We start from the raw sequence: 56,619 nt of genomic DNA on the forward strand, positions 1-56,619 counted from the left end.
CCCTGATGCTGGCTGTCGGCACGGCGCGCAATCAGGATGCGCCCATCGGTGCCACGGATCACCGCAGCGGCAACATGCACCCGCTTCACGACGCACGCTCCGCTAGCGCAGCCTGCTGCCAGGCCTGGAAGGCCGGCCACTGGTAGATGGCCTCGACGTAGGCGGCGGCTGCCGCTGGCAGTTCGACACGGTAGCTGCGCAGGCGCACCGCCACCGGGGCGAAGAAGGCGTCGGCCAGGCTCAGTTCGCCGAACAGGTACGGGCCCGGGGTCTTGGCCACCAGGCGGCACTCGGACCACAGGGCGACGATGCGGTCGATGTCGATCTGCACCTCGAGTGGAATGCTCTCAAGGGCCTGATCGTGGTCCAGGTTCATCGGCATGGTGCTGCGCAGGGCGAAGAAACCACTGTGCATCTGCGCACAGGCCGAACGCGCCTGGGCCCGGGCAGCGATGTCGCTGGGCCACAGGTTGGCTTCAGGGTGGCGCTCGGCCAGGTACTCGGCGATTGCCAGCGAATCGGCGATGGTGCCGTGTTCGGACTTGAGCAGGGGCACCTTGCCGGTGGCGGAGTGCGCAAGGATGCGCTGGCGGGTATCGGGCTGGTTGAGGGTGATCAGCAGTTCGGTGTAGGGCACCCTGGCCAGTTCGAGGGCCAGGGCGGCGCGCAGCGACCAGGAGGAATACAGCTTGTCGCCGATGATCAGTTGGTAGCTCATGGGTGGGCTCCATCGGGATGTGCGGGGGCCTATCGCGGGTCAAGCCCGCTCCCACAGGGTTACTGCAATCCTTGAGGGAGCGGGCTTGACCCGCAATACGGTCAGGTACGGTATTCGGCGTTGATCTTCACATACTCATGGGACAGGTCGGTGGTCCAGATCGTCTCGCTGCAGTCGCCACGCCCCAGGTCGATGCGGATGGTGATCTCTTCCTGGGCCATCACGGCCGAGCCCTGGGCCTCGGTGTAGGTGGCGTTGCGGCCGCCTTTGCTGGCGATGCACACATCGTCCAGGTACACGTCGATCAGGCTCACGTCCAGGTTCGGCACGCCAGCACGGCCCACAGCTGCCAGGATCCGGCCCCAGTTCGGGTCGGAGGCGAACAGCGCGGTCTTGATCAGCGGCGAATGCGCCACGGCATAGCCGACGTCCAGGCATTCCTGATGATTGCCACCACCGTTGACCTGAACGGTCACGAACTTGGTCGCGCCTTCACCGTCACGCACGATGGCCTGGGCCACTTCCATGCACACCTCGAACACCGCCTTTTTCAGCGCGTCGAACAGCGGGCCGCGGGCTTCGGTCACTTCAGCCACGTCGGCCTTGCCGGTGGCGATCAGCATGCAGCAATCGTTGGTCGAGGTATCGCCGTCGATGGTGATGCGGTTGAACGACTTGTTGGCGCCGTCCAGCAGCAGGTCCTTGAGCACGGCCGGCGCCACCTTGGCGTCGGTGGCGATGTAGCCGAGCATGGTCGCCATGTTCGGGCGGATCATCCCGGCGCCCTTGCTGATGCCGGTCACGGTGATGGTTACGCCGTCATGCTGGAACTGGCGGCTGGCACCCTTGGGCAGGGTGTCGGTGGTCATGATGCCGGTGGCGGCCTCGGCCCAGTTGTTTTCCGACAGGTCGTCCAGGGCGGCCTGCAGCGCGCCTTCGATCTTCTCGACCGGCAGTGGCTCACCGATCACACCGGTGGAGAACGGCAGCACCGCATCGGCGTCGACACCCGCCAGCTCGGCCAGCCTGGCGCAGGTGCGCTCGGCAGCGGCCAGGCCGGGGGCGCCGGTACCGGCGTTGGCGTTGCCGGTGTTGGTCAGCAGGTAACGCACACTGCCCTGCACGCGCTGCTTGGCCAGGATCACCGGGGCAGCGCAGAACGCATTGAGGGTGAACACGCCGGCAACGCTGGAGCCTTCGGCGCAGCGCATTACCACAACGTCCTTGCGCCCGGGGCGCTTGATGCCCGCAGAGGCAATACCGAGTTCAAAACCTGGAACCGGGTGCAACGTTGGCAAAGGACCAAGACCGACAGCCATGAAAGCGCTCCTAGAAAAAAGGCGCCGGCTCGAGATACCGGCGCTTGAGATGGAACAACGCCGCGACGGTTGGGCCCGTCGCGGCGCGGTGTTCAGATATCAGCAGGGGGCAACGGCGGTGCGATCAGTCGATCTTGCCGTGGCACTGCTTGAACTTCTTGCCCGAACCGCACCAGCAGGGTTCGTTGCGGCCCAGCTTCTGCTCGTTGCGCACCGGCGCTGCGGCCACGGCGACGTCGGCACCCTCCTCAAGCAGCTCGCCCGCCTCCAGGCCAGGGGCCTCGGCGTGCTGGAACTGCATGCGCTGGGCCAGCTCTTCGGCTTCGCGGCGCAGGCGTGCTTCCTCTTCGATCGGGTCTTCGCGGCGAACCTGAACGTGCGAGAGCACGCGGATGGTGTCGCGCTTGATCGAGTCCAGCAGTTCCTGGAACAGGGCAAACGACTCGCGCTTGTATTCCTGCTTCGGGTTCTTCTGGGCGTAGCCACGCAGGTGGATACCGTGGCGCAGGTGATCCATGGTCGACAGGTGGTCTTTCCACAGGTCGTCGATCACACGCAGCAGGATCTGCTTCTCGAAGGTACGCAGGGCATCGGCGCTGGCCTGCTCTTCCTTCTCGTTGTAGGCCGCCATCAGCTCGGCCATCAACTTCTCGCGCAGGGTCTCTTCGTACAGGTGGTCGTCTTCGTCCAGCCACTGCTGGATCGGCAGCTTGACCCCGAAATCGCTGGCCAGGGCCGCTTCCAGACCCGGCACGTCCCACTGCTCGGGCAGCGACTGTGGCGGGATGTGCTGGGCCACGGTGGCATCGAGCACTTCCTGGCGGAACTCGGCGATGGTGTCGCCGATGTTGGTCGCCGCCAGCAGGCTGTTGCGCATGTGGTAGATGACCTTACGCTGCTCGTTGGCCACGTCGTCGAATTCGAGCAGTTGCTTGCGGATGTCGAAGTTGCGACCTTCGACCTTGCGCTGGGCCTTCTCGATGGCGTTGGTGACCATGCGGTGCTCGATGGCCTCGCCGGACTGCATGCCCAGGGCCTTCATGAAGTTCTTGACCCGGTCGGAGGCGAAGATGCGCATCAGGCTGTCTTCCAGCGACAGGTAGAAGCGGCTCGAGCCCGGGTCGCCCTGACGGCCGGAACGGCCACGCAGCTGGTTGTCGATACGGCGCGATTCGTGGCGCTCGGAGGCGATCACGTGCAGACCACCGGACTCGATCACCTGCTGGTGACGCTTCTGCCAGTCGGCCTTGACCTGGGCAACCTGCTCGGGCGTCGGGTTGTCCATGGCAGCCACTTCGACTTCCCAGTTGCCGCCCAGCAGGATGTCGGTACCACGACCGGCCATGTTGGTGGCGATGGTCAGTGCACCCGGGCGACCGGCCTGGGCGATGATCTCGGCTTCCTTCTCGTGGAACTTGGCGTTCAGGACCTTGTGATCGATGCCTTCCTTGATCAGCAGGTTGGACATGTGCTCGGAGGTTTCGATGGTGGCGGTACCCACCAGCACCGGACGCCCGGAAGCCATGCTCTCCTTGATGTCGGCGATGATCGCGGTGTACTTCTCTTCGGCCGTCAGGTAGACCAGGTCGTTGAAGTCCTTGCGCGCCAGCGGCTTGTTCGGCGGGATCACCATCACGTTGAGCTGGTAGATCTGGGCGAATTCGAACGCTTCGGTGTCGGCGGTACCGGTCATGCCGGACAGCTTGTTGTACAGGCGGAAGTAGTTCTGGAACGTGGTCGAGGCCAGGGTCTGGCTCTCGGGCTGGATGTTCAGGTTTTCCTTGGCCTCGATGGCCTGGTGCAGGCCCTCGGACAGGCGACGGCCCGGCATGGTGCGGCCGGTGTGCTCGTCGATCAGCAGGATCTGGCCGTCCTGCACGATGTACTCGACGTTGCGGTGGAACAGCTTGTGGGCACGCAGGCCGGCATACACGTGGGTCAGCAGGCCCAGGTTGTGCGCCGAGTAGAGGCTCTCGCCCTCGGCCAGCATGCCGACCTGGGTGAGCATCTCTTCGATGTACTGGTGGCCGGCTTCGTTGAGTTCGACCTGGCGGGTCTTCTCGTCGATGCTGTAGTGGCCTTCCTGGGTGACCTGGCCTTCGACCTCTTCGATGTGCTGCTTGAGCTGCGGGATCAGCTTGTTGATCTCGATGTACAGCTTGGAGCTGTCTTCGGCCTGGCCGGAGATGATCAGCGGGGTACGGGCTTCGTCGATCAGGATGGAGTCGACTTCGTCGATCACGGCGAAATTCAGCTCGCGCTGGAATTTCTCTTCCATGCTGAACGCCATGTTGTCGCGCAGGTAGTCGAAACCGAATTCGTTGTTGGTGCCGTAGGTGATGTCGGCGGCATAGGCGATGCGCTTTTCTTCCGGCGGCTGGAACGGGGTGACCACACCCACGGTGAGGCCCAGGTATTCATACAGAGGGCGCATCCAGTTGGCGTCGCGGCGGGCCAGGTAGTCGTTGACCGTGACCACGTGCACGCCCTTGCCGGACAGCGCGTTGAGGTACACGCCCAGGGTCGCCACCAGGGTCTTGCCTTCACCGGTACGCATCTCTGCGATCATGCCCTCGTGCAAGGTCATGCCACCGATCAGCTGTACATCGAAGTGACGCATGCCCATGACCCGCTTGCCGGCCTCGCGCGCAACGGCGAAGGCTTCGGGCAACAGTTGGTCAAGGGTCTCGCCTTTGGCCAGGCGCTCTTTGAACGCTGCGGTCTTGGCCCGCAACTGCTCGTCCGTCAGGGCGACCATCTGCTCTTCGAAGGCATTGACGATCTGTACCGTCTTGAGCATGCGTTTGACTTCACGCTCGTTCTTGCTTCCAAAAAGTTTTTTTAACAAAGGCGCAAACATATTGGCAGGATCTTCCACACGTAGGGATGGAGGGCGGCCCCGTGAGTCGCCCGTGCAGCCCTTATGGCCGCATGCGAACGAGCATTCTACCCGGAAACGATGGTGAGGAAAGTGGCGGATTTCCACGATGCTGGCACAGCGCTTTTGACGGGGCTTTTTTACAATAAGGCCTTTTTCGCCAACTTCAACCCATCGTCACATGAAGAATTACCGGCGGGGCGATCTGTTAAGATGGCGCCACTGTATTTTTCGGACCCTGCCCATGGCTTTTCGCCCCCTGCCCGCCCGTGCACCCGCCGTGCTTTTGCGTGAAGCGCGACCGCTCAAGGCCCTGTTCAGCCAGGCCCAGCGCCTGGCCCAGCTGCAGCGCCTGGTAGAGAGCCAGTTGCAGCCGGCAGCGCGCGAGCATTGCCATGTGGCCTCCTGGCGCGAGGGTACGCTGCTGCTGATCGTCACCGACGGGCACTGGGCCACGCGCCTGCGCTACCAGCAGAAACGCCTGCTGCGCCAGTTGCAGATGATGGAGGCCTTCAGCAGCCTGACCCGCATCAATTTCAGGGTGCAGCCGGTGGCCGGTGTGGCACCCGCGGCGGGGCACCCGATGGACATCTCGACACGTTCGGCGCAGAACATCCACGCTACGGCCGAAGGGATCACCGACCCCAAGCTCAAGGCGGCGCTGGAGCGCCTGGCCAGGCACGGCAAGGGATAGACGAGCGCACAGCGCTCGCAAACCTGCGAGTGCGCGGCAATAAAAAAGGGCCACCCGAAGGCAGCCCCAAAAAATAACTAAAGAAGAGAGAGTTCGTACTTACACTGCCGCAACCGGACGCATGTAAGAGATCGGTGCCGTGCTGGCATCTTCGAACGTCACCACTTCCCACGCATCGGTTTCCTCGATCAGCTTGCGCAGCAGCTGATTGTTCAGCGCGTGTCCGGACTTGTAGCCCTTGAACTCGCCGATCAGGCTGTTGCCCAGCAGGTAGAGGTCGCCAATCGCATCGAGGATCTTGTGCTTGACGAATTCGTCTTCGTAGCGAAGGCCGTCTTCGTTGAGCACGCCATCCTTGTCCACGACGATGGCGTTTTCCACGCTGCCGCCGAGGGCGAGGTTGTGCTTGCGCAGGTACTCGATGTCACTCATGAACCCGAAGGTACGGGCGCGGCTGACTTCCTTCACGAACGAGGTGCTGGAAAAGTCCACGCTGGCACTTTGGGTCCGGTTGTGGAACACCGGGTGGTCGAAATCGATCTCGAAACTCACCTTGAACCCTTCGAAAGGCAGGAAAGTGGCGCGCTTGTCGCCGTCTTCCACTGTCACTTCACGCAGGATGCGGATGAACTTCTTGGCTGCGTCCTGTTCTTCCAGGCCGGCAGATTGAATCAGGAATACAAAGGGCCCGGCGCTGCCGTCCATAATTGGCACTTCGGACGCGGAGAGCTCGACGTAGGCGTTATCGATGCCCAGGCCAGCCATGGCCGAGAGCAGGTGCTCTACCGTGTCTACCTTGGTATCGCCATTGACCAGTGTCGTGGACATGGTCGTCTCGCCGACGTTTTCCGCACGGGCAGGGATCTGCACCACAGGGTCGAGGTCGGCACGGCAAAATACGATGCCGGTATCCACAGGGGCGGGCTTGAGGGTCAGGTAAACCTTTTCCCCGGAGTGCAGGCCGACACCTGTGGCACGGATGATATTTTTCAGGGTGCGTTGTTTAATCATGGCATTGGCCGCTTCAGCGCAAATTGCGAACTGGTATCAACAAAGGCTGAGGATAATAGCAGACCCGGCCTTTGCTGAACACCAATCACCTTCATAGCCCTGATAAATTCCATTAATCGGCCTGACGACGCAGGAAAGCCGGGATATCCAGATAATCCAGGTCGTCCTGCGGGTTCAGCTTCTGTGCCGCAGCGGCCCCGGCGTGAGCCTGGTTGCGCATGACGGTCGGACGCTCCAGATCGCGGTAGTTGACCGAAGGTTGCTCCGGACGGGCCGGTGCAGGGGCTGGGGTCTGTACAGCGGACGCTTGCAGGGTGTTGTCGATGACCTTGACCGGTTTCTCGATCTTGGCACCCAGGCCGGTGGCTACCACGGTGACGTGCAGCTCGTCGCGCATGTCCGGGTCGATGACGGTACCGACCTTGACCATGGCGTGGTCGGAGGCGAATGCCTCGATGATGCTGCCCACATCGGAGTATTCACCCAGCGACAGGTCAGGACCTGCGGTGATGTTCACCAGGATGCCGCGGGCGCCCTGCAGGTTGACGTCTTCGAGCAGCGGGTTGCGGATGGCCGCCTCGGTCGCTTCACGCGCACGGTTCGGACCGCTGGCGCAGCCGGTACCCATCATGGCCATGCCCATCTCGCTCATCACGGTACGCACGTCGGCGAAGTCGACGTTGATCATGCCCGGACGCTTGATGATGTCGGAGATACCGCGAACGGCACCGGCGAGCACGTCGTCAGCCTTGGCGAAGGCCGACAGCAGGCTGGCATCCTTGCCCAGGATGGTCAGCAGCTTCTCGTTCGGAATGGTGATCAGCGAATCGACGCTGTCGGCCAGGGCACGGATGCCCTCGTCGGCGATCTGCATGCGCTTGCGACCTTCGAACGGGAACGGACGAGTCACCACCGCAACGGTGAGGATGCCCATTTCCTTGGCCACTTCGGCGATGATCGGAGCAGCACCGGTACCGGTACCGCCGCCCATGCCGGTGGTGATGAACACCATGTTGGTGCCTTGCAGCACTTCGGCGATGCGCTCACGGTCTTCCAGCGCGGCCTGACGACCGACTTCCGGATTGGCACCTGCACCCAGGCCCTTGGTCACGCCGGTACCCAGTTGCAGGATGGTGCGCGCGCCGATGTTTTTCAGCGCTTGAGCATCGGTGTTGGCGCAGATGAATTCGACGCCTTCGATGTTGCTCTTGACCATGTGATTGACGGCGTTGCCACCGCCGCCACCGACGCCGATCACTTTGATGACCGGGCTTTGCGGGACGTTGTCTACGAGCTCGAACATTTTCCCTCTCCTTTCAGTTCTCTAGTTTTTTGCGCCTACTACTACTGCTTTGAAACTTAAAAGTTGCCCTGGACCCAGCGCTTGAGTCGCTCAAGCACCGGGGCCTTCGGTTCATCGCCATAGCTGTTGCTGCTGATACCGGTCAGGGTCACGCCTTCGGACTGCTTCTGCAGGCCATAGGTCAGAAGGCCCACGCCGGTGGAATAGATGGGGTTGCGCACCACGTCGCTCAGGCCCCGCACGGTGTAAGGCACGCCCAGGCGTACCGGCATGTGGAAAATCTCTTCGGCCAGTTCCACCGCGCCTTCCATCTTGGCGGTACCGCCGGTGAGCACGATGCCGGCCGGCACCAGGTCTTCGTAGCCACTGCGACGCAGTTCGGCCTGGATCAGGGTGAACAGTTCGTCGTAGCGTGGCTCGACCACTTCGGCCAGGGCCTGGCGCGACAGTTCGCGCGGCGGACGATCGCCCACGCTAGGCACCTTGATGGTTTCGCCGGCACCGGCCAGCTTGGCCAGGGCACAGGCGTAGCGGATCTTGATCTCTTCGGCGTACTGGGTGGGGGTACGCAGCGCCATGGCGATGTCGTTGGTCACCTGGTCGCCGGCAATCGGAATCACCGCCGTGTGGCGGATGGCGCCCTCGGTGAAGATCGCGATGTCGGTGGTACCGCCGCCGATGTCCACCAGGCACACGCCCAGCTCTTTTTCGTCATCGGTCAGCACCGAGTAGGCCGAAGCCAGTTGCTCGAGGATGATGTCGTCGATTTCAAGGCCGCAGCGGCGCACGCATTTTTCGATGTTCTGTGCTGCATTGACCGCACAGGTGACCACGTGCACCTTGGCTTCCAGGCGCACGCCGGACATGCCCAGCGGCTCGCGCACGCCTTCCTGGTTGTCGATCACGTAGTCCTGCGGCAGGGTGTGCAGCACCCGCTGGTCGGCAGGGATGGCCACGGCCTGGGCCGCGTCCAGCACCCGCTCCAGGTCCGCCGCGCTGACTTCGCGATCGCGGATGGCGACGATACCGTGGGAGTTCAGGCTGCGGATGTGATTGCCCGCCACGCCGACGAACGCCGAGTGAATCCGGCAGCCAGCCATCAGCTGGGCCTCTTCGACGGCGCGCTGGATCGACTGCACGGTGGATTCGATATTGACCACCACGCCCTTCTTCAGCCCGCGCGATGGATGGGTGCCGATACCGACGATTTCCAGGGTGCCATCGGCGGCCACTTCGCCCACCAGTGCAACCACCTTGGACGTACCGATATCCAGCCCGACGATCATTTTGCCGCTATGCGCATTTGCCATGGGTCCTGCCTCTCTCTAATTCTTCGCAACAGCGGGTTGGGCTGTCGTCGGTGCATTCGGTTCCCGCCAGCCAACGGCCAGGCCATTGGCGTAACGCAGATCGATGCGGGCGATGTTCGTGATCTGTTCTTTGAGCGTCTTGTCGTAAATGGCAATGAAGCGGCGCATCTTTTCCACCAGATGGTCGCGCCCCAGCAGCAACTCGATACCCGGCCCGGCGCTGCCGGCACCGGTGGTCAGGAACCAGCTGCCCCGCTCGCGCAGTTCCAGCCGGGCGATCGAGAAGCCCATGGGCCGCAACATCTGGCTCAGTACCTGATATTGCTGCATCACTTGCTGCTGCGCCCGCTGCGGCCCGAACAGCTGCGGCAGGTGCTCGTAGTTGGCCAGCTCGCGCGGGGTGAAGGCCTGGCCCTGGTTGTTGAGCAGGGCCTCGTCGCCCCAGCGCGCCACCGGCAGCTGTTCCTCGAGGCGGATCACCACTTCGTCCGGCCACACGCGGCGCACTTCGGCATGCGCGATCCACGGCATCTGCTCGAGCTCGGTGCGCATGCTGGCCAGGTCGACGGTGAAGAAGCTGGCGGCCACATAGGGCGCGATACGCTGCTGCACGGCCTGCTGGCTGATGTAGCTCAGGTCGCCCTGCACGGCGATCTTGGTGATCGGCCGGTCGGCATACGGCATCAGGCGCTGTGCGCCCTCGTAGGCACCGAACCCGGCCGCTACCAGCAGAACCGGCCACAGCAGACGCTTGAACACGCTGAAATTGGCCTTGGGCAGGCGCGCCGACAGTGGCTCCTTGGCCACCATCCGGCTGGCACCGCGCGGCACCGGCTTGCGGCCGGTGGCGGGTTGCTGATGACGTACCATCGCGCCTTGCATGGGCTTAACCTCGCGCCTCGACGCTGGCCGCCAGGATCGCCAGCACCAACTGCTGGAAGTCCAGGCCGGCCGCGCGTGCCGCCATTGGGACCAGGCTGTGATCGGTCATGCCTGGTGCGGTGTTGACTTCCAGAGGCCAGAAGTTGCCCTGCTCGTCCTGCATCACGTCCAGACGACCCCAGCCGGCAATGCCGATGGCGTCGCACGCACGTGCGGTCAGTTCGATCAGTTCCTGTTCCTTGGCAGCGTCCAGGCCGCACGGAATGCGGTACTGGGTATCGTTGGCGACGTACTTGGCGTCGTAGTCGTAGAACGTGTGCGGGGTGCCCAGCGCAATCGGCGGCAGCACCTGGCCGCGCAGCACGGCAATGGTGAACTCCGGACCGTGAATCCATTGTTCAACCAATACTTGCGAGTCGTAGGTGGCGGCATCCTTCCAGGCAACGATCAATTCTTCGACGCTGCTCACTTTCGCCATACCGATACTGGAGCCTTCATGGGCCGGTTTGACGATCAAAGGGAAGCCCAGTTCCGCGCCCGCAGAAATACAGTCTTGCTCGCTGGCCAGCACCGCGTGGTGCGGGGTTGGAATACCCAGGCTTTTCCACACCTGTTTGGTGCGCAACTTGTCCATCGCCAGGGCCGACGCCAGGATGCCGCTGCCGGTGTAGGGGATACCCAGGCACTCGAGCAGGCCCTGCATGCTGCCGTCTTCACCGCCACGGCCGTGGAGAATGATGAAGGCGCGGTCGAGCTTCTCGCGCTGCAGGCGGTCGAGCAGATCGTCACCCACGTCGATGGCGATCACCTCGACGCCAGCGCTGGTGAGCGCCTCGATCACCGCGGCGCCGGACTTGAGCGACACCTCGCGCTCGGCGCTCTTGCCGCCGTACAGCACGCCGACACGGCCGAAGGCCTTCGGGTCGATGGTCGAGTGCAGCTTGGAGTATTGAGCAGTCATTTGGCCTTCCCTGCGGTGGTAACCGCGCCCGCGAACAATGGGCTTTTCAACAATTGCGGGGCCAGGCCACCGATGTCGCCGGCACCCTGGCACAGCAGGATGTCACCGGCACGCAGCAGCGGCTTGACCAGTGGCGCCAGCTCGATGCCGCGCTCGATGTAGATCGGGTCCAGCTGGCCACGCTGACGGATGCTGTGGCACAGCTGGCGGCTGTCGGCCCCCGGAATCGGCTCTTCGCCGGCCGGGTAGACCTCCATCAGCAGCAGCACGTTGGCATCGGCCAGCACCTGCACGAAGTCGTCGTACAGGTCGCGGGTACGGCTGTAGCGGTGCGGCTGGTAAACCATCACCAGGCGGCGCTCCGGCCAGCCACCGCGCACGGCCTTGATCACGGCCGCCACTTCGGTGGGGTGGTGACCGTAGTCGTCCACCAGCATCACGCTGCCACCGTCGACCGGCAGTTCGCCGTACACCTGGAAACGTCGGCCCACGCCCTGGAAGCCCGAAAGCCCCTGCACGATGGCCTCGTCGCTGATGCCCTCGTCGGTGGCGATGGCAATGGTGGCCAGTGCATTGAGCACATTGTGGTTGCCCGGCATGTTCACCGACACGTCCAGCGGCTCGCGGTCACGGCGCAGCACGGTGAAGTGGGTCTGCATGCCCGACTGGCGCACATTGATCGCGCGCACGTCGGCTTCCTCGGCAAAGCCGTAGGTCACTGCCGGGCGCTTGACCAGCGGCAGGATCTCGCGCACCACCGGATCATCCAGGCATACCACGGCCAGGCCGTAGAACGGCAGGTTGTGGAGGAACTCGACGAAGGTCTTCTTCAGCTTGTTGAAGTCGCCCTCATAGGTCGCCATGTGGTCGGCGTCGATGTTGGTGACCACGGCCACCAGCGGCTGCAGGTGCAGGAAGCTGGCGTCGCTTTCGTCGGCTTCGGCGATCAGGTAGCGGCTGGTACCCAGTTGTGCATTGGTACCTGCTGCATTCAGCCGGCCACCGATCACGAAGGTCGGGTCCAGGCCGCCGGCGGCGAACACCGAGGCTAGCAGGCTGGTGGTGGTGGTCTTGCCGTGGGTACCGGCTACCGCGATGCCGTGACGATAGCGCATCAGTTCGGCGAGCATCTCGGCACGCGGTACCACGGGGATACGCCGCTCAAGGGCCGTCGCCACTTCCGGGTTGGCCGTATTGATGGCACTGGACACCACCAGTACATCGGCACTGGCGGCGTTCTCGGCGCGGTGGCCAAGGAAGATTTCGGCACCAAAGGACTCCAGGCGCTCGGTGACCGGCGAGGCCTTGAGGTCCGAGCCGGAAACCTGGTAACCCAGGTTGAGCAATACCTCGGCAATACCGCACATGCCCACGCCGCCGATACCGACGAAGTGGATGCGGCGGATACGGCGCATTTCAGGTTGCGGGATGGCTTTCTGGCTTTCAACCATGGGCCACCTCCAGGCAGATATCGACCACGGTGCTGGTAGCCGCGGGTTTGGCCAGGCGTCGTGCGGTGCTGGCCATGGTGTCGAGTTTTTGCGGTTGCATCAGTACCTCGTTCAGGCGTTCAGCGAGCTGCGCTGCGCCAGTTGTCGCTTGCGGCATCAGGAAGGCGGCGCCTTCACGTGCCAGATAGTGGGCGTTGTGGGTCTGGTGATCGTCGATGGCATGGGGCAGCGGCACCAGCATCGAGGGCAGACCGGCCGCAGCCAGTTCGCTGACGGTCAGCGCACCGGCCCGGCAGATCACCAGGTCGGCCCAGCCATAGGCGTGGGCCATGTCTTTGATGAACGGCTCTACCTGAGCCTCGATCCCGGCCTCGCGATAGCGCTCGGCGGTAATCTGGTCATGCTGCTTGCCGGCCTGGTGGAACACCTCGGGGCGCAGGGCCTCGGGCACCAGGGCCAGGGCCTGCGGCAACAGTTTGTTCAACGGCTCCGCGCCCAGGCTGCCGCCCAGCACCAGCAGGCGCGCGCGGCGCCCGGCCAGTGGCTCGCGCACAGGCTCCAGGAACAGCTCGCCGCGCACCGGGTTGCCGGTGGTGCGCAGTTTGTCGCTGGCCTCGAAGGTGTTCGGGAAAGCTTCGCAGACTCGGCCTGCCAGCGGCACCAGCAGCCGATTGGCGGTACCGGCCTTGGCGTTCTGCTCGTGGATCACCACGGGCACGCCAGCCAGCTTCGCCGCCACACCGCCCGGGCCGGTCACATAGCCGCCAAAGCCGACCACACACACCGGCTTGAGCCGACGGATGATGCGCCGCGCCTGCAGCACCGCCTTGAACAGGGTGAACGGCGCCTTGAGCAGCGACAGCTTGCCCTTGCCGCGCAAGCCGGTGACCTGGATCAGGTGCAGTTGCAACCCGGCCTGGGGCACCAGCTCGTTTTCGATACCGCGTGGGGTGCCCAGCCAGTGCACGGTGTAACCGCGTGCCTGGAACTCACGGGCGCAGGCCAGGGCCGGGAACACGTGGCCCCCGGTGCCGCCTGCCATGATCAATACGTTTTTGCCTTCAACGGCCATGTCTTGGCTCCTCGGCAAAATCGCTCTCATCGAATTCATGTTCTTCGCTGCCCAGGTGCGTGCGGCTCTCCCACTCGATGCGCAGCAGCAGGCCCATGCACACGCAGCAGATCACCAGCGAGCTGCCGCCGTAGCTGAGGAACGGCAGGGTCAGGCCCTTGGTCGGCAGCAGGCCGACGTTCACCCCGATGTTGATCAGGAACTGGCCGATCCACAGGAAGGCCAGGCCGTAGGCCATGTAGGCGGCAAAGAACTGCTTGGCTTTCTCGGCCCACAGACCGATGTACATCGCGCGCAGGCTGACGAACACGAACAGCGCAACGGTCAGCAGCGAACCGACCACGCCCAGCTCTTCGGCCAGTACCGAGAACACGAAGTCGGTGTGTGCTTCGGGCAGGTAGAACTGCTTCTGCACGCTGTTGCCCAGGCCCACGCCCAGCCACTCACCGCGGCCGAAGGCAATCAGGGCCTGGGTCAGCTGATAGCCGGAACCGAATTGATCCGACCAGGGGTCGGTGAAGGTGATCAGGCGCGCCATCCGGTAGGGCTGCGCCTGTACCAGAATGAACACCGCCGCCACCGCCAGCACCACCATCAGGCTGAAGCGGAACAGCCCCACCCCGCCCAGGAACAGCATCGCCGCGGCGGCGCCCATCATCACCACCGTGGCGCCGAAGTCCGGCTCCATCAGCAGCAGGCCGGCCATCGGCAGCAGCACGATGAACGGCTTGAAGAAGCCCATCCAGCTCTCGCGCACCTCGGTCTGGCGGCGCACCAGGTAGCCCGCCAGGTAGATCACCACGAACACCTTGGCGATCTCGGAAGGCTGCACGTTGAAGAAGCTGAAGCCGATCCAGCGCATCGAGCCGTTCACTTCGCGGCCGATGCCCGGCACCAGTACCAGCACCAGCAACCCGAAGGCACCGACCAGCATCATGAAGCCCATGCGCTGCCAGGTGGCGATCGGCACCATCATGGTGACGACGCAGGCGACCAGGCCGATGGCCACGTACACCAGGTGACGGATCATGTGGTAAAGCGGGTTGCCCGACTGCAACGCGGCCACTTCCGAGGAGGCCGAGGTGATCATCACCAGGCCAAGGCCCAGCAGCGCCAGGCAGCCCGCGAGCATGGCGAAATCGAGATCGATGCCGCGACCGGTGACCAGGGGGGACGGATAAGGCTTGATGATGCCGAAGATCATGCCAGCCCCTCCACGGCCTGGGCGAACAGGCGCCCACGCTCTTCGAAGTTCTTGAACATGTCCAGGCTTGCGCAGGCAGGCGACAGCAGCACGGCGTCGCCCGGCTGGGCCAGCGCGGCGCCCTGCTGCACGGCTTCGTCGAGGCTGCTGACGCGAATCAGCGGCACGCTGTCGCCCAACGCCTGGGCCAGGCGCTCGGCATCACGGCCCAGCAGCACCACGGCGCGGCAGTGCGCCGCCACCGGGGCACGCAGCGCCGAGAAATCCGCGCCCTTGCCGTCGCCGCCGGCCACCAGCACCAGCTTGCCGTCGATATCCGCACCCAGGCCTTCGATGGCCGCCAGCGCGGCACCGACGTTGGTGGCCTTGGAGTCGTCGTACCAGCTCACGCCGTCACGCTCGCGCAGCCACTGGCAACGGTGGGCCAGGCCGGCAAAGGTGCGCAGGCTGGCCAGCATGGCGTCGAACGGCAGGCCTGCGGCATGCCCCAGGGCCAGCGCCGCGAGGGCGTTGGACTGGTTGTGCGCACCACGGATCTTCAGCTCGCGCACCGGCATCAGGGTCTGGAACTCGAACGCCAGGTACTTCTCGCCGTTCTCTTCGCGCAGCCCGAAGCCCTTGAAGTCGGGCACATTCAGGCCGAACGTCCAGCACGGCACGTTTTCCATCGGCAGCGGACGGCTCAGGGCATCCTGGCGGTTGACCACCACCTGCCGTGCGCCACGGAAGATCCGGTGCTTGGCCAGGTGATAGGCCGGCAGGCCGCTGTAGCGGTCCATGTGGTCTTCGCTGACGTTGAGCACGGTGGCCACTTCGGCATTCAGCTGATCGGTGGTCTCCAGCTGGAAGCTCGACAGCTCCATCACGTACAGCTCGATGGCGTCGTCCAGCAGGTCCAGTGCCGGGGTACCGAGGTTGCCGCCCACTGCCACACGTTTGCCTGCCGCAACGGCCATCTCCCCGACCAGGGTGGTGACGGTGCTCTTGGCATTGGAACCGCTGATGGCAATGATCGGCGCCTTGGCATTGCGCGCGAACAACTCGATGTCGCCCGACAGCTTCACGCCGCGCGCGGCCGCCTGCTGCAGGGCCGGGGTCGCCAGGGCCAGGCCGGGGCTGACGTACAGCTCGTCGGCACGGCACAGGAACTCCACATCCAGTTCGCCACAACGCACTTCCACCTGCGGGTAGTCGCGACGCAAGGTCGCCAGCTCCGGCGGGTTCTCGCGGGTATCGGCCACCGCAAACGCAATGCCCCGGTTCGCCAGGAAGCGAACCAGGGACATGCCGCTCTTGCCGAGGCCGACAACGATGCGGAAGTGGTCAGACGCGATCAGGGACACTCGTTTCTACCTCAGTTTCAGGGTGGCAAGGCCGAACAGTACGAGAATCACGGTGATGATCCAGAAGCGGACGATCACCCGAGGCTCGGGCCAACCCTTGAGTTCAAAGTGGTGGTGGATCGGTGCCATGCGAAACACGCGCTTGCCGGTCAGCTTAAAGGAAGCCACCTGGATCACCACCGACAGGGTCTCCATCACGAACACGCCGCCCATGATGAACAGCACGATCTCCTGACGCACGATCACGGCAATGGTGCCCAACGCGGCACCCAGTGCCAGGGCGCCGACGTCACCCATGAACACCTGCGCCGGGTAGGTGTTGAACCACAGGAAGCCCAGGCCCGCGCCGATCAGCGCGCCGCAGAACACGATCAGCTCGCCCGCGCCCGGCACGTAGGGGATCAGCAGGTATTCGGCGAACTTCACGTTGCCCGACAGGTAGCAGAAGATACCCAGCGCACCACCGACCATCACCGTCGGCATGATCGCCAGGCCGTCCAGGCCGTCGGTCAGGTTGACCGCGTTGCTCGAGCCCACGATGACGAAATAGGTCAGCACCACGAAGCCGATGCCCAGCGGGATGGTGACATCCTTGAGCATCGGCACGATCAGGGTGGTTTCCACGCTGGTGGGCGCGGTCATGTACAGGAAGATCGCCGCGCCCAGGCCGAACACCGATTGCCAGAAGTACTTCCAGCGGCTCGGCAGGCCACGCGAGTTCTTCTCGATCACCTTGCGGTAGTCGTCGACCCAGCCGATGGCGCCGAACAGCAGGGTGACGATCAGCACCACCCACACATAGCGGTTGGTCAGGTCGGCCCACAGCAGCGTGCTCACGCCAATGGCGGACAGAATCAGCGCACCGCCCATGGTCGGGGTGCCGGACTTGGAGAGGTGCGATTGCGGGCCGTCATTGCGCACGGCTTGACCGATCTGGCGAATCTGCAGGGTACGAATCATCCAGGGGCCCAACCACAGGGCCAGCGACAACGCGGTCAGTACACCCAGAATCCCGCGCAGGGTCAGGTACTGAAAGACCGCGAAGCCTTTGTAGAACTGTTGCAGATACTCAGCCAGCAGCAGCAGCATTAATGTTTCTCCCCGCTGGAACCGCACAAGGCCGCCACGACGTTTTCCATCGCAGCGCTGCGCGAACCCTTGATCAAAATGGTGGTGTTGTTGGCCTGCTCGACGCGAACGGCGTCGATCAAGTCAGCTTGAGTGGCGAAATGATGGGCCCCGGTGCCAAATGCCTTGACCGCTTCGGCCATCATCGGGCCCACGGCATAAAGTGCTGCAACCTTGCCCCTGGCGTATGCGCCGACCTGCCGATGCCCTTCCTCGGCCCACTGGCCCAATTCGCCGATATCCCCGAGCACCAGGACGGTACGCCCGGAAAAGCCGGCGAGTATATCAACGGCAGCGCACATGGAGGTGGGGTTTGCGTTGTAACTGTCGTCGATCACGCGCACACCGGTGGGCGCCATGTGCACCACGGTGCGGCCCTTGACCGGCTGCACCGCGTCAAGACCCTCGACGATGCCTTCCAGTGTCACGCCGAAAGCCTGTGCGGCAGCCGCGGCGGCCAGGGCGTTGCTGACATTGTGAGTGCCCAGCAGGTTGAGCTGGACGCGGGCGTTGCCCAGCGGGCTGCGCAATTCGAAACCGGGGCAGCCGCGTTCGTCGTGACGAATGTCGGTGGCATGAAAATCTGCGTCGGCATTGGCCAGGGCGAAAGTGATCACAGGGTGATGGCCGGCGCGCTGCTTCCAGATGCCGAAGGCCTTGTCATCCAGGTTCAATACCGCCACGCCATCCTGGCCCAGGCCTTCGAGGATCTCGCCCTTGGCTTCGACGATTTTCTCCGGCCCGCCGAACTCACCCACATGAGCGGTACCGGCGTTGTTGATGATCACCACCTGCGGCCGGGTCAGGCCGACGGTGTAGGCGATTTCGCCGATGCGCGAGGCGCCCAGCTCGATGACCGCCGCCGTATGGTGCGGGGCCAGCTCCAGCAGGGTCAGCGGTGCGCCGAAGTCGTTGTTGAGGTTGCCACGGGTGGCCAGTACCGGCCCGCGGGTGCGCAGGATGCTGGCCAGCATCTCCTTGACCGTGGTCTTGCCACTGGAGCCGGTGATTGCAGCAACCGGCTTGTCGAAGGCGGCGCGATTGAGCGCCCCCAACTGGCCCAGGCCCAGGCGGGTATCGGCAACCACCAGTTGCGGCAGGCTGCTGCCCGGCACTTCGTGCTGCACCAGCGCCGCGACGGCGCCCTTGGCTGCCACTTCGTCCAGGTAATCGTGACCGTCGAAACGCGGCCCGGCCAGGGCGACGAACAACTGGCCAGGGGTGATCGCGCGGCTGTCGATGCTGACGCCATCGAAGGTTGCATCCTGGCCATGCAGGCAGCCCTGCAGCGGCGCTACCAACTGGCTGAGGGACATTGACTCAAGCATTCGGAGCCTCCCAGGCTGCCAGGGCTCTTTCGGCCTCGACCAGGTCGGAGAAGTCATGGCGCTCGCCGTTGATCTCCTGGTAATCCTCGTGCCCCTTGCCCGCCAGCACGATGACGTCGTCGGCAGCGGCGGTGGCGATCAGGTGCGCAATCGCCGGGCCACGGCCGGCGATGAACTCGACGCTTTCACCCCGGGCGAAGCCTGGGCGGATATCGTCGAAAATCTGCTGGGGCGCCTCGCTGCGCGGGTTGTCGTCGGTGACCAGCACGCGGTCGGCCAGGCGCTCGGCCACTTCGGCCATCAGCGGGCGCTTGCCGCGATCGCGGTCGCCGCCGCAGCCGAACAGGCACAGCAGCTTGCCTTGTGCATGGGGACGCAGGGCTTCGAGGACCTTTTCCAGGGCATCGGGGGTGTGGGCGTAATCGACCACCACCAACGGCTTGCTGCCACCGCCCAGGCGCTGCATGCGCCCTACGGGGCCTTCGAGCTGCGGCGTGACCTTGAGAATTTCGTCCAGCGGATGATCCATCGCCATCAGCGTGCCGACCGCGGCCAGCATGTTGCTGAGGTTGAAGCGCCCGAGCAGGCGACTGCGCAGCATATGCTCGCCCTGTGCCGTCACCAGCACCGCACGCACGCCATCGTCGTCGAACTTCGCTTCGCGGCAGTACAGCGAGGCGGCAGGGTCGACGAGGCTGTAGCTGATCAGACGCGAATCACCCTTCTGCGCCGCCAGCTCACGCCCGAAGGCATCGTCCAGATTGACCACCCGCGAACGCAGGTCGGGCCAGGCGAACAGGCGCGCCTTGGCGGCCTGGTAGGCCTCCATGCTGCCGTGGTAGTCCAGGTGATCGCGTGACAGGTTGGTCATTACCACGATGTCGAAGGCCAGTGCCGCTACCCGGCCCTGTTCCAGCGCATGGGAGGACACTTCCATGGCCACGGCCTTGGCGCCAGCCTTCTTCAGGTCGCCCAGGGTCGACTGCACGGCAATCGGATCTGGCGTGGTCAGCCGGCCACTTTGCAGCTGGCCATAGAAGCCGGTACCCAGGGTGCCGATCAGGCCGCAGTGCTGGCCCAGCAGGTCGAGCGCCTGGGCCACCAGCTGGGTGACGCTGGTCTTGCCGTTGGTGCCGGTCACGCCGATCAGCTCGAGCTGGCGGCTCGGCTCGCCATAGAAGCGCCCCGCGATATCCGACAGCTGGGCAATCAGGCCCTTGACCGGAATCATCGGCACATCGGTGATCGGCAGCACGGTGGTGTTCTGCACTTCATAGGCCACGGCTGCCGCGCCGCGCTTGAGCGCATCGGCAATATGCTCGCGGCCGTCGACACGCGCACCCGGCACCGCCAGGAACAAGTCCCCGGCACGGACCTTGCGGCTGTCCAGGGTCAGTTCGCGGATCAACGGGTCGTTGTTGCCGCTCAGGGCAAACAGCTTACTCAATGGCATCGACATCAACCGCGCCCTCCCTTGGCGGGCGCAGCACCGGCCTGCTGCTGTGGAGTAGGAGCCGGCAGGTTGTCTGGCGGCACGTTCATCAGTCGCAGGGTGCCGGACATGACCTTGCTGAATACCGGCGCCGATACCAGGCCGCCGAAGTAGCCACCCTTGCTCGGCTCGTCGATCACCACCACGATGGCATAGCGCGGATCGCTCATCGGGCCGAAGCCGGTGAACAGCGAGCGGTAGGCGTTCTCGGTGTAGCCCTTGGAACCGACGGTGGCCTTACGGGCCGTACCCGACTTGCCGCCCACGTGATAGGAAGGCACCTGCGCACGGAACACGCCACGTGGCGCTTCGATGACCTGCTGCAGCATGCCCTGAATAGTCTTGGCGGTATCCTCGGGCACCACCTGGGTGGCTTCCGGGGTCTTGTCCACCTTGAGAATGCTCAGCGGTACCATCTTGCCGTTGTTGGCCAGCGCGGCGTAGGCATGCACCAGCTGCAACGCGGTCACCGACAGGCCGTAGCCGTAGGACAGGGTCGCGGTCTCGGCCTTGCGCCACTCGCGGTGGTTGGGCAGGTTGCCGACACGCTCGCCCGGGAAGCCCAGGCCGGTGTACTGGCCCAGGCCCAGTTGCGACATCACGCGGTAGATGGATTCGCCACCGATATCGAAGGCGATCTTGCTCATGCCCACGTTACTGGAGTTGATCAGGATGCCGGTCAGGTCGAGGATCGGGCCTTCGCTCCTGGACACGTCACGAATGGTGTAGCGGCCCAGCTGCAGGGTGCCCGGATAGACCTCGACCTTGTCGGTCGGCTTCCAGCGCCCACTTTGCAGGGCGGCGCTCATGGAGAAAGGCTTGACCGTGGAACCCGGCTCGAACACGTCGATGATGGCACGGTTGCGCATCGCCGCCGGGAACATGCTGCGGCGGTTGTTGGGGTTGTAGGTGGGCTGGTTGACCATGGCCAGCACTTCGCCGGTCTTCACATCCATGATCACCAGGCTACCGGCCTTGGCTTCCTGTTCGGCAATCGCGTTACGCAGTTCGCGGGTGGCCAGGTACTGCAGACGCAGGTCGATGGACAACGCCAAGGTCTTGCCGGCCTTGGCGTTCTTGGTGACCTGTACGTCCTTGATCAGCCGACCGCGCCGGTCCTTGATCACCTGCCGCTTGCCGGGCACCCCGGCCAGCCACTCGTCGTAGGCGAGCTCCACCCCCTCGCGACCGTGATCGTCGAGGTCGGTGAACCCGACCATGTGCGCAGCGACATCGCCGGCGGGATAGAAGCGGCGGAACTCCTCGATGCCGTACACGCCGGGCACCTTGAGGTCGAGCACCACCTGGCCCTGCTCCGGGGTAAGGCCGCGGACCAGGTAGATGAATTCCTTGTTGGCCTGCTGTTCGAGGCGCTCGGCCAGTTGCTGCGGGTTCTGCTTGAGCGCGGCGGCAAGCGCCGGCCAGCGGTCCTTGGCAGCCTGCATCTCCTTGGGGTTGGCCCACAGGGTGGTAACCGGCGTACTCACGGCCAGCGGCTCGCCGTTGCGGTCGGTGATCAGCCCGCGGTGCGCAGGAATCGGAATGTGACGCAGGCTGCGGGCATCGCCCTGCCCCTTGAGGAAGTCGCGGTCGACCACCTGCAGGTCGACGATACGCCAGGCAATGGCCCCCACCATGATCACCAGCAGGCCGACCACAACGCGGAACCGCCACGGGTAGAGTGCGCCTTCAAGTTTCATCATGGCGCCACCATCCGTACTTCGTCAGCGGCGGGAATGCGCATGTGCAGCTGTTCGCTGGCCAGATTCTCGATGCGGCTGTGGGCGGTCCAGGTGCTCTGTTCCAGAATCAACCGGCCCCACTCGGCCTGCGCCTTGTCGCGTTCGTTGAGCTCGCCGTACAGGGTATTGAGCAACTGGCGGTTCCAGTGCGCACTGTAGGACACCGCCACCGACGAAACGAGCACGCCAATGAACAGCAGCAGCATCAGGAAGCTGCCGCCTGGCAAAGGCTTGGCAAAAAGCCTGCTCAACGCAGCTTCTCCGCCACACGCATGACCGCGCTACGCGAGCGCGGGTTGGCCTTGAGCTCGGCCTCGGAGGCGAACTGCGCCTTGCCATGGACCTTGATCTTGGGCTCGAAGGGCTTGTGTTGTACCGGCAGGTTGCGTGGCAGGTTGTCGGCCTCTCCCTTGGCCAGCTTGCGCATGAACAGCTTGACGATGCGGTCTTCCAGCGAATGGAAGCTGATGACCACCAGACGGCCACCGATCTCGAGCGTGTCGAGGGCAGCCTCGAGCCCGGCTTCGAGGTCGCCCAGCTCGTTGTTGACGTGAATGCGCAGCCCCTGGAAAGCACGGGTGGCGGGGTTCTTGCCCTTTTCCCACGCGGGGTTGGCGACCTTGAGCACTTCGGCGAGGTCGGCGGTACGGGTAAAGGGTTGCTGCTCGCGACGGGCGACCACGGCGTTGGCCATGCGCTTGGCGAAACGCTCTTCGCCGTACTCCTTGAACACGCGGGCGATTTCTTCGGCCGGCGCGGTGGCGATGAACTCGGCGGCGCTGACGCCACGACTCGGGTCCATGCGCATGTCCAGCGGGCCGTCGTTCATGAAACTGAAGCCGCGCTCGGGGTCATCGAGCTGCGGCGAGGACACGCCCAGGTCGAGCAGGATGCCATTGACCTTGCCGGACAGGCCCCGCTCGGCGACTTCGGCGCCCAGCTCGGCGAAACTGCGCTGCACAATGACAAAGCGGCCGTCTTCGGCCGCCAGCGCTTGCCCGGTGGCAATCGCTTGTGGGTCTTTGTCGAACCCCAGCAGCCGACCCTGCGGCCCCAGGTGCTGGAGAATCAGCCGACTGTGCCCGCCACGCCCGAAGGTGCCATCCAGATAGCAGCCATCGGCGCGTACGGCGAGAGCCTCGACGGCTTCGTCAAGCAGTACGGTGATGTGTTTGAAGCCACTATCTATAGTCACAGGATCAGATCACGCAGTTCATCAGGCATCGCGCCCGGTTGTTGAATGGCCACCAGGTCAGCTGCAGCAACAGCGTTCCAGGCGTCCTCGTCCCACAGTTGGAATTTGTTCAGTTGCCCCACCAGCATCGCCCGCTTGTCCAGCTTGGCGTACTCGCGCAGACGCGGTGGCACCAGGAAACGCCCACTGCCGTCGAGCTCCAGATCCACCGCATTGCCGATCAGCAGACGCTGCAGGCGACGGTTCTCTTCGCGTAACGACGGCAAGGCACGCAGCTTGGCTTCGATCAGTTCCCACTCATCCAGCGGATACACGCACAAGCAGGGATCAACCGCGTCGATCGTCACGATCAACTGCCCGGAACTGCGCGAATCGAGCTCGTCACGGTACCGGCTCGGCATTGCGAGACGGCCTTTTGCGTCGAGGTTGATTGCGTTGGCTCCGCGAAACACGGCTGCACTTCCCTAAATGTTAGCTTTTTTGTGTCTGAAAACCCACTTCATGCCACTTTCCGCCACTTGCGCACACTATAGGAATCCGCCCACCACACCGTCAAGGCGCGCTTATAAGGAAAACCCTTACAGATCGGCGATTTAGAGCAACAAGGCGATACAAAGAGGAGAAACGAGAGGGGTTTTGACGGGGAAAGGCAAATTCACTCAAACGGATAGAGTGCAAAGTTAAAGTGATTTATGAAGAGTAAGATTTTTTTGGTATTACCAGAACACATCTGCTATCGAATCAAGCAGGAAGGGAAAAGGTGGAGAGTCGATCTGTAAGCCGGGTTCTGTCGAGGACAGTCATTCCTCTACGACGGCCATCACTGGACGCCTTTAGCAACCTACCCGGTTCCAACGCGGGCCGCGCCATATGGAACCCTATTTGGTCTTGCTCCGAGTGGGGTTTACCTAGCCACGGACTGTTGCCAGCCGTGCGGTGCGCTCTTACCGCACCTTTTCACCCTTACCGGCACCGAAGTGCTTAGGCGGTTATTTTCTGTGGCACTTTCCGTAGGCTCACGCCCCCCAGGCATTACCTGGCACTCCGCCCTATGGAGCCCGGACTTTCCTCCCCCCTCTTTTGCGGAACAAAAGAAGGCAGCGACTGTCCAATCGACTCTCCGCCGCAAAGGTTAACGGCAGCGGGCCCCGAGAACAAGCGATAAAACGAATAATATCACTATGACATTAGTGGTCTTTCTGTTTTTCCAACGCTATTTGATACAAAACATTCTTCCGCACCCCGGTAATTTCCGCCGCCAGGGCTGCTGCACGCTTGAGCGGCATCTCTGCCAGCAGAAGATCAAGCACGCGCATCACTTCGCTGCTCACGGCCTCTTCGTTCTCCGGGGCGGTCCAGCCCGCCACCAGCACCACGCACTCCCCACGCTGCTGATTGCTGTCGTTTTCGACAAACGCGCGCAGCTCGGCCAGGGGCAGCCCCTTCAGGGTCTCGAAGGTCTTGGTCAGCTCACGAGCCAGCAACGCCGGCCGTTCGCCGCCAAACACCGCCTCCATGTCCTGCAGACACTCCAGAATGCGGTGTGGCGCCTCATAGAAAATCAGCGTACGGGGCTCTTCCTTGACCTGACTCAGGCGCGCGCGGCGACCTACCGCCTTGGCCGGCAGAAAACCCTCGAAGATGAACCGGTCGGACGGCAGGCCCGCCGCCGACAACGCCGCGATCAGTGCGCAGGCGCCCGGTACCGGCACCACATCGATGCCCGCCGCTCGCGCCTGGCGCACCAGGTGGTAGCCCGGGTCAGAGATCAGCGGCGTACCGGCATCGGAGATCAACGCCACATCGTCGCCGGCCAGCAGGCGCGTGATGAAGCGGCTGCCCTCGTCGCGCTCGTTGTGCTCGTGACAGGCGGCCAGCGGCGTGTTGATGCCGAAGTGCTGCAGCAGGCGGACCGAGTGGCGCGTGTCCTCGGCCGCGATCAGCGCCGCCTCGCGCAGCACCTTCAAGGCCCGGGCGCTCATGTCATCCAGGTTGCCAATGGGCGTAGCCACCACGAAAAGCTTGCCGGCAGTGGAATTGGAAGCACCTGGAGCATCGGTCACAGCACACACCTGTAAATAGAGAACAAAGCGCCATTGTAGCCCGTAAGGCGGCAACAATGCGTTACCCACAGCGGCGGCACGCCTGCGCAGGGCAACCTATATTGAAGGATTAACGCCAGCAAGATCGCGCCCCGGCCAGCGCTTGGGTACAATTGCAGGTTAATTTGATCGAGTAACAGGATTTTTACATGATCGCTTGCCTGCGGCTGCTCTCAGCCCTCTGCCTCGCTGCCCTGCTGGCAGCCTGCGCCAGTTCGCCCTCGTCCAGCCTGGGTGAGCTGCCGCGCACTCCGGATGCCAGCATCGAGCAACTGCTCGACCAGGCCGCCACCAGCAAGACACCTGAAAAGGCTGCACTGCTGCGCCTGAGCGCCGCTGACCTGGCCTACCACCAGAAAGACTTCGCACGGGCCTCGCGGATCCTCGAGCAGGTGCCACTGGACACCCTCAAGCCGGCCCAGCAAGTGTTCGCCAGCACCCTTGGCGCCGAGCTGGCGATGAGCCGCAACCAGCCCAAGGCCGCCCTCACCGCCCTGAGCCACCCGAGCCTGGCCCGGTTGGACGAACTGCCGCCCGAGCTTCAGGTGCGCACCCGCAGCGTGCATGCCGCCGCCCTGGAAGCCGATGGCCAGACCCTGGCTGCCGCGCAACAGCGCGTCGCCATGGCTCCCCTGCTCAGCGGCGCCGCCGCCAGTGCCAACCACGAGGCCATCTGGAACCTGGTTGCCGCCCTGCCCACCGAACAACTGCAAGGCACCGGCACCGACGTGATGGCCGGCTGGACCAGCCTGGCCCTCGCCGTCAAGAGCGCCGGCACCCTCGAACAGCAGCAGGCCGCCATCGAAAGCTGGCGCAACCAGCACGCCGGCCACCCTGCCGCCGTGCAACTGCCACAGCCCCTGCTCAAACTCAAGGAACTGGCCAGCCAGCCGCTGACCAAGATCGCCCTGCTGCTGCCCCAGGAAGGCCCGCTGGCAGGTGTCGCCCGCGCCCTGCGCGACGGCTTCATGGCGGCGCACTTCCAGGCCCAGCAGGCCGGCCAGAAGCCGCCTTCGGTCGAAGTCTTCGACAGCTCGCGCCTGACCTCCCTCGATGACTTCTACCGCAAGGCCCAGGCCAGCGGCGTCCAGCTGGTGGTAGGCCCGCTCGAGAAGAACCTGGTCAAGCAGTTGAGCGCCTACCCGCAACTGCCGATCACCACCCTGGCACTGAACTACAGCGACGCCGGCCAGACCGGCCCGGCGCAACTGTTCCAGTTCGGCCTGGCCGCCGAAGACGAAGCCCGCGAAGTCTCGCGCCGCGCCCAGGCGGACGGCATGCGTCGTGCCGTGGCCCTGGTGCCGAGCGGCGAATGGGGCGATCGCGTACTCAAGGCCTTCCGCCAGGACTGGGAAGCCAAGGGCGGCACCCTGATTGCCGCTGCCCACGTGTCGCAGCCGGTGGCCCTGGCCCAGCAGATCGCCGACCTGTTCCAGCTGCGCCAGAGCGAAGGCCGCGCCAAGAGCCTGCAGAGCACCGTGGGCGGCAGTGTCTCGGCACAGCCATCGCGTCGCCAGGACATCGATTTCATCTTCCTGGCCGCAACCCCGACCCAGGCCCAGCAGATCAAGCCGACACTGAACTTCCAGTATGCCGGTGACGTACCGGTGTACGCCACCTCCAACGTGTACAGCGCCAGCGGCAACGTCAACGAGTACAACGACATGAACGGCATTCGCTTCTGCGAAACGCCGTGGCTGCTCGACACCGGCAACAGCCTGCGCCAGCAGGTGGTACGTCAGTGGCCGCAAGCGGCTGGCAGCATCGGCCGCCTGTACGCGATGGGTGCCGATGCCTACAGCCTCGCGCCGCGCCTGGGCCAGCTCAAGGCACTGCCGGACAACCGTATCGAAGGCCTGTCCGGCAGCCTGAGCATGAACGCCAACCAACGCATCGAGCGCCAGTTGCCATGGGCCGACTTCACCGGCGGTCAGGTCAAGCGCCTGCCGGACACCCCGCGCTGATGCCCGACGGTTCTCGCCAGGCCGCGGGTATCGCGGCCGAACAGCAGGCCCTGCATTACCTTCAGGCGCAGGGCCTGCAGTTGCTGGCGCAGAACTGGCGATGCAAACGCGGCGAGCTTGATCTGGTCATGCTTGACGGCGATACAGTAGTATTCGTCGAAGTCCGCTACCGGCTGCACGCGGGCTTTGGCGGAGCACTGGCCAGCGTCGATACCCGCAAACAGCAAAAACTGGTGCTAGCGGCCCAGTATTTTCTGCAGCAGGAGGCGCGCTGGGCCAACCAGCCCTGTCGTTTCGACGTGATTGCCCTGCAGGGCCGCGGCCACTCGGGCACACCGCTCGACTGGCTGAAGAACGCTTTCGACAGTTGAACCCGCCCCGCTTGATGCATCCGTTACCCACTCAACTTTTTTGCTCTTTGTTTCGCGGGCTGCACAGTCATGTGCCGCAGGGTCTTCAAGACGTTGCGACACGCCCGACCAGCCGCCCCACTTAAGGTCACACAGATGGACATGCAATCCCGAGTTCGCCAGCTATTCCAGGCCAGCATCAACACCAAGCAACAGGCGATGGAAGTCCTTGCACCACACATCGAGCAAGCCAGTCAGGTGATGGTCAACGCGCTGCTCAACGAGGGCAAGATGCTCGCCTGCGGCAACGGCGGCTCGGCGGGCGATGCCCAGCACTTCTCGTCCGAACTGCTCAACCGCTTCGAGCGCGAGCGCCCGAGCCTGCCGGCCATCGCGCTGACCACCGACAGCTCGACCATTACCTCGATCGCCAACGACTACAGCTACAACGAGATCTTCTCCAAGCAGATCCGCGCCCTGGGCCAACCGGGCGACGTGCTGCTGGCGATTTCCACCAGCGGCAACTCGGCGAACATCATTCAGGCGATCCAGGCCGCACATGATCGCGAAATGATTGTCGTAGCTCTGACCGGACGCGATGGCGGCGGCATGGCCTCGCTGCTGCTGCCCGAAGATGTGGAGATTCGCGTACCGGCCACCGTCACCGCACGCATCCAGGAAGTCCACCTGCTGGCGATCCACTGCCTTTGCGACTTGATCGACAGCCAATTGTTCGGGAGTGAAGAATGACCCCTAATCGCCTTGGCCTGATGGCCCTGACCCTGTGCCTGAGCATCACCGGCTGCAGTTCGGTGATTACTGCCAGCCGCGAAAACCCGATCGAGGACGATCGCGGCACCCGCACATTCGGCAGCAAGATCGACGACTCGCTGATCGAAACCAAGGTAGCGGTAAACGTGGCCAAGGCCAGCCCGGACCTGGACAAGAACTCGCACATCGTCGTCACCAGCTTCAACGGCATCGTGCTGCTGGCCGGGCAGACCCCGCGCGCCGACCTCAAGAGCCTGGCCGAGCAGACCGCCGGTCAGGTGCAGCGGGTCAAGAAGGTGCACAACGAACTTCAGGTGCTGCCGCCCTCCTCGCTGCTGGCACGCAACAATGACGCCTGGCTGACCACCAAGATCAAGGCCCAGATGCTGACCGACAGCAACATCCCCGGTTCGCGCATCAAGGTGGTGACCGAGAACGGCATCGTCTACCTGCTGGGCCTGCTGACCCAGCAGGAAGCCAATCAGGCCACCAACCTGGTGCAAGGCGTGTCGGGTGTGCAGAAGATCGTCAAGCTGTTCGAATACATTGACTGACCGCGGCTTCACGCCCTTCGCCGGCCTCGCCGGTGAAGGGCGTGAAGCCGCCGGCGCACCGCAACCCCCACCGACACCCCACAGGAATACCCATGAAGAACGGCCTGTTCGCCACCCTGCTGATCGCTACCTTCGCCACCCTGGCCGGCTGCTCCACCCCAAGCCTGATCACCCTCAATGATGGCCGTGAGTTCCAGGCGGTCGACGCGCCGAAACTCGAACGCAGCTCCGGCTTCTACGAGTTCCAGCAGCTCGACGGCAAACGCACCCGTGTGAACAAGGATCAGGTGCGCACCATCACCGACCTGTAAGCACACAGGCCCAAAAAAAAGGCGACCCCGCAAGGTCGCCTTTTTTCATTTCACCACTTTCAGGCTCGGACGCCCACTTGGCCGCGGCGGCTGCCCGCCACTCGGCGGACCGTCATCATCCGGCTCGACGCCCTCGTCCTCGAGGTCGTCATCCTCCATCAGGGGCGGCTCGAGCTCGAACACCATGCCCTGGCCATTCTCACGGGCATAGATACCCAGGATGGCGCCGGCAGGCACGTACAGCGTGTGGGCAACCCCACCGAAACGCCCCTCGAAGCTCACGGCTTCGTTATCCATGTGCAAGTGACGCACGGCATTGGGCGACACGTTCAAAACGATCTGGCCATCGCTGGCGAAGCCTTGAGGCACCTGCACCGCAGGGTACTCGGCATTGACCAGCATGTGCGGCGTGCAATCGTTGTCCACGATCCACTCATACAAGGCTCGCACCAGATACGGACGACTGGAGTTCATCAACGGCTCCTTAAAACCTAACGCATATCGCGTTCAGCGGCGGACAGGCTGGCCTTGAAGGCTTCCCGCGCAAACTGACGCTCCATGTAATCGAGCAACGGCTTGGCTGGCCGCGGCAGTTCGATACCCAATACCGGCAAACGCCACAGTATGGGCAATAGACAACAATCCACCAGGCTTTGCTCCTCACTCAGGAAACAAGGCTTGTCGGCGAACAACGGCGAAACGCCGGTAAGGCTCTCGCGCAGCTCCTTGCGCGCCTGCACGCGGGCAGGCTCCTTGCTGCGCGGGTCGAGAATCAGGTCCACCAGCGAACACCAGTCACGCTGGATACGGTGGATCAGCAGGCGGCTGTTGGCACGCGCCACCGGGTAGACCGGCAACAGCGGCGGGTGCGGGTAGCGCTCGTCGAGGTATTCCATCACCACGGTCGACTCATACAACGCCAGGTCACGATCAACCAGGGTCGGTACGCTGCCATACGGGTTGGCTTCCAGCAGCTTGGGCGGCTGGCGCCCGGCTTCGACACTGATGATCTCGACGCCGACACCTTTCTCGGCGAGAACGATGCGCACCCGATGAGAATAATGATCAGCGGGGTCGGAGTAGCAGGCTAACCGATTGGTCACGCCCATGGGGGTCCTCCTCGCGTGTTGAACTTATGAAATTACAAATGCAAACGCGCCCTGGGGGCCCTCCATACTGCAGAGGGACCCCAGGGCGCGCGTTAAACTAACAGATTTTACCCTGTGATCAGTGCACGTCCTTCCAGTATTCGCGCTTGAGCAGGTAGGCGAACACGAAGAAGAAGGCCAGGTACAGCAGCACGTAGGTGCCGATGCGCTGGCTCTGCAGCTTGACCGGGTTGGCCGAGTAGGCCAGGAAGGTCACCAGGTTCTTGACCTTCTCGTCGAACTGCTCGTCGGTCAGGGTACCGGATTTCGGCACGATGGTCAGCTGATCGCACGCTTCGTGGGTCAGCGGGGCACCGGTGAGCGGGTCAAACTGCTTCTTGCCCTCGACCACGGTCTGGATCTGCTTGCAACCGACCACCTGACGCCCCTGCAGGCCCACCAGCACGTTTGGCATGCCAACGTTGGGGAAGACCTTGTTGTTCACACCCCAAGGGCGTGACGGGTCCTCGTAGAAGGCCCGCAGGTAGCTGTACAGCCAATCGGTGCCGCGTACCCGCGCCACCAGGGTCAGGTCGGGCGGCGCCGCACCGAACCAGGCCTTGGCGTCGGCCGGCTGCATGCCGATGTTCATGTGGTCGCCGATCTTGGCGCCGGTGAACACCAGCTTCTCGAGCATCAGCTCGTGCGGGATGCCCAGGTCATCGGCGACACGCTCGTAACGCTGGAACTTGGCGCTGTGGCAACCCATGCAATAGTTGGCAAAGGTCCGTGCGCCGTCCTGCATGGCGGCCTTGTCGGTCAGGTCGATGTCGACCTTGTCCAGTTCCACGCCGTGTTCGGCGGCGAAGGTCAGCGAAGGCATCACTGCCAGGAGCAATACTGCAAATAGCTTTTTCATCAGCCAGTCACCCTTTCCGGAACCGGTTTGGTCTTCTCGAGCCTGGTGTAGAACGGCATCAGAATGAAGTAGGCGAAATACAGGAAGGTACATACCTGCGACAGCAAGGTGCGACCCGGGGTTGGCGCCAGCACGCCGAGCACGCCCAGGATCACGAAGGAGATGCAGAACACCCACAGCCAGGCCTTGCTCATCCAGCCCTTGTAGCGCATCGACTTGACCGGGCTACGGTCCAGCCATGGCAGCACGAACAGCACCGCGATCGCAGCACCCATGGCGATCACGCCCAGCAGCTTGTCGGGTACCGCACGCAGGATCGCGTAGAACGGCGTGAAGTACCACACAGGGGCGATGTGCTCCGGGGTCTTGAACGCGTTGGCCTGTTCGAAGTTGGGTTTCTCCAGGAAGTAGCCGCCCATTTCCGGGAAGAAGAACACGATCATGCAGAAGACGAACAGGAACACCACCACGCCGACGATATCCTTGACGGTGTAGTACGGGTGGAACGGGATGCCGTCCAGCGGAATGCCGTTCTCGTCCTTTTTCTTCTTGATGTCCACGCCATCCGGGTTGTTCGAACCCACTTCGTGCAGCGCCAGGATGTGCAGCACCACCAGGCCGAGAATCACGATCGGCAGGGCCACCACGTGCAGGGCGAAGAAGCGGTTCAGGGTAATGCCGGAGATCAGGTAGTCGCCACGGATCCACTGGGTCAGGTCGCCGCCGATGACCGGGATGGCGCCGAACAGCGAGATGATCACCTGGGCACCCCAGTACGACATCTGGCCCCAGGGCAGCAGGTAGCCCATGAAGGCCTCTGCCATCAGCGCCAGGTAGATCAGCATGCCGAACAGCCATACCAGCTCGCGTGGCTTCTGGTACGAGCCGTAGAGCAGGCCACGGAACATGTGCAGGTAGACCACGATGAAGAACGCCGACGCACCCGTGGAGTGCAGGTAGCGCAGGATCCAGCCGTATTCGACGTCACGCATGATGTATTCGACCGAGGCGAACGCCTCTTCGGCCGAAGGGGTGAAGCTCATGGTCAGCCACACGCCGGTCACGATCTGGTTGACCAGGACCAGCAGGGCCAGGGAGCCGAAGAAATAGAAGAAGTTGAAGTTCTTCGGTGCGTAGTACTTGCTCAGGTGATCTTCCCACATCTTGGTGGCGGGGAAGCGGGCGTCAACCCAGTCCATGAACTTACTCATCACGCGTTCTCCTGATCGACGCCGACGACGATGATGTCATCCGACTCGTACGAGTGCGGTGGCACTGGCAGATTGAGCGGCGCTGGCTGGGACTTGTAGACGCGGCCGGCGAGGTCGTAGTGGGAGCCGTGGCATGGGCAGAAATAGCCACCCACCCACTTGGGACCCAGGTCGACAGGCGCCACTTCGGGACGGAAGGTCGGCGAGCAGCCCAGGTGGGTGCACAGGCCGACGAGCACGAGGATTTCCGGCTTGATCGAGCGGTTCGACGGGTCGACGTAGGCCGGCTGCTCCGACGCCTTGGACTCGGGGTCGGAGAGCTCACCGGTGATCTTCTTCAGGTTGCCCAGGATCTCCTCGGTGCGGCGGACGATGAACACGGGCTGGCCGCGCCATTCAGCAATCATCTGCTGGCCGGGCTCCACCTTGGCGATGTTGACCTTGACCGGTGCACCGGCAGCTTTCGCCTTGGCACTGGGAAACCATGACCCTACGAACGGGACCGCAGCCCCCACCGCTCCTGCAGCACCCACCACGGACGTGGCTGCTACCAGGAAGCGACGCCGGCCTGCATTGACGCCGTCATTGCTCATTCAGTCCTCTCCCATCAGCTTTGTGGCCTGTTGCAACAGGCATCTACTAAGTAAATTTCGAACTGCTAAAAATAAATTTCGAACTGCTAAAAATTTGCCGCATGGTAATGAAAAGACCCATCGAAGACAAGGTTATTACCCGGCATAAAGGCTGTATCCCTTATAGCACTTGACCTGCGTCTATGCGGCAAGTTGTCACACAGGGTCGGCAGCCCCTTTTATTCAAGACATAAAAAAAGCCCGGTTCCACCAGGAACCGGGCTTTTTTTGAACGCCGAAGCGAATTAACGCTTGGAGTACTGAGGACGCTTACGTGCTTTACGCAGACCCACTTTCTTACGCTCGACTTCACGAGCGTCACGGGTAACGAAGCCAGCTTTGCGCAGAGCGCCACGCAGGGTTTCGTCGTAGTCCATCAGTGCACGGGTGATACCGTGACGGATAGCGCCCGCTTGACCGCTGACACCACCACCGATGACGGTGACGTAGATGTCGAACTTCTCGGTGGTTTCGGTGAGTTCCAGCGGCTGGCGAACTACCATGCGCGCGGTTTCACGACCGAAGAAGGTCTCGAGGGAGCGGTTGTTGATGGAGATGCTGCCAGTACCCGGACGCAGGAAAACGCGTGCGGTTGCAGTCTTGCGACGGCCAGTGCCGTAATTTTGAGTCGCCGACATAATGAACTATTCCGTTAAATCTTCAGTTCTTGGGGCTGCTGAGCAGTATGAGGGTGTACAGCGCCCGCATAGACTTTCAGCTTACGGTACATGTCGCGACCCAGCGGGTTTTTAGGCAGCATGCCCTTTACCGCGGTCTCGATCACGCGCTCAGGCGCTTTGGCGATCAACTTCTCGAAGTTGATTTCCTTGATGCCGCCCGGGAAACCGGAGTGGGAGTAGTACATTTTGTCCGAAGTCTTGGCACCAGTAACACGTACCTGCTCGGCATTGATCACGACGATGTAGTCGCCGGTGTCAACGTGAGGGGTGTATTCTGGCTTGTGCTTGCCACGCAGACGGCTCGCGATCTCAGTGGCCAGACGACCCAGGGTCTTGCCAGCAGCGTCAACGACGAACCAGTCGCGTTTTACTGTTTCCGGTTTAGCAGTAAAAGTTTTCATTCTTTATAGCCTCAGGGGCCGTCCCGCAATTTTAAGACGGCAGATCTTACTGAATAGTGCGTACTTTGACAAGGTCAAAGGCAGCCGGATACGGACGCTATCGGGGGCTCGGGTCAGCACGTCCAATACTCGGCAAGATTCTTCGGCGGCGGGGCATCACTTCCACTGCTGAGAGAGGTGCAGAATTATCCAGATTGCAGAAAAAATATCAACCTGCTTTTATGCTTCTTTTGCCGTGGAGATCGTCATGGAGTACCGCCAGCTGGGTCGCACCGACCTCAACGTGAGTGCATTGTGCCTGGGCAGCATGACCTGGGGCGAGCAGAACGACCAGGCCGAGGGCTTCGCCCAGATCGAACGGGCCAAGGCGGCCGGGATCAATTTCATCGATACCGCGGAGATGTACCCGGTGCCGCCGCGCCCGGAAACCTACTCGGCCACCGAGCAGATCATCGGCAACTGGTTCAGCCAGCGCGGCGATCGCGCCGGCTGGATCCTGGCCAGCAAGGTGGCCGGCCCCGGCAACGGCATCAGCCACATTCGCGACGGCCAGCTCAAGCACAACCGCCAGCACATCGTGGCGGCCCTGGACGCCAGCCTCAAGCGCCTGCAGACCGACTGGATCGACCTGTACCAGCTGCACTGGCCCGAGCGCAGCACCAACTTCTTCGGCAAGCTGGGCTACCAGCACCTGCCCCAGGACCACTTCACGCCGCTGGAAGAAACCCTCGAAGTGCTCGACGAGCAGGTCAAGGCAGGCAAGATCCGCCACATCGGCCTGTCCAACGAAACCCCGTGGGGCACCATGAAGTTCCTGCAACTGGCCGAAAGCCGCGGCTGGCCCCGTGCGGTCTCGATCCAGAACCCGTACAACCTGCTCAACCGCAGCTTCGAAGTGGGCCTGGCGGAAATCGCCATCCGCGAGCAGTGCGGCCTGCTGGCCTACTCGCCGCTGGCCTTCGGCATGCTGTCGGGCAAGTACGAGAACGGCGCGCGCCCGGAAAACGGCCGCCTGACCCTGTTCAACCGCTTCTCGCGCTATTCCAACCCGCAGACCGTCGCCGCGTGCAGCCGTTATGTGGCCCTGGCCCGCGAGCACGGCCTGGACCCGGCACAGATGGCCCTGGCCTTCGTGACCCAGCAGCCGTTCGTGACCAGCAACATCATCGGCGCCACCTCGCTGGCGCAACTGGACAGCAACCTGGCAAGCGCCAGCCTGAAGCTCGGTGACGAGCTGCTGGCCGCCATCGATGCGATCCACCAGGATCAGCCCAACCCCGCCCCGTAAAGCGCTGCAACGGTTCCCGCAGCCCGCCGCGGGAACCGAGGGTAGACACAATCGCCAAAAAATAAGACGATCCAGCCGGTGATTGACCACTCTACCCTATAAGAATAACGACAATGATGTTTACCCAACCTACCGCATCGCTGCGGCGCGTCAGCATCCTGGCCATCGACAAGGTATTCGCATCGACCCTGATGCAGGCCAAGGATTTCTTCCACCTGGCCAGCCTGCGCTATGGCAAGCAACTGGGCCTGGGCCTGCAACCGATGTTCGAAACCCGCCTCGTGAGCCCCGACGGGCTGCCCGTGCAGAGCTTCAGCGGCGTGCAGCTACCGGTGGACAGCGGCCTCGAGCAGGCCGACGTGATCATCCTGCCGGCGTTCTGGGACGACTTCGATGCCCTGTGCCAGCGCTCCCCCCAGGTACTGCCCTGGCTGCGCGAGCAGCATGCCCGAGGCGCGGTGCTGTGCGGCGAGGCCAGCGGCGTGTTCTGGCTGGCCGAGGCCGGCCTGCTCGATGGCAAGGAGGCCACCACCTACTGGCGCTTCTTCGGCCAGTTCGCCGAACGCTTCCCGAAGGTGTCGCTGAACCAGGACAAGCACCTCACCGATGCCGACAACCTCTATTGCGCCGGCGGCGCCACCTCGGCCTGCGACCTGTACATCTACCTGATCGAGCGATTCTGCGGGGCCAACGTGGCCCAGGCCGTGGCCCGCGACATCCTCTACGAGGTGCAACGCAACTACACCCCGGGGCGCATGGGCTTTGGCGGACAGAAGCTGCACCAGGACCTGATCATCCTGCAGATCCAGCAGTGGCTGGAGGAACACTTCGCCGACAAGTTCCGTTTCGAGGACGTGGCACGCAACCATGGCATGAGCATCCGCAACTTCATGCGCAGGTTCCAGAGTGCGACGGGGGACAAGCCGCTGCATTATCTGCAACGGCTGCGGATCGAGACGGCGAAGGGCTTGCTGTCGGGTACGCGCAAGAGCATCAAGACCATCAGCTACGAGGTGGGCTATGACGACGCCAGCTTTTTTGCGCGATTGTTTAGGCAGCACACGGAGCTGTCGCCTAACCAGTATCGGCAGCAATTCATGCAGGAGGCCTGAGGGCCTATCGCGGGTCACGCCCGCCCCCACAGGTTCGCTGCAAACCTCTGTGGGAGCGGGCTGAGCCGCGACAGCAGTGACGCGACTTAAGGCTTGTGTGCCCGCGACAGGAACTCGTGGGACTGCATCTCCAGCAAGCGGCTCAGGGTACGCTGGAACTCGAAGCTCAGGCGCCCGCCGGTGTACAGGTCCTTGAGCTCCACTTCAGCCGAGATGATCAGCTTGACGTTGCGGTCGTAGAACTCGTCGACCATGTTGATGAAGCGACGCGCCAGATCGTCGGTGGCCACGCCCATCTGCTCCACGCCGCTGAGCAGCACCGCATGGAAGATCTTGCCCAGTTCGATGTAGTCGTTCTGGCTGCGCGGGCCGTCGCACAGTTCGCGGAAGTCGAACCAGGCCACGTCGTCGCAGGTACGCAGCGCACGGATCTCGCGGTTCTCGATCATCAGCACGTCGTTTTCCACCGCCTGGGTGCATTCCGGCGTCAATGCGCGAAAGCTCTTGCGCAGGCTTTCGTGGGCCGCTTCATTCAGCGGGAAGTGGAACAGCTCGGCCTGCTCCAGGTGACGCAGGCGATAGTCCACGCCGCTGTCGACGTTGACGATGTCGGTGTTCTGCTTGATCAGGGCAATTGCCGGCAGGAAGCGCGCACGCTGCAGGCCGTCCTTGTACAGGCCGTCCGGCACGATGTTGGAGGTGGCCACCAAGGTCACGCCGTTCTTGAACAGCTCCTCCATCAGGGTGCCAAGGATCATCGCGTCGGTGATATCGGACACGAAGAACTCGTCGAAGCAGATCACCCGCGCCTCGTCGGAGAACCGCTTGGCAATGATGGTCAGCGGGTTCTTCTCGCCCTTGAGGGTCTTCATTTCCTCATGCACGCGCTTCATGAAGCGGTGGAAGTGCGTACGCACCTTCTGCGGGAAAGGCAGCGCCTCATAGAACGTATCGACCAGGTAAGTCTTGCCGCGCCCTACCCCACCCCAGAAATACAGGCCCTTGACGGGCGCCTGCTCTTTCCTGCCGAACAGCTTGCCGAACACACCCGGCTTGCTGTTGTGCGCCGCGACCAGGTCGTCGTACAGGCGCTGCAAGTGACGCACCGCTGTTTCCTGCGCCGCGTCATGGAAGAATTCGGGACGTTTCAGATCTGCTTGATATCGTTCTAGGGGCGTCATAATTCGTTAGCAAGGCAACAAAAGCGGGCCGTCACTGTAGCGACGGCCCCGGGTAATGGCAATCAGACTTGCGATTGACGGTCAGTCCTGCTGGGGCTGCAAGGCAGCGCGCAGGCTTTCGATGGCGGCATCGCGCGCCGTGGCATCGGCGAACTGCGGGCCGTCGGCCACGCACTCGCCCTCCAGCCACAGGCTGAAGCCCAGGCCTTCGTCACGGACATCCAGCGGCTGGCCCAGTTGCAACTGCTTGCTCACCGCACCGGCCGCCTTGCCATCGGCAAAGCTGCGCGACAGCAGCAACTGCTCGCCGTCGGCTGCCAGCAGGCGGAAGCGGAAGCTGCCGTCCTCTTCACGGAAGCTCACGAAGCGTGCCGCCTTGACCGCCTTCTTCCTGGTTTCACCGCTGACCTGAACCGTGCTGCGGAACGAGCGCAGGCCCACTGCTTCGCGCAGTTGCTCAAGAAACGGCGTGGCGATCCTGCGGGCCTTCTGCGCGCCGACCAGAAGAATATCCTCCAGGTCCGCCGGGCGGGAAATCAGCTGGTGGTAATGCTCGCGCGGCGCGCTCAACTGGCCGTCGACCAGCTGGAACAGGCGCTGCTTGGCTTCGCCCCAACCCAGCCCCTGCAGCAGTTCGCTGCGGAAGGCTTCGGCTTGCTCGGCGGTGGCAAAGGCCTGGAACAGGGTGAACAGGTGCGAGTTGTCCGGGTCCTTGGCCTCGCCCGGCGCGCGCGAGTCGGTGACGATGCGCGAGATCGCGTCCTTCATCTCCTTGGCACTGGTGAACAGCGGGATGGTGTTGTCGTAGCTCTTGGACATCTTGCGACCGTCCAGGCCCGGCAAGGTGGCCACGCTTTCCTCGATCAGCGCCTCGGGCATGGCGAAGAAGTCCTTGCCCTGGCCGAACAGGTGGTTGAAGCGCTGCCCGATATCACGGGCCATTTCCACGTGCTGGATCTGGTCGCGCCCCACCGGCACCTTGTTGGCATTGAACATCAGGATGTCCGCCGCCATCAGCACCGGATAGCTGTACAGGCCCATGCTCACGCCCGCATCCGGGTCTTCGCCGCTTTCCAGGTTCTTGTCCACCGAGGCCTTGTAGGCATGCGCGCGATTGAGCAGGCCCTTGGCCGCCACGCAGGTCAGCAGCCAGGTCAGCTCGGGGATCTCGGGAATGTCGGACTGGCGGTAGAAGGTCACGCGTTCCGGGTCCAGGCCGCCGGCCAGCCAGGTGGCGGCGATCTCCAGACGCGAGCGCTGGATGCGCTGCGGGTCGTCGCACTTGATCAGCGCATGGTAGTCGGCCAGGAAGTAGAACGAGTCGACGCCCGGCTGCTGGCTGGCGAGGACCGCCGGGCGGATGGCACCGGCATAGTTGCCAAGGTGCGGCGTGCCCGTGGTGGTGATACCGGTAAGGATACGAGTGGTCATGGGTAATCGCTTATCAGGCTTGTATCAGTTCGAAAGGCGTGGCAGCACCAGATCCTTGAGGTCGGTCAGCTTGCCGTGAAAAAAGTGACCGCATTCTGCCACTTTCAGCAGCTCATGGGGGCGCGCCAGTGCATCGGACCAGGCGTAGACGATCTGCGGATCGATCACCTCGTCGGTTTCGGGCTGGATCACGCTCAAGGCACCTGCCTGCGGCAGGCCGTCGGTACCGCCAAGGCGCATCACCGCCGGGGCTACCATGAACAGGTGCTTGAGCGTGACGCCCTGGGCTTCGAGCCGGCCGCCGAGGCTGGCCGCGACGAAGCCGCCGAAGGAGAAGCCCATCAGCGTCAAAGGTAATTCGGGATGTTTTTCGCGCAGCCAGGTTGCAGCGGCCTGTGCATCGTCGACTTCGCCGCTGCCCATGTCATGGCTGCCAGCGCTCTGGCCTACACCGCGGTAGTTGAAGCGCAGGGTGATGTAGCCGGCATCGCGTGCGGTGCGCTGCAGCATCGACACCACCTTGTTGGTCATGGTGCCGCCCTGCACGGGGTTGGGGTGGCACAGCAGGACGATGCCGCGAGGGTCTGCCACGTCCAGGTACAGGGCTTCCAGCTGGCCAACCGGGCCATCGATGAATACGGGGGTTTCGCGGATAAGCAAGGGTGAACTCCGTGACCTCTGGAGGGGTCGACTCGTCTAGCTGATGATTCTGTCTGAGATATTTGCGATCGCTCGCGGTATACAGCGCAGGTCCGAGCCGTTAACGTAAAGCAAAGCCGTTTATAGAGGAAGGACTCGTGGAACTCTCGCTCTTAGTTTGGTTGTTGCCGACCCTGGCCCTGGTAGTGGGTGTAGTCGTTGGTTTCCTGGTCGCCCGCCTCTTGCCCAATGCCGCCCCGAGCAGCACCCAGCGGCAGCTGGACGATATCCAGGAACGTTTTGACAGTTATCAGAGTGAAGTGGTGACCCATTTCAACAGCACCGCGGCGCTGGTCAAGAAGCTGACCCAGAGCTACCAGGAAGTGCAGGACCACCTGGCCGAAGGCGCCAACCGTCTGGCCCTGGACGAACAGACCCGTCAGCGCCTGCTGGCCGCACTGCACTCCGAGGCGCAGGGCCCGCGTGACCGTCTGACCCCGCCCAAGGACACCGAAGTGCCACGCGACTACGCGCCCAAGGCACCGAACACCCCGGGCATGCTGGATGAGCATTACGGGCTCAAGCGCTGATCGCAGCGGCCCCGTCACTGGCATGGCGCGCTCCTGCTGGAGCCGGCCTTGCCGGCGAATGCCACACCCAACCATCCGATACAAAGAAAAAAGGGGCCGATCACCGGCCCCTTTTTTCATCCCCTCACATCAACGATACCAGGGGCCCGCCGCATCCAGCGCCGGATACCTGGCCCGTGCCTGCGCCATCACATCGACCTCCAGCAGCCCGTCATCCACCAGCGCCTGCAAGCTGGCCAGCACCACACTGAAGCGGTCCACCTCGAAGAACTGGCGCAACCGCTGGCGCGTATCGCTGCGCCCGAAGCCGTCGGTGCCCAGCGTCACGTACGGCGCCGGCACGTACTCGGCAATCAATTGCGGCCAGGCACGTACATAGTCAGTTGCGGCAATCACCGGCGCATCTCCCACCAGGCATTGCGCCAGATGGCTGCTGCCACCCAGCCCCAGACGCTGCCCGCGCTGCACATCCCGTGCATCACGCGCCAGTTCGCTGAAGCTGGTCACACTGAACACCTCGCTGGCGATGCCCCAGTCCGCCGCCAGCAGCTCGCTCGCGGCGATCACCTCGCGCAGGATCGCCCCGGAGCCCAGCAGGCGAACCCGCCCCAGGGCATGCTCCACCGGCTGTTCGGCAAACCGGTACATCCCGCGCAACACTGCCGCATGTGCCTCAGGTGGCAGGGAGGGGTGTGGATAACTTTCATTCATCACCGCCACATAGTGAAACTCGTCGCACTGCTCCACCAGCATGCGCCGCGCCGCGTGTTCCAGAATCACCGCCAGTTCGCCGGCAAAGCACGGCTCCCAGGCGCGGCAGTTGGGCACCATGGCCGCCATCACCAGGCTCGAGCCATCCTGGTGCTGCAAGCCTTCGCCGCCCAAGGTGGTGCGCCCTGCCGTGGCCCCCAGCAGCAGGCCCCGTGCACGCTGGTCGGCCGCCGCCCATATCAGGTCGCCGACCCGCTGGAAGCCGAACATCGAGTAATAGATGTACACCGGCAACATCGGCTCGCCATGCACCGCATAGGAGGTGGCCGCCGCTACCCAGGACGACAGGGCCCCGGCCTCGGTGATGCCCTCCTCCAGCAACTGACCATCGCGCGACTCCCTGTAGGAGAGCAGCGAACTGGCATCTTCGGGTTCGTAACGCTGCCCATGGGGCGAGTAGATGCCGATCTGCCGGAACAGGCTGGCCATGCCGAAGGTGCGCGCTTCATCGGCGACGATCGGCACCACCCGCGGCCCCAGCTCCGGGGCCTTGAGCCAGGCACCGAGCATGCGCACCGCAGCCATGGTGGTGGACATCTCCTTGCCCTCGGCGTGCAGCGCAAAACCGCCCATCACCTCCAGCGCCGGTACTGGCAGCGTGCGCGCCTGGGGCCGCCGCGACGGCAGGCTGCCGCCCAGGGCATTGCGCCGCTCGCGCAGGTAGCGCATCTCCCGGCTGTTTTCGTCCGGCCGGTAGAACTGCAACTGCTCAACCTGCGCATCGCTCAAGGGCAAGTGGAAGCGGTCACGGAAGGCCAGCAGCGCCTGCACGTCGAGCTTCTTGGCCTGGTGCGCGGTCATGCGCGACTCGCCGGCCGCACTCATGCCGTAGCCCTTCTTGGTCTTGGCCAGGATCACCGTCGGCCGGCCCTTGCACGCCTTGGCGGCGGCAAAGGCGGCATACAGCTTGCGAAAATCATGGCCACCGCGCTTGAGCGCGTTGATCTCGGCCGAGCTCATGTGCTCGACCAGGCGCTGCAAGGCCGGGTGCTGGTTGAAGAAGTGTTCGAGGTTGTAGGCGCCGTCATTGGCCCCCAGGGTCTGGAACTGGCCGTCGGGGGTTGCCGCCAGCTGGCGCAGCAGCACGTGCTCGCTGTCGCGGGCAAACAGCGCATCCCATTCCGAGCCCCACAACACCTTGATCACGTTCCAGCCGGCGCCGCTGAACAGCGACTCCAGCTCCTGGATGATCTGGCCATTGCCACGCACCGGACCATCCAGGCGCTGCAGGTTGCAGTTGACGATGAAGGTCAGGTTGTCGAGTTGCTCACGGGCCGCCAGCGTCAGCCCGGCGATGGATTCGGGCTCGTCCATCTCGCCATCGCCGAACACGCCCCACACATGGCGCTGCGCGGTATCGGCCAGGCCGCGGTGCTGCAGGTAGCGCATGAAGCGCGCCTGGTACACGGCGTTGAGCGGGCCGATGCCCATCGACCCGGTGGGAAACTGCCAGAAGTCGGGCATCAGCCACGGATGCGGGTAGGAGCACAGGCCATCGCCTGCGATCTCCTGCCGATAGCTGGCCAGCTGAGCCTCGCTCAGGCGCCCTTCAAGAAAGGCCCGGGCATAGATGCCGGGCGCCGAGTGTGGCTGGAAGAACACCAGGTCGGCCGTGCGCTGCTCGCCGCCCTCCTCGCCGCGAAAAAAATGCTGAAACCCCACCTCGAAGATCTCTGCGGCCGAAGCGTAACTGGCGATGTGCCCGCCCAGGTCACCGTAGGCATGGTTGGCACGCACCACCATCGCCAGGGCATTCCAGCGCAGGATGCTGGTGATTCGCTCGTCCAGTTCCAGGTCGCCCGGGTAGGCGCCCTGATGTTCGAGCGACAGGGTGTTGCGGTACGCCGAGTACGGCTGGGCACCACGCTCCAGGCCCAGTTCGCGGGCATGCGCCTCCAATTGTTCGAGCAGAAACCGCGCGCGGGCCGGGCCGCAGTGCGCCAGGGTCGACTCCAGCGCCTCCAGCCACTCTGCGGTTTCGCCAGGGTCGCTGTCACCGGGCACGCCGTCGCCAGGCACAAGGTTCATCATTGCCACCATTGCATTGACCTCATCCGTGACGGGTTCAGGCACTCGCCTTGAGTGCCTGTTGCACATCGGCCAGCAGGTCGTCGATGTCTTCCAGCCCCACCGACAACCGCACCAGCCCCTCGGAGATGCCGTAATGCGCACGCTCCTCTGGGGTATAGCTGGAATGAGTCATGCTTGCCGGGTGCTGCGCCAGCGACTCGGCATCGCCCAGGCTCACCGCCCGGCTGAACAGTTGCAGGGCGTTCATGAACCGCCGCCCTGCACCGATGCCGCCCTTGAGTTCGAAGGCGATCATGCCGCCCGGCTGGCTCATCTGCTGGCGGGCCAGGGTGTACTGCGGGAAGCTCGCCAGGCCCGGGTAATGGATCAGCTCCACCTGCGGCTGCCCGGCGAGGAACTCGGCCAGCACCTGAGCGTTGGCGCAGTGGCGGTCCATGCGCAGGTTGAGGGTCTTGATGCCGCGCATCAGCAGTGCGGCGTCATGGGGCGAGAGCACCGCACCGGTCATGTCCTTGAGGCCCTGCAGGCGTATACGGTCCACCAGTGCCTGGCTGCCCACCACAATGCCAGCAGTGATGTCGCCATGGCCGCTCAGGTACTTGGTGGCCGAATGCACCACCAGGTCGGCGCCCAGCTCCAGTGGCCGCTGCAGGTACGGCGTGCAGTAGGTGTTGTCGACCACCACGGTCGCGCCGTGCTTGCGCGCAATCTTCGCCACGCCGGCGATATCGGCCATGTGCATGTTGGGGTTGGCCGGCGACTCGAAATAGATCACCCGGGTGGCCGGCGTCATGGCCGCCTCCAATGCCTGCAGGTCGGCCATGTCCACATGACGCAGCTTGACCCCGAACTCGCCGATGCCGTGGTGCAGGAAGGCAAAGGTGCAGCCGTACAGGGTGTTGCCCAGCAGCACCTCGTCACCGGGGCGCAGCAGCGTCCATAGCGTGGACGTGATCGCCCCCATGCCCGAGGCCAGCGCCAGCCCGGCCTCGCCGCCTTCCAGCGAGGCCATGCGTGCTTCCAGCAGGTTGAGGGTGGGGTTGGAGATGCGGCTGTAGAAATGCCCGGCCTGCTCGCCGGCAAAGCACGCAGCGCCGTACTCCACGGTGGGAAAGGTGAACGTCGCGGTCTGGTAGACCGGTGGCACCAGTGCGCCGCCGTGGTCCTGGGGGTCGTAGCCATGGTGAATGGCGCGGGTGGCAAATCCTGGGAGCTTGTTGGAGCCGTGCATGGCAACCGCCTCTTGTGGTTTGTTATAAGCTTATTCCACAGACCGGCTTAAATTTTTCCAAATACGCCTACGAAAAGCGCCGCTCACTGACATAAAAACAACAAGAACAGGCTATGGAGGGCAAGACATGCCTAGCGCCATCGACCGTACCGACCGCGCACTGCTGGCCGCGCTGCAAGACAACGCCCGACTGACCGTGGCCGAGCTCGCCGACAGCGTCGCCCTGACCACCTCGCCGTGCTGGCGGCGGGTCAAGCTGCTGGAGGAGTCGGGCTACATCACCGGCTATCAGGCCATCCTGTCACCCAAGGCACTGGGCTTCGGAGTGACCGCCTTCGTCAGCATCATGATGGATTCGCACAGCAAGGAGATGGCCCGGGCATTCGAGCAGCGGCTGATGGATATCCCCGAAATCGTGGCGTGCCACAACATCTCCGGGCGCTATGACTTCCTGCTGGAGATTCTGGCGCGGGATCTGGAGTCGTTCGGCGAGTTCACCCGCGAGGTACTGCAGCGGCTGCCGGGGGTGAAGGAGATCTATTCGAGCTTCTCGTTCAAGGCGGTGAAGGAGAAGCGGGTGATTCCGGTGGCACAGAAGCATATTTGAAGCGGCGTGTCCGCTGGGCACTTCCCCGGCAAGGCCTGCTCCTGCATGGCCTTGCGCTCACCGTAGGAGCCGGCCTTGCCGGCGAAGCGGCCAGCCGCCACAAAAAAGCCCGCGATGGCCTTCACCATCGCGGGCTTTTCATTCAGCAGCAGCGCTTAGATCGCGCCACGCTTGCGCAGCAGTTCCAGTACCTGCTTGACGCCCTCTTCCACGCCAACGCTCTGGGTGTCGATCACCAGGTCCGCATCCTGCGGCACGTCATACGGGAAGCTCTCGCCCGGGATGTTGTCGCCACCGGCCGCGTACAGCCCCTGCGGATCACGCTCACGGCACGCCAACGGCGAAGCCTGGACGTAAACGGTCAGCAAGCGCTCCTTGCCGATCAGCGCCTTGGCCTGTTCACGGCCTTCGGCATCCGGTGCCACGAACGCGGCCAGGGTCAGCAAGCCCGCTTCGTTGAACTGACGCGCCACATGCGCAGCACGACGCCAGTTCTCGGTACGCCCGGCACGGTCCTGCGGCAGGCCTTTGTTCAGGTCATGGCGCAGGTTCTGCCCATCGAGCACGTACACCGCACGGCCCATGTCGAACAGCTTGCGCTCAACGGCATACGCCAGGGTGCTCTTGCCCGCGCCCGACAGGCCGCTGAACAGCACGGTGGCCGGCTGCTGGCCGAAGCGCAAGGCACGCTCCTCGGTGGTCACGTGGGCCTGCCTGCCATGCTGGCCGGTGCTGCCGTGAGGCAGTACCGGTGGCGCGATGATCATGCCCGCGCCCACGGTGCCGTTGGTCAGGCGGTCGATGATGATGAACGCGCCGGTGGTGCGGTTGCTGTCGTAGCCGTCCAGCGCGATCGGAGCGTCCAGGCTCACCTTGACCTTGCCGATCTCGTTGAGCTGCAACGCGCTCGCAGCGCCCTGTTCCAGGGTGTTCACATCGACCTTGTGGGCGATGCTGGCAATCGAGCCCGGCACGTAGCTGGTGGCGCGCTTGATGTCGTATTTCTTGCCCGGCAGCATCGGCTCTTCGGCCATCCACACCAGCATGGCGTCGAACTGGTCGGTCACCGGCGGGACGTTGTCGGCATGCACCAGCAGGTCGCCACGGGAGATGTCGATCTCGTCTTCCATGGTCAGGGTCACGGCCTGGCCCGGGCCGGCCTGCTCCAGCTCACCTTCGTAGGTGACGATGGACTTCACGCGGCTGCTCTTGCCCGACGGCAGCACCACGATCTCGTCGCCCTTGTGTACCACGCCACTGGCCAGGGTGCCGGCAAAGCCACGGAAGTTCAGGTTGGGACGGTTGACGTACTGCACCGGAAAACGCAGGTCGGTGAAGTTGCGGTCGGCCGCCACTTCCACGGTTTCGAGGATTTCCATCAGCGCAGGGCCGGTGTACCACGGCGAACGCTCGCTGCGGTTGACCACGTTGTCGCCCTTGAGCGCCGACATCGGCACGAAGTGCAGGCTGCTGGGGGTCATGTTGATGGCTTCGGCAAACTTCAGGTAGTCGGCCTTGATGCCTTCGAACACGTCCTGGTCGAAGCCCTTGAGGTCCATCTTGTTCACGGCCACGACGATGTGCTTGATGCCCAGCAGCGAAGCGATGTAGCTGTGCCGGCGGGTCTGGGTCTGCACGCCGTAGCGCGCGTCCACCAGGATGATCGCCAGGTCGCAGGTGGACGCACCGGTGGCCATGTTGCGGGTGTACTGCTCGTGGCCCGGGGTATCGGCGATGATGAACTTGCGCTTGGCCGTGGAGAAATAGCGGTAGGCCACATCGATGGTGATGCCCTGCTCGCGCTCGGCCTGCAGGCCGTCGACCAGCAATGCCAGGTCGATGTCGTCACCGGTGGTGCCGACTTTCTTCGAATCGCGGGTAATGGCTTCCAGATGGTCTTCGTAGATCATCTTGGAGTCGTGCAGCAGGCGCCCGATCAGGGTGCTCTTGCCGTCGTCGACGTTACCGCAGGTCAAGAAGCGCAGCAGTTCCTTGCGTTCGTGCTGGGCCAGGTAGGCGAGGATGTCCTCGCTGATCAATTCGGATTGGTGCGACATGGTCTGACCCTAACTTAGAAATAGCCCTGACGTTTCTTGTCTTCCATGGAACCTGCGCCATCGTGGTCGATGACGCGGCCCTGGCGCTCGGAAGTGCGCGTCAGGAGCATTTCCTGAATGATGTCGGTCAGGCTCTCGGCCTCCGACTCCACCGCGCCCGTCAACGGGTAGCAGCCAAGGGTACGGAAACGCACTTTCTTCTTGACGATGCGAGCCTTCTCTTCATCCGAGAGGTGCTCCAGGATGCGCTCGTCATCGATCATGATCAGGGTGCCGTTCTTCTCGATCACTTCGCGCTCGGCTGCAAAGTACAGCGGCACGATCGGGATGCCTTCGAGGTAGATGTACTGCCAGATATCCAGCTCGGTCCAGTTCGACAGCGGGAACACGCGAATCGACTCGCCCTTGTTGACCTTGCCGTTGTACACGTTCCACAGCTCTGGGCGCTGGTTCTTCGGGTCCCAGCGGTGCTTGCTGTCACGGAACGAGTACACGCGCTCCTTGGCCCGCGACTTCTCTTCGTCGCGGCGCGCGCCACCGAAGGCGGCGTCGAAGCCGTGCTTGTCGAGCGCCTGCTTGAGGCCCTCGGTCTTCATGATGTCGGTGTGCTTGGCACTGCCGTGGGTGAACGGATTGATGCCCTGGGCAACGCCATCGGGGTTGACGTGGGTGATCAGCTCCAGGCCCATTTCCTCGACCATCTTGTCGCGGAAGCTGTACATCTCCTGGAATTTCCACTGGGTGTCGACGTGCATCACCGGAAACGGCAGCTTGCCCGGAAAGAAGGCCTTGCGTGCCAGGTGCAGCATCACGGCCGAATCCTTGCCGATCGAGTACAGCATCACCGGGTTGTCGAACTCGGCGGCCACCTCACGAATGATGTGGATGCTCTCCGCCTCCAACTGTTTCAAATGCGTCAGCTTGTCGACCATGGCTACTCACGGAAAATCAATCTTATGGACGGCCAGCGGGCCGTGTTCGAGCGGGCCACTTTATCACAGCACCCGATTCTATTTAGGCAGGCTACTAGAACGAAACAGTATAAGAATATGCCTTGGCGTTTTAGCCTCAGATCGGGTTCGGGCAGTCGATGAACAGGTGTTCCAGAGCGAATCGACGTGCCAGGTAATCGCCCAGCGCCTGCACCCCGTAACGCTCGGTGGCGTGGTGGCCGGCGGCGATGAAGCTGATGCCGTTCTCGCGAGCACTGTGGAAAGTCTGCTCCGACGCCTCGCCGCTCAGGTACAGGTCGACCCCTGCGGCAATCGCCTGGTCGATGTAGCCCTGGCCGCCGCCGGTGCACCAGCCCACCCGGCGAATGACCTCGTCGCCTTCGATCAGCAGTGGCTCGCGGCCCATCACGTCGCTGACCTTGCGCGCGAAATCCCGCGCCGACATCGGTTCGGCCAGCGAGCCCACCAGGCCCACTACCCGCGAGTTGGCCGGGTCCAGCGGGCCCTCGACGGTGATGTCCAGCTGGCGCGCCAGCTGCACGTTGTTGCCCACCTCGGGGTGCAGGTCCAGCGGCAGGTGGTAGGCCAGCAGGCTCAGGTCGTGTTTGAGCAGGGTCTTGAGGCGGCGCTGCTTCATGCCGGTGATGCAGGGGTTCTCACCCTTCCAGAAGTAGCCGTGGTGCACCAGCACCAGGTCGGCGCCCGCCTCGACCGCAGCGTCCAGCAATGCCTGGCTGGCGGTGACGCCGGTGACGATGCGCGACACCTGCGGGTTGCCCTCGACCTGCAGGCCGTTGGGGCAGTAGTCCTGGATTTTTGCGCTGCCAAGGTAGCGATCGGCTTCCTCGACCAGGGTGCTCAGGGCAACAGCCATGCAAAGACTCCTCAATTCAGCGGTTCAGCGTGGCACAAGGCCTCGTATAATGGCCGCCATTATGAGCCGTCGACCGTTTTTGGGGAAACCGACGGCAACTGCCCGGGGGCGCGGCGCCATGACCGTCATGGCTCGACGTGATTTAGCAGTTCCTGCACGGGCCTTGCCGCAGTATGATCGCGCGCGTTCATCTACTCCCCACTGCGGCATCGGCTCTGGCCACCTCCCAGGATCCATCTCATGTTCAAGGCTCTGCGTTACTTTGCCTGGCCACTGGTCACCGGCGTACTGATCGCCCTGCTGGTCATCCAGCAATTTCCCCAATGGGTCGGCCTGCCCAGCCAGGACGTCAACCTGCAGCAGGCGCCGCAGACCACGCGGCTGATGCAGGGCCCCGTGTCGTATGCCGATGCGGTGAGCAATGCGGCCCCCGCAGTGGCCAACCTGTACACCACCAAGGTGGTCAACAAGACCGCGCACCCGCTGTTCGAAGACCCACAGTTCCGCCGCTTCTTCGGTGACAACCTGCCCAAGCAGCGGCGCTGGGAATCGAGCCTGGGCTCGGCGGTGATCATGAGCCCGGAGGGCTACCTGCTGACCAACAACCACGTGACCTCCGGCGCCGACCAGATCGTGGTGGCGCTCAAGGACGGCCGCGAGACCCTGGCACGGGTGATCGGCAGCGACCCGGAAACCGACCTGGCCGTGCTCAAGATCGACCTCAAGAACCTGCCCTCGATCACCATCGGGCGCTCGGACAACATCCACATCGGTGATGTGGCGCTGGCCATCGGCAACCCGTTCGGCGTCGGCCAGACGGTGACCATGGGCATCATCAGCGCCACCGGGCGCAACCAGCTGGGCCTGAACAACTACGAAGACTTCATCCAGACCGACGCGGCCATCAACCCGGGCAACTCCGGTGGCGCGCTGGTAGATGCCAATGGCAACCTGACCGGCATCAACACCGCGATCTTCTCCAAGTCCGGCGGCTCGCAGGGCATCGGCTTCGCCATCCCCACCAAGCTGGCGCTGGAGGTGATGAAGTCGATCATCGAGCATGGCCAGGTGATTCGCGGCTGGCTGGGCATCGAGGTGCAACCGCTGAGCCAGGAGCTGGCCGAGTCGTTCGGCATGCAGGGCCGGCCAGGCATCGTGGTGGCGGGCATCTTCCGCGACGGGCCGGCGCAGAAGGCCGGCCTGCAGCTGGGTGACGTGATTCTGAGCATCAATGGCGAACCGGCCGGCGATGGCCGGCGCTCGATGAACCAGGTGGCGCGGATCAAGCCCAACGACAAGGTGGCCATCGAAGTGGTGCGCAACGGCAAGCCGCTGAAGCTGATCGCCGAGATCGGCCTGCGTCCACCGCCTGCACCCGCGCCCAAGGAAGAGGACTGACCGCGCCGGCCTGACGCCGCATCGGCGCAGCACTGCGTGCGGCGGGTGATTGGCACGACCGACTGTTCTGTGACAGCCTTGCACGCAACGCCAGCGATGCCTTTTTTCAAGCACGCACCCCGGCCTGCGTGCACTTTTTCGGAGCAGTCATGACCAATCCCCTGATTCTCGAACCCCAGAAAACCGCCGACGCCTGTGTCATCTGGCTGCATGGCCTGGGCGCCGACCGCTACGACTTCATGCCGGTGGCCGAAGCCCTGCAGGAAGTGCTGCTGAGCACGCGCTTCGTGATGCCGCAGGCACCCACCCAGCCGGTCACCATCAACAATGGCTACGCCATGCCCAGCTGGTACGACATCAAGGCGCTGACGCCCGGTGCACGCGCCATCGACGAAGCGCAACTCGACGCCTCGGCACAGGCGGTCATCGACCTGATCAAGCAGGAACAGGCCAAGGGCGTCGCCCTGTCGCGCATCATCCTGGCCGGCTTCTCCCAGGGCGGTGCAGTGGTTCTGCACACCGCCTATGTAAAGTGGCAGGAGACGCTGGGCGGGGTAATGGCCCTTTCCACCTACGCCCCGACCTTCACCGACAGCACCGTGCTCAGCGCCAGCCAGCAGCGCATTCCGGCGCTGTGCCTGCACGGCGTGTACGACCCGGTGGTCATCCCGTCCATGGGGCGTGCCGCCTTCGAGTACCTGAACAGCTGGGGCGTCACCGTGCAGTGGAAGGAATACCCGATGGAACACGCCGTGCTGCCCGAGGAAATCCAGGACATCGGCGCCTGGCTGATCGAGCGGCTGCGCTAAAAAACGCCTTGTCTGTAGTTGTCGGAGCAATCCACTACGCCGCGCCCGAATCTTGCATTACACTGGCCGGCGTACATTCCTTAACCAATTGATGAGATGACCGTGCTCAAAGCACTCAAGAAGATGTTCGGAAAGAGCGAGGTTGAGCAACTCGCCACCGAAAGCGTTGCTACCGTGCAGCCGCCCGCAGCACCCAAGGCCCCGGCTCCCGCCGCGCCGCTCAAGGCTCAGACCGAAGCCGCCGCGCCAGCGCGCGCCGAAAAGCCGGCGGAAAAACCCCTGGAGCAACCGGCGAGCAAACCGGTCGAGGCCAAGCCGCGCCGCGAGCGCAAGCCAAAACCCCAGGCCAGCACCTGGAAACTGGAAGACTTTGTGGTGGAACCGCAAGAGGGCAAGACCCGCTTCCACGACTTCAAGCTCTCGCCCGAGCTGATGCATGCCATCCACGACCTGGGTTTCCCGTACTGCACGCCGATCCAGGCCGAAGTACTGGGCTTCACCCTGCGTGGCAAGGATGCGATCGGCCGGGCCCAGACCGGCACCGGCAAGACCGCCGCGTTCCTGATCTCGATCATCAGCCAGCTGCAACAGACCCCGCCGCCCAAAGAGCGCTACATGGGCGAGCCGCGGGCGCTGATCATTGCCCCTACCCGCGAACTGGTGGTGCAGATCGCCAAGGACGCCGCCGAGCTGACCAAGTACACCGGCCTGAACGTGATGACGTTCGTCGGTGGCATGGACTTCGACAAGCAGCTCAAGGCCCTTGAGGCACGCCACTGCGACATCCTGGTGGCCACCCCGGGTCGCCTGCTGGACTTCAACCAGCGCGGCGAAGCGCACCTGGACATGGTCGAGGTGCTGGTGCTGGACGAAGCCGACCGCATGCTCGACATGGGCTTCATCCCGCAGGTTCGCCAGATCATCCGCCAGACCCCGCCCAAGAGCGAGCGCCAGACGCTGCTGTTCTCGGCCACCTTCACCGAAGACGTGATGAACCTGGCGCAACAGTGGACCACCGACCCGGCCATCGTCGAGATCGAGCCGGAGAACGTTGCCAGCGAAACCGTCGAGCAACATGTGTATGCGGTAGCCGGTGCCGACAAGTACAAGCTGCTGTACAACCTGGTGACCGAGAACAAGTGGGAGCGGGTCATCGTGTTCGCCAACCGCAAGGACGAGGTGCGCCGTATCGAAGAGCGCCTGGTGCGTGACGGCGTGAATGCCGCGCAATTGTCGGGCGATGTGCCGCAGCACAAGCGCATCAAGACCCTGGAGAATTTCCGCGAAGGCCGGGTCACCGTGCTGGTGGCCACCGATGTGGCCGGTCGCGGGATCCACATCGACGGCATCAGCCACGTGATCAACTTCACCCTGCCCGAAGACCCGGACGACTACGTGCACCGTATCGGCCGTACCGGCCGTGCGGGTACCAGTGGCGTGTCGATCAGCTTCGCCGGTGAGGACGATTCGTACCAGCTGCCGGGTATCGAGGCATTGCTGGGGCGCAAGATCAGTTGCGAGACCCCGCCGACCGAGCTGCTCAAGCCGGTGGCGCGCAAGCATCACTGAGTCGATTGATGGACAGAAAACGCAGCCCTCGCCGGCTGCGTTTTTTTTTGCGTTGACCGGGCTGGCTCATCGCGGGTCAAGCCCGCTCCCACAGCGACAACAGTAATGATTGTGGGGGCGGGCTCGAGCCGCGATAGGGTTGGCGCAATTAAACTATTTGTCCATAATAGACAAAATAGTTCAAATGGAGCGCCGCATGTCTACCCCACGCGTGATCGACCAGCCCCTGGCCCGCCAACTGCTCGCGCAGGTGGACGTGCCGCAGATCCTGCGCAAGCTGTTCCGTGACCTGGCCGCCGGCCAGGCCGTGCAGCCGCCGCAACAGCTGGTGGAGTTCCCGGCCGGCAGGGGCGACTTCATCAACTATGGCGGGGTGCTCGCCGAAGACCGCGTCTACGGCGTCAAGACCTCGCCCTACATCGTGCGCGAAGGCGCGCCGCTGATCACCGCCTGGACATTGCTGATGTCCATGGACAGCGGCCAGCCACTGCTATTGTGCGACGCCGGTGAACTGACCACCGCACGCACCGCTGCCACCACCGCCGTCGCGGTCGACGCCCTGGCCCCCACCAGCGCCAGGCGCCTGACCGTGATCGGCAGCGGCCCCATCGCCCAGGCCCACCTGCACTATGTACGCGGCGTGCGCGACTGGCAGGACATCCGCCTGCACTCGCCAGGCCTCAAGGATAAAAGCGCCGAGCAGCGCGAAGCCCTCGGTGCACTCGACCCGCGCCTGAGCCTGGTGGACGACCTGCAATCAGCACTGCACGACGCCGACGTGATCATGCTGTGCACCTCGTCGGCAAAGCCTGTGATCGACCCGCGCCAGCTGAGCAAGCCGGCCCTGATCACCTCGATCAGCACCAACGCGGTACGCGCCCACGAAGTGCCGCCCGAGTGCCTGACCGACATGGACGTGTACTGCGACTACCGCCTGACCACCCCCGGCTCGGCCGGCGAGATGCGCATCGCCAGCGAGCAGCACGGCTGGCAGGCCGACGCCATCATCGGCGACCTGGCCCAGTTGCTCAGCGAGCAGGCGCCGCGCCCGACCTACCAGCGCCATGCCTTCTTCCGCTCCATCGGCCTGGGCCTGGAAGACATCGCCCTGGCCAACGCCCTGTACCGCCTGCACGGGTGACGCCCGCCCGCGTTTGCGGCACACTCCCAGCGCCCTTCGCCTAGGGCGCTGACACCGCCTGGAGCCCGCCTGCATGCCGATACCGCCCCACGACCCCGCCCTGAGCAACTTTCGCGCGATTGCCGACGCCATCGCCACGCTGTTCTTCCCCCACGCCGAGGTGGTGCTGCACGACCTGCGCAGCCAGAAAATCGACTACATCGCCAACAACCTGTCCAAGCGCGAGATCGGCGACGATGCGGCCCTGGAAGACATGTTCGAGGCAGGTACCGACGAAACCAACATCGGCCCCTACGAAAAGCTCAATTGGGACGGGCAGAAGATCCGCTCGCTCAGCACCGTGCTGCGCGACGGCCAGGGCAAGCCGCAGGCCGTGCTGTGCATCAACCTGAACATCTCGATGTTCGAAAACGCCAAGGCGGCGCTGGACCTGTTTCTCTCGCCCACCCGGCTGATCGCCCAGCCCGACGCGCTGTTTCGCGATGACTGGCAGGAGCGCATCAACACGTTTCTCAACAGCTGGCTGCGCGAGCGCCAGCTGGCACTGAGCAACCTGAATCGCGACCACAAGCGCGAACTGGTGCTGGCCCTGCATGCCGAGGGTGCGTTTCGCGGCAAGAGCGCCGCCAACTACGTGGCCAACGTGTTGAACATGGGCCGGGCCACGGTGTACAAGCACCTCAAGGAGCTCAAGGCCTGAACGAACTCAGGCCTCGGGCAGGCGACGGTCAGTCGCCGTAGATGTCGGACTTGAAGTACTTGGCCTGGATCTTCTGGTACTCGCCATTGGCGCGAATGGCGTCGATGGCCGCGTTCAGCTGGGCCACCAGTTCGGCGTTGCCCTTGCGCACCGCGATCCCGGCGCCCTCACCCACGTACTTGGGGTCTTTCAGCTCTGGCCCGACAAACCCGTAACCCTTGCCCTTGGGCGTCTCCAGGAAGCCCTGTTCAAGCGGGATGGTGTCGGCGAACACACCGTCCAGGCGACCGGCCACCAGGTCCATGAAGATTTCATCGTTGCTGGTGTAGCGCACGATCTCGATGCCCTTGGGCACCAGTTCCGCAGTCACATAGCGGTCGGTGGTGGTCGCGCGCTGCACGCCGATGCGCTTGCCCTTGAGGTTGGCGAAGTCGTCATCGACCTGGCTGCCGGCCTTCATGGCCAGGCGTGCGGAGGTGAAGTAGTACTTGTGGGTGAAGTCCACCGACTTCTTGCGGTCTTCGGTGATGGTGATCGACGACAGGGCGGCGTCGATCTTCTTGACCTTGAGCGACGGGATCAGGCCGTCGTATTCCTGTTCGGTCCACTGGCACTTGACCTGCATCTGCGCGCACAGGGCGTTGCCGATGTCGTAGTCGAAGCCACTGATAGCGCCGTCGGCGGTCTTGAACGCGAACGGTGGGTAGGCAGCTTCGATACCGATGCGCAGGGTCTTTTCAGCGGCGAACGACGGGGCGGCGGCAAACAGGCTCAACGCCAGCGCAGCCAACAGGGATGGGGTTTTCATCAGCGGTCTCTCTCGCTCGTTGTTGGGGTGTGTTGCAAGACAGAGGAAAAAGCGGCGGGCACAAGGCAGCCTGGAACTATTTTGTACTTATAATTCCATACTGGACTTTTGTGTATTAATTTTCAACCGATTCGCGGCACCGCACCGTTGCAGGAGCCAGCCTTGCCGGCGGGGCGTCTACCAACGCCCCGCAGCGTCCGCATCACTCTGGCGCCCCTCGACCCAGCGCGGCCCCTCGCCAGTCTGCTCCTTCTTCCAGAACGGCGCGCGGGTCTTGAGATAGTCCATCACGAAGTCGCACGCCTGGAACGCCGCCTGCCGGTGCGCACTGGCTACACCCACGAACACGATCGGCTCGCCCGGCTGCAATGCGCCGATACGGTGCAGCACTTCGACCTTGAGCAACGGCCAGCGCTGCTCGGCCTCCAGCACGATCTTGGCCAGGGCCTTTTCGGTCATGCCCGGGTAATGCTCCAGGAACATCCCCGCCACCTCGCGACCGTCGTTGAAGTCGCGCACATAGCCGACAAACGACACCACCGCGCCCACCCCGACGTTGGCCGCGTGCATCGCATTGGTCTCGGCGCCGGGGTCGAACGCGGCGGCCTGCACTCGAACGCCCACCTCAGCCCCCGGTCACGGGCGGAAAGAACGCCACTTCGTCGCCGTCGGCCACCGGCTCGTCGAGCCTGCACAACTCCTGGTTGCGCGCGCACATCAGGTTCTGCTCGCCCAGCATCGCGTACCCCTCCCCGCGTGCCAGCAGGGCCTTGCGCACATCGTCGACGCTGTCGAACGGCCCGTCGAGGCGTTCGCCGTCGCTGTCCAGCGCCTCGCGATACCGTGCGAAATACACCACGTCGATGTTCATGGCGCCTCCACCTGGTAGTGCCCGCTCTTGCCGCCCAGTTTTTCCAGCACACGCACGCTGTGGATGGTCATGCCCCGGTCCACCGCCTTGCACATGTCGTAGATCGTCAGCGCCGCTACACTGGCGGCCGTCAGGGCCTCCATCTCGACGCCGGTCTGCCCGGCCAGCTTGCAGCGCGCCACGATATGCACCGTGTCGTCGCCTTCGCCAACCAGCTCGAGCTTGACGCTGGTGAGCATCAACGGGTGGCACAGCGGGATCAGATCGCTGGTCTTCTTTGCCGCCTGGATGCCGGCAATGCGCGCCACGGCAAACACGTCGCCCTTGGGGTGGCCGCCAGCCACGATCATCTGCAAGGTTTGCGGGAGCATGCGCACCCGCGCTTCGGCCACCGCCTCGCGCGAGGTGACGGCTTTGTCGGTGACGTCGACCATGTTGGCCCGACCTTGGGAATCGAGATGAGTCAGCACAGGGTTACTCCTGATCAGGAGCACCGATTGTAAACCCAGGGGTCAACATTAGGCAGCGGAAAAAACCGGGCGGC

General features: G+C 63.7%; 55 protein-coding genes and 1 other RNA gene (1 of these 56 only partly in view). 15 read left to right on the top strand and 41 right to left on the bottom strand.

The annotated features are described in order from the left end of the window. The 4 genes from N0B28_RS21325 to secA form a co-directional block, all read right to left on the bottom strand. Nucleotides 1-89, bottom strand: the 5' portion of a protein-coding gene (locus N0B28_RS21325) for a Nudix family hydrolase (RefSeq protein WP_275728595.1). 856 nt of this gene lie to the left of the window's left edge; 89 of the gene's 945 nt are visible here — the first part of the coding sequence; its start codon is at nt 87-89; its stop codon lies beyond the left edge, outside the window. After that, a complete protein-coding gene (locus N0B28_RS21330; protein WP_088515537.1) occupies nt 86-718 on the bottom strand; it encodes a glutathione S-transferase in 633 nt (210 codons plus the stop codon). Before N0B28_RS21330 ends, N0B28_RS21325 begins: the two co-directional genes overlap by 4 nt. Nucleotides 719-819: 101 nt before the next feature. Further along, nucleotides 820-2,037 (bottom strand): bifunctional glutamate N-acetyltransferase/amino-acid acetyltransferase ArgJ, encoded by a 1,218-nt coding sequence (argJ, locus tag N0B28_RS21335; RefSeq protein WP_078479527.1) that lies wholly within the window; start codon nt 2,035-2,037, stop codon nt 820-822. A gap of 124 nt (nt 2,038-2,161) precedes the next feature. Then, complete coding sequence (gene secA, locus N0B28_RS21340) at nt 2,162-4,897, bottom strand: preprotein translocase subunit SecA (protein ID WP_054914834.1); 2,736 nt, start codon at nt 4,895-4,897, stop codon at nt 2,162-2,164. A gap of 262 nt (nt 4,898-5,159) precedes the next feature. Here secA and N0B28_RS21345 point away from each other — a divergent pair, with 262 nt between their 5' ends. Further along, complete coding sequence (locus tag N0B28_RS21345) at nt 5,160-5,609, top strand: DUF721 domain-containing protein (protein ID WP_054914835.1); 450 nt, start codon at nt 5,160-5,162, stop codon at nt 5,607-5,609. A gap of 99 nt (nt 5,610-5,708) precedes the next feature. Here N0B28_RS21345 and lpxC read toward each other — a convergent pair whose 3' ends face one another. From lpxC to rsmI, 18 genes are all read right to left on the bottom strand, one after another. Then, entirely contained in the window at nt 5,709-6,620 is a 912-nt protein-coding gene (lpxC, locus tag N0B28_RS21350) for a UDP-3-O-acyl-N-acetylglucosamine deacetylase (protein ID WP_043862073.1), read from the bottom strand. Between the two features lie 112 nt (nt 6,621-6,732). Further along, a complete protein-coding gene (gene ftsZ, locus N0B28_RS21355) occupies nt 6,733-7,923 on the bottom strand; it encodes a cell division protein FtsZ (protein ID WP_043862072.1) in 1,191 nt (396 codons plus the stop codon). A gap of 56 nt (nt 7,924-7,979) precedes the next feature. After that, nucleotides 7,980-9,233: a cell division protein FtsA gene (gene ftsA / locus N0B28_RS21360; protein WP_043862071.1), complete on the bottom strand. Its 1,254-nt coding sequence runs from the start codon at nt 9,231-9,233 to the stop codon at nt 7,980-7,982. Between the two features lie 15 nt (nt 9,234-9,248). Beyond that, complete coding sequence (locus tag N0B28_RS21365) at nt 9,249-10,115, bottom strand: cell division protein FtsQ/DivIB (protein ID WP_058540880.1); 867 nt, start codon at nt 10,113-10,115, stop codon at nt 9,249-9,251. Nucleotides 10,116-10,119: 4 nt separating this feature from the next. Continuing rightward, nucleotides 10,120-11,076, bottom strand: coding sequence for a D-alanine--D-alanine ligase (locus N0B28_RS21370; RefSeq protein ID WP_043862069.1), 957 nt, complete (start codon nt 11,074-11,076; stop codon nt 10,120-10,122). Beyond that, nucleotides 11,073-12,527 carry a UDP-N-acetylmuramate--L-alanine ligase gene (gene murC / locus N0B28_RS21375; protein WP_275728606.1) on the bottom strand — a complete coding sequence of 485 codons (1,455 nt, stop codon included), beginning with the start codon at nt 12,525-12,527 and terminating at the stop codon, nt 11,073-11,075. Before murC ends, N0B28_RS21370 begins: the two co-directional genes overlap by 4 nt. Further along, nucleotides 12,520-13,599: an undecaprenyldiphospho-muramoylpentapeptide beta-N-acetylglucosaminyltransferase gene (murG, locus tag N0B28_RS21380; protein ID WP_104571975.1), complete on the bottom strand. Its 1,080-nt coding sequence runs from the start codon at nt 13,597-13,599 to the stop codon at nt 12,520-12,522. Before murG ends, murC begins: the two co-directional genes overlap by 8 nt. Further along, nucleotides 13,589-14,800, bottom strand: coding sequence for a putative lipid II flippase FtsW (ftsW, locus tag N0B28_RS21385; protein WP_173925074.1), 1,212 nt, complete (start codon nt 14,798-14,800; stop codon nt 13,589-13,591). The genes murG and ftsW overlap by 11 nt, the downstream gene beginning before the upstream one ends. Next, nucleotides 14,800-16,146: a UDP-N-acetylmuramoyl-L-alanine--D-glutamate ligase gene (gene murD, locus N0B28_RS21390; RefSeq protein ID WP_104571974.1), complete on the bottom strand. Its 1,347-nt coding sequence runs from the start codon at nt 16,144-16,146 to the stop codon at nt 14,800-14,802. The genes ftsW and murD overlap by 1 nt, the downstream gene beginning before the upstream one ends. 6 nt (nt 16,147-16,152) lie before the next feature. Then, nucleotides 16,153-17,235 carry a phospho-N-acetylmuramoyl-pentapeptide-transferase gene (mraY, locus tag N0B28_RS21395; protein WP_043862064.1) on the bottom strand — a complete coding sequence of 361 codons (1,083 nt, stop codon included), beginning with the start codon at nt 17,233-17,235 and terminating at the stop codon, nt 16,153-16,155. Beyond that, nucleotides 17,235-18,602 (bottom strand): UDP-N-acetylmuramoyl-tripeptide--D-alanyl-D-alanine ligase, encoded by a 1,368-nt coding sequence (gene murF, locus N0B28_RS21400; RefSeq protein WP_275728610.1) that lies wholly within the window; start codon nt 18,600-18,602, stop codon nt 17,235-17,237. Before murF ends, mraY begins: the two co-directional genes overlap by 1 nt. Continuing rightward, nucleotides 18,595-20,061 carry a UDP-N-acetylmuramoyl-L-alanyl-D-glutamate--2,6-diaminopimelate ligase gene (locus N0B28_RS21405; RefSeq protein ID WP_043862062.1) on the bottom strand — a complete coding sequence of 489 codons (1,467 nt, stop codon included), beginning with the start codon at nt 20,059-20,061 and terminating at the stop codon, nt 18,595-18,597. The genes murF and N0B28_RS21405 overlap by 8 nt, the downstream gene beginning before the upstream one ends. Further along, nucleotides 20,061-21,794 carry a penicillin-binding protein 2 gene (locus N0B28_RS21410; protein ID WP_162484872.1) on the bottom strand — a complete coding sequence of 578 codons (1,734 nt, stop codon included), beginning with the start codon at nt 21,792-21,794 and terminating at the stop codon, nt 20,061-20,063. Before N0B28_RS21410 ends, N0B28_RS21405 begins: the two co-directional genes overlap by 1 nt. Continuing rightward, nucleotides 21,794-22,087: a cell division protein FtsL gene (gene ftsL, locus N0B28_RS21415; protein WP_043862060.1), complete on the bottom strand. Its 294-nt coding sequence runs from the start codon at nt 22,085-22,087 to the stop codon at nt 21,794-21,796. Before ftsL ends, N0B28_RS21410 begins: the two co-directional genes overlap by 1 nt. Next, the gene (gene rsmH, locus N0B28_RS21420; protein ID WP_088515589.1) at nt 22,084-23,025 is read right to left on the bottom strand and encodes a 16S rRNA (cytosine(1402)-N(4))-methyltransferase RsmH; all 942 of its coding nucleotides are present in this window, start codon (nt 23,023-23,025) and stop codon (nt 22,084-22,086) included. The genes ftsL and rsmH overlap by 4 nt, the downstream gene beginning before the upstream one ends. Before the next feature lie 2 nt (nt 23,026-23,027). Continuing rightward, nucleotides 23,028-23,483, bottom strand: a complete 456-nt coding sequence (gene mraZ / locus N0B28_RS21425; protein WP_043862058.1) for a division/cell wall cluster transcriptional repressor MraZ — start codon at nt 23,481-23,483, stop codon at nt 23,028-23,030. A gap of 308 nt (nt 23,484-23,791) precedes the next feature. Next, an RNA gene (gene rnpB / locus N0B28_RS21430) (RNase P RNA component class A) lies at nt 23,792-24,151 on the bottom strand. A 67-nt stretch (nt 24,152-24,218) separates the two neighbouring features. Then, nucleotides 24,219-25,013 carry a 16S rRNA (cytidine(1402)-2'-O)-methyltransferase gene (gene rsmI / locus N0B28_RS21435; protein WP_229590060.1) on the bottom strand — a complete coding sequence of 265 codons (795 nt, stop codon included), beginning with the start codon at nt 25,011-25,013 and terminating at the stop codon, nt 24,219-24,221. Nucleotides 25,014-25,282: 269 nt separating this feature from the next. On the opposite strand from rsmI, the gene N0B28_RS21440 reads away from it, so the two are divergent. The 5 genes from N0B28_RS21440 (at nt 25,283) to N0B28_RS21460 (ending at nt 29,083) form a co-directional block, all read left to right on the top strand. After that, nucleotides 25,283-27,097, top strand: a complete 1,815-nt coding sequence (locus N0B28_RS21440) for a penicillin-binding protein activator (protein ID WP_275728617.1) — start codon at nt 25,283-25,285, stop codon at nt 27,095-27,097. Then, the gene (locus N0B28_RS21445) at nt 27,097-27,468 is read left to right on the top strand and encodes a YraN family protein (RefSeq protein ID WP_043862055.1); all 372 of its coding nucleotides are present in this window, start codon (nt 27,097-27,099) and stop codon (nt 27,466-27,468) included. Before N0B28_RS21440 ends, N0B28_RS21445 begins: the two co-directional genes overlap by 1 nt. Nucleotides 27,469-27,603: 135 nt before the next feature. Beyond that, nucleotides 27,604-28,197 (top strand): phosphoheptose isomerase, encoded by a 594-nt coding sequence (locus tag N0B28_RS21450; RefSeq protein WP_275728620.1) that lies wholly within the window; start codon nt 27,604-27,606, stop codon nt 28,195-28,197. Further along, nucleotides 28,194-28,772, top strand: coding sequence for a BON domain-containing protein (locus N0B28_RS21455; protein ID WP_043862053.1), 579 nt, complete (start codon nt 28,194-28,196; stop codon nt 28,770-28,772). Before N0B28_RS21450 ends, N0B28_RS21455 begins: the two co-directional genes overlap by 4 nt. 92 nt (nt 28,773-28,864) lie before the next feature. Next, complete coding sequence (locus N0B28_RS21460) at nt 28,865-29,083, top strand: YgdI/YgdR family lipoprotein (protein WP_043862052.1); 219 nt, start codon at nt 28,865-28,867, stop codon at nt 29,081-29,083. Between the two features lie 45 nt (nt 29,084-29,128). Here the strand turns inward: N0B28_RS21460 and N0B28_RS21465 are convergent, their stop codons facing one another. From N0B28_RS21465 to rplM, 7 genes are all read right to left on the bottom strand, one after another. Beyond that, the gene (locus N0B28_RS21465) at nt 29,129-29,557 is read right to left on the bottom strand and encodes a ClpXP protease specificity-enhancing factor (RefSeq protein ID WP_043862051.1); all 429 of its coding nucleotides are present in this window, start codon (nt 29,555-29,557) and stop codon (nt 29,129-29,131) included. 17 nt (nt 29,558-29,574) lie between these two features. Beyond that, nucleotides 29,575-30,192, bottom strand: a complete 618-nt coding sequence (locus N0B28_RS21470; RefSeq protein ID WP_043862050.1) for a glutathione S-transferase N-terminal domain-containing protein — start codon at nt 30,190-30,192, stop codon at nt 29,575-29,577. 118 nt (nt 30,193-30,310) lie between these two features. Then, nucleotides 30,311-31,090 (bottom strand): cytochrome c1, encoded by a 780-nt coding sequence (locus N0B28_RS21475; RefSeq protein WP_043862049.1) that lies wholly within the window; start codon nt 31,088-31,090, stop codon nt 30,311-30,313. Then, complete coding sequence (locus N0B28_RS21480; protein WP_043862048.1) at nt 31,090-32,301, bottom strand: cytochrome bc complex cytochrome b subunit; 1,212 nt, start codon at nt 32,299-32,301, stop codon at nt 31,090-31,092. Before N0B28_RS21480 ends, N0B28_RS21475 begins: the two co-directional genes overlap by 1 nt. Continuing rightward, nucleotides 32,301-32,894 (bottom strand): ubiquinol-cytochrome c reductase iron-sulfur subunit, encoded by a 594-nt coding sequence (gene petA / locus N0B28_RS21485; protein WP_043862047.1) that lies wholly within the window; start codon nt 32,892-32,894, stop codon nt 32,301-32,303. The genes N0B28_RS21480 and petA overlap by 1 nt, the downstream gene beginning before the upstream one ends. 284 nt (nt 32,895-33,178) lie before the next feature. Next, nucleotides 33,179-33,571, bottom strand: coding sequence for a 30S ribosomal protein S9 (gene rpsI / locus N0B28_RS21490; protein ID WP_043862046.1), 393 nt, complete (start codon nt 33,569-33,571; stop codon nt 33,179-33,181). 14 nt (nt 33,572-33,585) lie between these two features. Beyond that, nucleotides 33,586-34,014, bottom strand: a complete 429-nt coding sequence (gene rplM, locus N0B28_RS21495) for a 50S ribosomal protein L13 (RefSeq protein WP_043862045.1) — start codon at nt 34,012-34,014, stop codon at nt 33,586-33,588. A gap of 247 nt (nt 34,015-34,261) precedes the next feature. On the opposite strand from rplM, the gene N0B28_RS21500 reads away from it, so the two are divergent. After that, on the top strand, nt 34,262-35,302 hold the full coding sequence (locus tag N0B28_RS21500; RefSeq protein WP_104571972.1) for an NADP(H)-dependent aldo-keto reductase: 1,041 nt from the start codon (nt 34,262-34,264) through the stop codon (nt 35,300-35,302). A gap of 215 nt (nt 35,303-35,517) precedes the next feature. Then, nucleotides 35,518-36,414, top strand: coding sequence for a GlxA family transcriptional regulator (locus N0B28_RS21505; protein WP_275732095.1), 897 nt, complete (start codon nt 35,518-35,520; stop codon nt 36,412-36,414). An 86-nt stretch (nt 36,415-36,500) separates the two neighbouring features. On the opposite strand, the gene zapE is transcribed toward N0B28_RS21505, so the two are convergent. The 3 genes from zapE to N0B28_RS21520 form a co-directional block, all read right to left on the bottom strand. Next, nucleotides 36,501-37,595 carry a cell division protein ZapE gene (zapE, locus tag N0B28_RS21510; RefSeq protein WP_043862043.1) on the bottom strand — a complete coding sequence of 365 codons (1,095 nt, stop codon included), beginning with the start codon at nt 37,593-37,595 and terminating at the stop codon, nt 36,501-36,503. 81 nt (nt 37,596-37,676) lie between these two features. Then, a complete protein-coding gene (locus N0B28_RS21515; protein WP_275728632.1) occupies nt 37,677-39,026 on the bottom strand; it encodes a tryptophan--tRNA ligase in 1,350 nt (449 codons plus the stop codon). A 24-nt stretch (nt 39,027-39,050) separates the two neighbouring features. Continuing rightward, on the bottom strand, nt 39,051-39,686 hold the full coding sequence (locus N0B28_RS21520) for an alpha/beta fold hydrolase (RefSeq protein ID WP_043862041.1): 636 nt from the start codon (nt 39,684-39,686) through the stop codon (nt 39,051-39,053). A gap of 137 nt (nt 39,687-39,823) precedes the next feature. Here N0B28_RS21520 and N0B28_RS21525 point away from each other — a divergent pair, with 137 nt between their 5' ends. After that, on the top strand, nt 39,824-40,255 hold the full coding sequence (locus N0B28_RS21525; RefSeq protein ID WP_043862040.1) for a DUF1043 family protein: 432 nt from the start codon (nt 39,824-39,826) through the stop codon (nt 40,253-40,255). A gap of 129 nt (nt 40,256-40,384) precedes the next feature. Here the strand turns inward: N0B28_RS21525 and mdeB are convergent, their stop codons facing one another. Together mdeB and N0B28_RS21535 are read right to left on the bottom strand one after the other, a co-directional pair. Continuing rightward, the gene (gene mdeB, locus N0B28_RS21530) at nt 40,385-43,066 is read right to left on the bottom strand and encodes an alpha-ketoglutarate dehydrogenase (protein ID WP_275732096.1); all 2,682 of its coding nucleotides are present in this window, start codon (nt 43,064-43,066) and stop codon (nt 40,385-40,387) included. A 25-nt stretch (nt 43,067-43,091) separates the two neighbouring features. After that, nucleotides 43,092-44,288 carry a methionine gamma-lyase gene (locus N0B28_RS21535; protein WP_043861022.1) on the bottom strand — a complete coding sequence of 399 codons (1,197 nt, stop codon included), beginning with the start codon at nt 44,286-44,288 and terminating at the stop codon, nt 43,092-43,094. Between the two features lie 127 nt (nt 44,289-44,415). Between N0B28_RS21535 and N0B28_RS21540 the strand changes: the two genes are divergently transcribed. Further along, the gene (locus tag N0B28_RS21540; protein ID WP_043861021.1) at nt 44,416-44,895 is read left to right on the top strand and encodes an Lrp/AsnC family transcriptional regulator; all 480 of its coding nucleotides are present in this window, start codon (nt 44,416-44,418) and stop codon (nt 44,893-44,895) included. Between the two features lie 155 nt (nt 44,896-45,050). Here the strand turns inward: N0B28_RS21540 and cysN are convergent, their stop codons facing one another. The 3 genes from cysN to N0B28_RS21555 form a co-directional block, all read right to left on the bottom strand. Then, entirely contained in the window at nt 45,051-46,952 is a 1,902-nt protein-coding gene (cysN, locus tag N0B28_RS21545; RefSeq protein WP_123752848.1) for a sulfate adenylyltransferase subunit CysN, read from the bottom strand. A gap of 14 nt (nt 46,953-46,966) precedes the next feature. Further along, complete coding sequence (gene cysD, locus N0B28_RS21550) at nt 46,967-47,884, bottom strand: sulfate adenylyltransferase subunit CysD (RefSeq protein WP_058540870.1); 918 nt, start codon at nt 47,882-47,884, stop codon at nt 46,967-46,969. A 136-nt stretch (nt 47,885-48,020) separates the two neighbouring features. Next, nucleotides 48,021-48,779: a Nif3-like dinuclear metal center hexameric protein gene (locus N0B28_RS21555; protein WP_275728639.1), complete on the bottom strand. Its 759-nt coding sequence runs from the start codon at nt 48,777-48,779 to the stop codon at nt 48,021-48,023. A gap of 240 nt (nt 48,780-49,019) precedes the next feature. Between N0B28_RS21555 and algW the strand changes: the two genes are divergently transcribed. The 5 genes from algW (at nt 49,020) to N0B28_RS21580 (ending at nt 54,396) form a co-directional block, all read left to right on the top strand. Next, complete coding sequence (gene algW, locus N0B28_RS21560; protein ID WP_043861017.1) at nt 49,020-50,177, top strand: Do family serine endopeptidase AlgW; 1,158 nt, start codon at nt 49,020-49,022, stop codon at nt 50,175-50,177. 149 nt (nt 50,178-50,326) lie between these two features. Further along, nucleotides 50,327-50,986 carry an alpha/beta fold hydrolase gene (locus N0B28_RS21565; RefSeq protein ID WP_043861016.1) on the top strand — a complete coding sequence of 220 codons (660 nt, stop codon included), beginning with the start codon at nt 50,327-50,329 and terminating at the stop codon, nt 50,984-50,986. A gap of 102 nt (nt 50,987-51,088) precedes the next feature. Next, the gene (gene rhlB, locus N0B28_RS21570; RefSeq protein WP_078479565.1) at nt 51,089-52,555 is read left to right on the top strand and encodes an ATP-dependent RNA helicase RhlB; all 1,467 of its coding nucleotides are present in this window, start codon (nt 51,089-51,091) and stop codon (nt 52,553-52,555) included. Between the two features lie 196 nt (nt 52,556-52,751). Further along, entirely contained in the window at nt 52,752-53,696 is a 945-nt protein-coding gene (locus N0B28_RS21575; protein WP_043861015.1) for an ornithine cyclodeaminase family protein, read from the top strand. Between the two features lie 73 nt (nt 53,697-53,769). Then, nucleotides 53,770-54,396, top strand: a complete 627-nt coding sequence (locus N0B28_RS21580) for a PAS domain-containing protein (RefSeq protein ID WP_254996648.1) — start codon at nt 53,770-53,772, stop codon at nt 54,394-54,396. Nucleotides 54,397-54,424: 28 nt separating this feature from the next. Here the strand turns inward: N0B28_RS21580 and N0B28_RS21585 are convergent, their stop codons facing one another. The 4 genes from N0B28_RS21585 to moaC all read right to left on the bottom strand — a co-directional run bounded on the left by N0B28_RS21585 (nt 54,425) and on the right by moaC (nt 56,545). Beyond that, nucleotides 54,425-55,204, bottom strand: coding sequence for an ABC transporter substrate-binding protein (locus tag N0B28_RS21585; protein WP_275728647.1), 780 nt, complete (start codon nt 55,202-55,204; stop codon nt 54,425-54,427). 177 nt (nt 55,205-55,381) lie between these two features. Continuing rightward, a complete protein-coding gene (gene moaE / locus N0B28_RS21590) occupies nt 55,382-55,828 on the bottom strand; it encodes a molybdopterin synthase catalytic subunit MoaE (protein WP_123752851.1) in 447 nt (148 codons plus the stop codon). A 1-nt stretch (nt 55,829) separates the two neighbouring features. After that, nucleotides 55,830-56,075: a MoaD/ThiS family protein gene (locus N0B28_RS21595; protein ID WP_043861011.1), complete on the bottom strand. Its 246-nt coding sequence runs from the start codon at nt 56,073-56,075 to the stop codon at nt 55,830-55,832. Then, a complete protein-coding gene (moaC, locus tag N0B28_RS21600; RefSeq protein ID WP_043861010.1) occupies nt 56,072-56,545 on the bottom strand; it encodes a cyclic pyranopterin monophosphate synthase MoaC in 474 nt (157 codons plus the stop codon). Before moaC ends, N0B28_RS21595 begins: the two co-directional genes overlap by 4 nt. Nucleotides 56,546-56,619: the final 74 nt, after the last annotated feature.

Origin of the sequence: Pseudomonas sp. SD17-1, from assembly GCF_029201585.1 — a bacterium.
GTDB classification, from domain to species: domain Bacteria; phylum Pseudomonadota; class Gammaproteobacteria; order Pseudomonadales; family Pseudomonadaceae; genus Aquipseudomonas; species Aquipseudomonas palmensis.

Coding starts and splice junctions, on each gene's coding strand:
- N0B28_RS21330 (WP_088515537.1), bottom strand. CDS start 718: ATGAGCTACCAACTGATCATCGGCGACAAGCTGTATTCCTCCTGGTCG.
- argJ (WP_078479527.1), bottom strand. CDS start 2,037: ATGGCTGTCGGTCTTGGTCCTTTGCCAACGTTGCACCCGGTTCCAGGT.
- secA (WP_054914834.1), bottom strand. CDS start 4,897: ATGTTTGCGCCTTTGTTAAAAAAACTTTTTGGAAGCAAGAACGAGCGT.
- N0B28_RS21345 (WP_054914835.1), top strand. CDS start 5,160: ATGGCTTTTCGCCCCCTGCCCGCCCGTGCACCCGCCGTGCTTTTGCGT.
- lpxC (WP_043862073.1), bottom strand. CDS start 6,620: ATGATTAAACAACGCACCCTGAAAAATATCATCCGTGCCACAGGTGTC.
- ftsZ (WP_043862072.1), bottom strand. CDS start 7,923: ATGTTCGAGCTCGTAGACAACGTCCCGCAAAGCCCGGTCATCAAAGTG.
- ftsA (WP_043862071.1), bottom strand. CDS start 9,233: ATGGCAAATGCGCATAGCGGCAAAATGATCGTCGGGCTGGATATCGGT.
- N0B28_RS21365 (WP_058540880.1), bottom strand. CDS start 10,115: ATGCAAGGCGCGATGGTACGTCATCAGCAACCCGCCACCGGCCGCAAG.
- N0B28_RS21370 (WP_043862069.1), bottom strand. CDS start 11,076: ATGACTGCTCAATACTCCAAGCTGCACTCGACCATCGACCCGAAGGCC.
- murC (WP_275728606.1), bottom strand. CDS start 12,527: ATGGTTGAAAGCCAGAAAGCCATCCCGCAACCTGAAATGCGCCGTATC.
- murG (WP_104571975.1), bottom strand. CDS start 13,599: ATGGCCGTTGAAGGCAAAAACGTATTGATCATGGCAGGCGGCACCGGG.
- mraY (WP_043862064.1), bottom strand. CDS start 17,235: ATGCTGCTGCTGCTGGCTGAGTATCTGCAACAGTTCTACAAAGGCTTC.
- murF (WP_275728610.1), bottom strand. CDS start 18,602: ATGCTTGAGTCAATGTCCCTCAGCCAGTTGGTAGCGCCGCTGCAGGGC.
- N0B28_RS21405 (WP_043862062.1), bottom strand. CDS start 20,061: ATGTCGATGCCATTGAGTAAGCTGTTTGCCCTGAGCGGCAACAACGAC.
- N0B28_RS21410 (WP_162484872.1), bottom strand. CDS start 21,794: ATGAAACTTGAAGGCGCACTCTACCCGTGGCGGTTCCGCGTTGTGGTC.
- rsmI (WP_229590060.1), bottom strand. CDS start 25,013: ATGAGCGCCCGGGCCTTGAAGGTGCTGCGCGAGGCGGCGCTGATCGCG.
- N0B28_RS21440 (WP_275728617.1), top strand. CDS start 25,283: ATGATCGCTTGCCTGCGGCTGCTCTCAGCCCTCTGCCTCGCTGCCCTG.
- N0B28_RS21445 (WP_043862055.1), top strand. CDS start 27,097: ATGCCCGACGGTTCTCGCCAGGCCGCGGGTATCGCGGCCGAACAGCAG.
- N0B28_RS21450 (WP_275728620.1), top strand. CDS start 27,604: ATGGACATGCAATCCCGAGTTCGCCAGCTATTCCAGGCCAGCATCAAC.
- N0B28_RS21455 (WP_043862053.1), top strand. CDS start 28,194: ATGACCCCTAATCGCCTTGGCCTGATGGCCCTGACCCTGTGCCTGAGC.
- N0B28_RS21460 (WP_043862052.1), top strand. CDS start 28,865: ATGAAGAACGGCCTGTTCGCCACCCTGCTGATCGCTACCTTCGCCACC.
- N0B28_RS21465 (WP_043862051.1), bottom strand. CDS start 29,557: ATGAACTCCAGTCGTCCGTATCTGGTGCGAGCCTTGTATGAGTGGATC.
- N0B28_RS21470 (WP_043862050.1), bottom strand. CDS start 30,192: ATGGGCGTGACCAATCGGTTAGCCTGCTACTCCGACCCCGCTGATCAT.
- N0B28_RS21475 (WP_043862049.1), bottom strand. CDS start 31,090: ATGAAAAAGCTATTTGCAGTATTGCTCCTGGCAGTGATGCCTTCGCTG.
- N0B28_RS21480 (WP_043862048.1), bottom strand. CDS start 32,301: ATGAGTAAGTTCATGGACTGGGTTGACGCCCGCTTCCCCGCCACCAAG.
- petA (WP_043862047.1), bottom strand. CDS start 32,894: ATGAGCAATGACGGCGTCAATGCAGGCCGGCGTCGCTTCCTGGTAGCA.
- rpsI (WP_043862046.1), bottom strand. CDS start 33,571: ATGTCGGCGACTCAAAATTACGGCACTGGCCGTCGCAAGACTGCAACC.
- rplM (WP_043862045.1), bottom strand. CDS start 34,014: ATGAAAACTTTTACTGCTAAACCGGAAACAGTAAAACGCGACTGGTTC.
- N0B28_RS21500 (WP_104571972.1), top strand. CDS start 34,262: ATGGAGTACCGCCAGCTGGGTCGCACCGACCTCAACGTGAGTGCATTG.
- zapE (WP_043862043.1), bottom strand. CDS start 37,595: ATGACGCCCCTAGAACGATATCAAGCAGATCTGAAACGTCCCGAATTC.
- N0B28_RS21515 (WP_275728632.1), bottom strand. CDS start 39,026: ATGACCACTCGTATCCTTACCGGTATCACCACCACGGGCACGCCGCAC.
- mdeB (WP_275732096.1), bottom strand. CDS start 43,066: ATGGTGGCAATGATGAACCTTGTGCCTGGCGACGGCGTGCCCGGTGAC.
- N0B28_RS21535 (WP_043861022.1), bottom strand. CDS start 44,288: ATGCACGGCTCCAACAAGCTCCCAGGATTTGCCACCCGCGCCATTCAC.
- N0B28_RS21540 (WP_043861021.1), top strand. CDS start 44,416: ATGCCTAGCGCCATCGACCGTACCGACCGCGCACTGCTGGCCGCGCTG.
- cysN (WP_123752848.1), bottom strand. CDS start 46,952: ATGTCGCACCAATCCGAATTGATCAGCGAGGACATCCTCGCCTACCTG.
- cysD (WP_058540870.1), bottom strand. CDS start 47,884: ATGGTCGACAAGCTGACGCATTTGAAACAGTTGGAGGCGGAGAGCATC.
- N0B28_RS21555 (WP_275728639.1), bottom strand. CDS start 48,779: ATGGCTGTTGCCCTGAGCACCCTGGTCGAGGAAGCCGATCGCTACCTT.
- algW (WP_043861017.1), top strand. CDS start 49,020: ATGTTCAAGGCTCTGCGTTACTTTGCCTGGCCACTGGTCACCGGCGTA.
- N0B28_RS21565 (WP_043861016.1), top strand. CDS start 50,327: ATGACCAATCCCCTGATTCTCGAACCCCAGAAAACCGCCGACGCCTGT.
- N0B28_RS21575 (WP_043861015.1), top strand. CDS start 52,752: ATGTCTACCCCACGCGTGATCGACCAGCCCCTGGCCCGCCAACTGCTC.
- N0B28_RS21580 (WP_254996648.1), top strand. CDS start 53,770: ATGCCGATACCGCCCCACGACCCCGCCCTGAGCAACTTTCGCGCGATT.
- N0B28_RS21585 (WP_275728647.1), bottom strand. CDS start 55,204: ATGAAAACCCCATCCCTGTTGGCTGCGCTGGCGTTGAGCCTGTTTGCC.
- N0B28_RS21595 (WP_043861011.1), bottom strand. CDS start 56,075: ATGAACATCGACGTGGTGTATTTCGCACGGTATCGCGAGGCGCTGGAC.